41 protein-coding genes and 3 pseudogenes (2 of these 44 cut by a window edge) are annotated in these 57,671 nt (G+C 41.6%); 38 read left to right on the top strand and 6 right to left on the bottom strand.

The genetic code is table 11. The features are described 5' to 3' along the window. The 11 genes and pseudogenes from ACTQ1L_RS06165 to ACTQ1L_RS06215 form a co-directional block, all read left to right on the top strand. Positions 1-799, top strand: partial view of a glycogen/starch/alpha-glucan phosphorylase gene (locus ACTQ1L_RS06165; RefSeq protein ID WP_441366006.1) — the end only. The gene continues 1,457 nt to the left of window position 1, outside the view; the window shows 799 of its 2,256 coding nt (coding positions 1,458-2,256); its start codon lies off the left edge, out of view; the stop codon is at positions 797-799. A 928-nt stretch (positions 800-1,727) separates the two neighbouring features. Then, positions 1,728-2,690, top strand: coding sequence for a tetratricopeptide repeat protein (locus ACTQ1L_RS06170; protein WP_441366007.1), 963 nt, complete (start codon positions 1,728-1,730; stop codon positions 2,688-2,690). Positions 2,691-2,693: 3 nt separating this feature from the next. Beyond that, positions 2,694-3,941, top strand: a complete 1,248-nt coding sequence (gene hflX, locus ACTQ1L_RS06175) for a GTPase HflX (protein WP_321111488.1) — start codon at positions 2,694-2,696, stop codon at positions 3,939-3,941. Positions 3,942-3,984: 43 nt separating this feature from the next. Further along, positions 3,985-5,262: a hypothetical protein gene (locus tag ACTQ1L_RS06180; RefSeq protein ID WP_441366009.1), complete on the top strand. Its 1,278-nt coding sequence runs from the start codon at positions 3,985-3,987 to the stop codon at positions 5,260-5,262. After that, positions 5,255-6,037: a DUF6320 domain-containing protein gene (locus tag ACTQ1L_RS06185; protein ID WP_441366010.1), complete on the top strand. Its 783-nt coding sequence runs from the start codon at positions 5,255-5,257 to the stop codon at positions 6,035-6,037. Before ACTQ1L_RS06180 ends, ACTQ1L_RS06185 begins: the two co-directional genes overlap by 8 nt. Then, a complete protein-coding gene (locus tag ACTQ1L_RS06190) occupies positions 6,034-7,167 on the top strand; it encodes an alpha/beta hydrolase (protein WP_441366012.1) in 1,134 nt (377 codons plus the stop codon). Before ACTQ1L_RS06185 ends, ACTQ1L_RS06190 begins: the two co-directional genes overlap by 4 nt. A gap of 21 nt (positions 7,168-7,188) precedes the next feature. Continuing rightward, positions 7,189-7,269: pseudogene (locus ACTQ1L_RS06195) on the top strand (hypothetical protein); the annotation flags it as partial. Positions 7,270-7,480: 211 nt separating this feature from the next. Then, entirely contained in the window at positions 7,481-8,905 is a 1,425-nt protein-coding gene (locus tag ACTQ1L_RS06200; RefSeq protein WP_441366013.1) for an NUDIX domain-containing protein, read from the top strand. Between the two features lie 12 nt (positions 8,906-8,917). Continuing rightward, entirely contained in the window at positions 8,918-9,460 is a 543-nt protein-coding gene (locus ACTQ1L_RS06205; RefSeq protein WP_441366014.1) for a cysteine hydrolase family protein, read from the top strand. 62 nt (positions 9,461-9,522) lie between these two features. Continuing rightward, positions 9,523-10,740 (top strand): nicotinate phosphoribosyltransferase, encoded by a 1,218-nt coding sequence (gene pncB / locus ACTQ1L_RS06210; RefSeq protein ID WP_441366015.1) that lies wholly within the window; start codon positions 9,523-9,525, stop codon positions 10,738-10,740. Positions 10,741-10,751: 11 nt separating this feature from the next. Beyond that, positions 10,752-12,705, top strand: a pseudogene (locus ACTQ1L_RS06215) (NAD(+) synthase). 367 nt (positions 12,706-13,072) lie between these two features. On the opposite strand, the gene ACTQ1L_RS06220 reads toward ACTQ1L_RS06215, so the two are convergent. Together ACTQ1L_RS06220 and ACTQ1L_RS06225 are read right to left on the bottom strand one after the other, a co-directional pair. Beyond that, the gene (locus tag ACTQ1L_RS06220) at positions 13,073-14,965 is read right to left on the bottom strand and encodes an ABC transporter ATP-binding protein (protein ID WP_441366017.1); all 1,893 of its coding nucleotides are present in this window, start codon (positions 14,963-14,965) and stop codon (positions 13,073-13,075) included. After that, complete coding sequence (locus ACTQ1L_RS06225) at positions 14,965-16,713, bottom strand: ABC transporter ATP-binding protein (protein ID WP_441366018.1); 1,749 nt, start codon at positions 16,711-16,713, stop codon at positions 14,965-14,967. Before ACTQ1L_RS06225 ends, ACTQ1L_RS06220 begins: the two co-directional genes overlap by 1 nt. Before the next feature lie 169 nt (positions 16,714-16,882). Here ACTQ1L_RS06225 and ACTQ1L_RS06230 point away from each other — a divergent pair, with 169 nt between their 5' ends. The 5 genes from ACTQ1L_RS06230 to ACTQ1L_RS06250 all read left to right on the top strand — a co-directional run bounded on the left by ACTQ1L_RS06230 (position 16,883) and on the right by ACTQ1L_RS06250 (position 26,668). Continuing rightward, positions 16,883-17,335: a MarR family winged helix-turn-helix transcriptional regulator gene (locus ACTQ1L_RS06230; protein WP_441366020.1), complete on the top strand. Its 453-nt coding sequence runs from the start codon at positions 16,883-16,885 to the stop codon at positions 17,333-17,335. A gap of 385 nt (positions 17,336-17,720) precedes the next feature. Continuing rightward, the gene (gene nrdD, locus ACTQ1L_RS06235; protein ID WP_441366022.1) at positions 17,721-19,928 is read left to right on the top strand and encodes an anaerobic ribonucleoside-triphosphate reductase; all 2,208 of its coding nucleotides are present in this window, start codon (positions 17,721-17,723) and stop codon (positions 19,926-19,928) included. Positions 19,929-19,950: 22 nt separating this feature from the next. Next, positions 19,951-20,244, top strand: a complete 294-nt coding sequence (locus ACTQ1L_RS06240) for a hypothetical protein (protein ID WP_308656888.1) — start codon at positions 19,951-19,953, stop codon at positions 20,242-20,244. Between the two features lie 514 nt (positions 20,245-20,758). Further along, positions 20,759-24,424: a glycosyl hydrolase 53 family protein gene (locus tag ACTQ1L_RS06245; protein WP_441366024.1), complete on the top strand. Its 3,666-nt coding sequence runs from the start codon at positions 20,759-20,761 to the stop codon at positions 24,422-24,424. Positions 24,425-24,673: 249 nt separating this feature from the next. After that, positions 24,674-26,668: a GGDEF domain-containing protein gene (locus ACTQ1L_RS06250; protein WP_441366026.1), complete on the top strand. Its 1,995-nt coding sequence runs from the start codon at positions 24,674-24,676 to the stop codon at positions 26,666-26,668. A gap of 11 nt (positions 26,669-26,679) precedes the next feature. Here the strand turns inward: ACTQ1L_RS06250 and ACTQ1L_RS06255 are convergent, their stop codons facing one another. Continuing rightward, positions 26,680-27,144, bottom strand: coding sequence for a SpoVA/SpoVAEb family sporulation membrane protein (locus tag ACTQ1L_RS06255; RefSeq protein WP_441366027.1), 465 nt, complete (start codon positions 27,142-27,144; stop codon positions 26,680-26,682). Between the two features lie 269 nt (positions 27,145-27,413). On the opposite strand from ACTQ1L_RS06255, the gene glyA reads away from it, so the two are divergent. From glyA to ACTQ1L_RS06280, 5 genes are all read left to right on the top strand, one after another. Further along, entirely contained in the window at positions 27,414-28,655 is a 1,242-nt protein-coding gene (gene glyA / locus ACTQ1L_RS06260) for a serine hydroxymethyltransferase (RefSeq protein WP_441366029.1), read from the top strand. Between the two features lie 55 nt (positions 28,656-28,710). Beyond that, positions 28,711-30,000: a serine--tRNA ligase gene (gene serS, locus ACTQ1L_RS06265; protein WP_441366030.1), complete on the top strand. Its 1,290-nt coding sequence runs from the start codon at positions 28,711-28,713 to the stop codon at positions 29,998-30,000. 244 nt (positions 30,001-30,244) lie between these two features. Further along, positions 30,245-30,502: a toxin HicA gene (locus ACTQ1L_RS06270; RefSeq protein WP_321110677.1), complete on the top strand. Its 258-nt coding sequence runs from the start codon at positions 30,245-30,247 to the stop codon at positions 30,500-30,502. After that, positions 30,486-30,851, top strand: a complete 366-nt coding sequence (locus ACTQ1L_RS06275; protein ID WP_055237993.1) for a type II toxin-antitoxin system HicB family antitoxin — start codon at positions 30,486-30,488, stop codon at positions 30,849-30,851. The genes ACTQ1L_RS06270 and ACTQ1L_RS06275 overlap by 17 nt, the downstream gene beginning before the upstream one ends. 27 nt (positions 30,852-30,878) lie before the next feature. Continuing rightward, positions 30,879-31,004: a hypothetical protein gene (locus tag ACTQ1L_RS06280; protein ID WP_012741986.1), complete on the top strand. Its 126-nt coding sequence runs from the start codon at positions 30,879-30,881 to the stop codon at positions 31,002-31,004. Positions 31,005-31,009: 5 nt separating this feature from the next. Here the strand turns inward: ACTQ1L_RS06280 and ACTQ1L_RS06285 are convergent, their stop codons facing one another. Then, a complete protein-coding gene (locus tag ACTQ1L_RS06285) occupies positions 31,010-31,252 on the bottom strand; it encodes a DUF2179 domain-containing protein (RefSeq protein WP_441366032.1) in 243 nt (80 codons plus the stop codon). Between the two features lie 301 nt (positions 31,253-31,553). Here ACTQ1L_RS06285 and purM point away from each other — a divergent pair, with 301 nt between their 5' ends. The 11 genes from purM to ACTQ1L_RS06340 all read left to right on the top strand — a co-directional run bounded on the left by purM (position 31,554) and on the right by ACTQ1L_RS06340 (position 46,585). Beyond that, positions 31,554-32,579, top strand: coding sequence for a phosphoribosylformylglycinamidine cyclo-ligase (gene purM, locus ACTQ1L_RS06290; protein WP_441366034.1), 1,026 nt, complete (start codon positions 31,554-31,556; stop codon positions 32,577-32,579). Between the two features lie 86 nt (positions 32,580-32,665). Then, positions 32,666-33,292: a phosphoribosylglycinamide formyltransferase gene (gene purN, locus ACTQ1L_RS06295; protein WP_055165103.1), complete on the top strand. Its 627-nt coding sequence runs from the start codon at positions 32,666-32,668 to the stop codon at positions 33,290-33,292. 95 nt (positions 33,293-33,387) lie between these two features. Then, positions 33,388-34,662 (top strand): phosphoribosylamine--glycine ligase, encoded by a 1,275-nt coding sequence (gene purD, locus ACTQ1L_RS06300; RefSeq protein WP_441366036.1) that lies wholly within the window; start codon positions 33,388-33,390, stop codon positions 34,660-34,662. Further along, entirely contained in the window at positions 34,652-35,308 is a 657-nt protein-coding gene (locus tag ACTQ1L_RS06305; RefSeq protein ID WP_441366037.1) for an HAD family hydrolase, read from the top strand. The genes purD and ACTQ1L_RS06305 overlap by 11 nt, the downstream gene beginning before the upstream one ends. A gap of 46 nt (positions 35,309-35,354) precedes the next feature. Further along, a complete protein-coding gene (locus tag ACTQ1L_RS06310; protein ID WP_441366038.1) occupies positions 35,355-38,420 on the top strand; it encodes a bifunctional diguanylate cyclase/phosphodiesterase in 3,066 nt (1,021 codons plus the stop codon). 93 nt (positions 38,421-38,513) lie between these two features. Then, the gene (locus ACTQ1L_RS06315; protein ID WP_118370796.1) at positions 38,514-39,944 is read left to right on the top strand and encodes an NCS2 family permease; all 1,431 of its coding nucleotides are present in this window, start codon (positions 38,514-38,516) and stop codon (positions 39,942-39,944) included. Positions 39,945-40,315: 371 nt separating this feature from the next. Further along, positions 40,316-42,106, top strand: a complete 1,791-nt coding sequence (locus tag ACTQ1L_RS06320) for a Y-family DNA polymerase (RefSeq protein WP_441366041.1) — start codon at positions 40,316-40,318, stop codon at positions 42,104-42,106. A 78-nt stretch (positions 42,107-42,184) separates the two neighbouring features. Then, positions 42,185-42,649 (top strand): hypothetical protein, encoded by a 465-nt coding sequence (locus ACTQ1L_RS06325; RefSeq protein WP_055237999.1) that lies wholly within the window; start codon positions 42,185-42,187, stop codon positions 42,647-42,649. Positions 42,650-42,708: 59 nt separating this feature from the next. After that, the gene (cobI, locus tag ACTQ1L_RS06330) at positions 42,709-43,452 is read left to right on the top strand and encodes a precorrin-2 C(20)-methyltransferase (RefSeq protein ID WP_441366043.1); all 744 of its coding nucleotides are present in this window, start codon (positions 42,709-42,711) and stop codon (positions 43,450-43,452) included. Between the two features lie 94 nt (positions 43,453-43,546). After that, the gene (locus ACTQ1L_RS06335) at positions 43,547-44,818 is read left to right on the top strand and encodes a 2-hydroxyacyl-CoA dehydratase subunit D (RefSeq protein ID WP_441366045.1); all 1,272 of its coding nucleotides are present in this window, start codon (positions 43,547-43,549) and stop codon (positions 44,816-44,818) included. A gap of 72 nt (positions 44,819-44,890) precedes the next feature. Next, positions 44,891-46,585 (top strand): acyl-CoA dehydratase activase, encoded by a 1,695-nt coding sequence (locus tag ACTQ1L_RS06340; RefSeq protein WP_441366047.1) that lies wholly within the window; start codon positions 44,891-44,893, stop codon positions 46,583-46,585. Positions 46,586-46,631: 46 nt separating this feature from the next. Here ACTQ1L_RS06340 and ACTQ1L_RS06345 read toward each other — a convergent pair whose 3' ends face one another. After that, positions 46,632-47,351 carry a 4Fe-4S binding protein gene (locus tag ACTQ1L_RS06345; protein WP_441366048.1) on the bottom strand — a complete coding sequence of 240 codons (720 nt, stop codon included), beginning with the start codon at positions 47,349-47,351 and terminating at the stop codon, positions 46,632-46,634. 69 nt (positions 47,352-47,420) lie between these two features. Here ACTQ1L_RS06345 and ACTQ1L_RS06350 point away from each other — a divergent pair, with 69 nt between their 5' ends. The 6 genes and pseudogenes from ACTQ1L_RS06350 (at position 47,421) to ACTQ1L_RS06375 (ending at position 56,301) form a co-directional block, all read left to right on the top strand. Next, positions 47,421-48,143 (top strand): Crp/Fnr family transcriptional regulator, encoded by a 723-nt coding sequence (locus ACTQ1L_RS06350; RefSeq protein WP_441366049.1) that lies wholly within the window; start codon positions 47,421-47,423, stop codon positions 48,141-48,143. Further along, positions 48,142-48,321, top strand: a pseudogene (locus tag ACTQ1L_RS06355) (carboxymuconolactone decarboxylase family protein); the annotation flags it as partial. The gene ACTQ1L_RS06350 and the pseudogene ACTQ1L_RS06355, both read left to right, overlap by 2 nt. Before the next feature lie 170 nt (positions 48,322-48,491). Beyond that, complete coding sequence (locus ACTQ1L_RS06360; protein ID WP_441366051.1) at positions 48,492-50,567, top strand: McrB family protein; 2,076 nt, start codon at positions 48,492-48,494, stop codon at positions 50,565-50,567. Next, a complete protein-coding gene (locus ACTQ1L_RS06365) occupies positions 50,554-51,879 on the top strand; it encodes a 5-methylcytosine restriction system specificity protein McrC (RefSeq protein WP_441366053.1) in 1,326 nt (441 codons plus the stop codon). The genes ACTQ1L_RS06360 and ACTQ1L_RS06365 overlap by 14 nt, the downstream gene beginning before the upstream one ends. A gap of 624 nt (positions 51,880-52,503) precedes the next feature. Continuing rightward, entirely contained in the window at positions 52,504-54,372 is a 1,869-nt protein-coding gene (locus ACTQ1L_RS06370) for an AAA family ATPase (RefSeq protein WP_441366054.1), read from the top strand. A gap of 489 nt (positions 54,373-54,861) precedes the next feature. After that, positions 54,862-56,301, top strand: a complete 1,440-nt coding sequence (locus ACTQ1L_RS06375) for a methyl-accepting chemotaxis protein (protein WP_441366055.1) — start codon at positions 54,862-54,864, stop codon at positions 56,299-56,301. 276 nt (positions 56,302-56,577) lie between these two features. On the opposite strand, the gene ACTQ1L_RS06380 is transcribed toward ACTQ1L_RS06375, so the two are convergent. Next, a protein-coding gene (locus ACTQ1L_RS06380; RefSeq protein ID WP_441366057.1) for a methyl-accepting chemotaxis protein crosses the window boundary here: on the bottom strand, positions 56,578-57,671 show its 3' portion. The gene runs 856 nt beyond the window's last position; the window shows 1,094 of its 1,950 coding nt (coding positions 857-1,950); the start codon falls outside the window, past its right edge; the stop codon is at positions 56,578-56,580.

Below are 57,671 nucleotides of genomic sequence, written 5' to 3' on the forward strand. Positions count from 1 at the left end.
CCAGGTTAAGAGACTTCACGAGTACAAGAGACAGCAGCTCAACGTGCTTTACATCATCCGTAAGTACTTTGAGATCAAGGCAGGCAAGAAGCCATCTACACCAATCACATGCTTCTTCGGTGCAAAGGCAGCTCCTGCATATATCATTGCAAAGGATATCATCCATGCAATCCTCTGCTTACAGCAGATTATCAACAATGATCCTGAGGTAAGTCCATACCTTAAGGTATTCATGGTTGAGAACTACAACGTAACATTAGCTGAGAAATTATTCCCGGCTGCAAATATTTCAGAGCAGATTTCTCTTGCTTCTAAGGAGGCATCAGGAACAGGAAACATGAAGTTCATGCTTAACGGTGCTATTACACTTGGAACAAGTGACGGAGCAAACGTAGAGATAGCAGAGCTTGTCGGCGATGAGAACATCTATGTATTCGGTGAGGATTCACAGACTGTTATTGACAGATATGAGAGAGGCGACTACTGCTCTAAGGATTACTATGACAAGGATGCAGACTTAAAGAAGGCTGTTGACTTCCTTGTAAGTGATGAGATGATGAAGGTTGGTTCTAAGGAGAACTTAGAGAGACTTTACAACGAGCTCCTCAACAAAGACTGGTTCATGACATTCCCAGACTTTGAGGATTACTGCAAGACAAAAGAGAAGGCTTACGCTGATTATGAGGATAAGAAGGCTTGGGCTAAGAAGATGCTTGTCAACATCAGCAAGGCTGGTTTCTTCTCTTCTGACAGAACAATCAAGCAGTACAATGATGAAATCTGGCATTTAGAGGCCTAGAATTTTTCTTCATCCTTTAAATACAAATTGGGCTTAAGAACTCCTGCGGGTGCATCCCGCGGGGGTTCTTTTTTTGGTAGGTCGGGTCGTAAGCACCGGGGACGGCGTGCACACATACTCTTGCGTTCGCTACGCTACGCTGCCAAGTGTCTGTACGGATTATGTCCAGGCTGGTTCGCAGGCTGACGAAACCGGCTTTTATGCGCCGTCCGTGGCGCATAACGCCTTGCCCCGCCGTCCATGGCGGTGCATTTCTGTGGTTCTAAGCATAATCCTACAGACACTAGGCAGCTTCGCTATGCGCTCTCGCAAGAGTACGTGTGCACGCCGTCCACTGCGCTTACGTCCCTTACGCTGTGGCAAAATGTGTGGGGTGACGTGTGCGCACCGGTGGCCGGTGCTTACGTCTTGCTGCGTTGTGGTGAGATTGGGGTGACGTGTGCGCACCGATGACCGGTGCTTACGTCTTACTATGTTGTGAAGAGATGTGAGATGATGTGTTGCACTACTTACCGATACTTATATTTTTTATGGGAAAGTGAGGTTTGTGGGCGTGGTGGGGGATACACAGTCTCGTGAGAGCGAATAGCGAAGCTGTCTAGATACTGTTGAATTATGCTTATGTAACACAGAAATGGCCCGGCATGGACGCCGGGACAAGGAGAAATCGAGCCATGGAAGGCGAGTTTCGACGGTTTCGTCGAGCATAGAAAGCCTACAAGGCATAATTCCTACAGTATCTTGACAGCGCAGCGTAGCACTCACGAGACTGTGTATCCCCCACCACGCCCATAAACCGTACTATTGCAGCTTACAATCTCATAATCCGCAGTTCACGGTGGGCCCTAGCAGAAATGTAAGGGCGGGATTTACAAGTTTGGCAAATACATATATAATAAGGGGAAGAATATACACATGGAGAACTATTATGATAAAGAATAAATTTATGGCACTCACGCTTACCGTGGTGCTCACAGCGGGCATGCTTTCCGGCTGTGGCTCCGGCGATAAGGCAAAGGACAAGGATGCGTACAGACAGTATGGCATCAACTGTATAGAAAACGGCAGCTATGATGATGCGGTCGATGCTTTTCAGAAGGCACTGGACCAGTCGGTTGGCTCAGTAGGCGCAGAGGAGCTTGACATATGTTATTATAAGGCAAAGGCACAGTATTTAAGCGGTGACGTGGATGGCGCGATTGATACATATACGGCTATTATCGATTATAATAAGGATTCTGACGCATACTATCTGAGAGGCTGTATATATTTTGCCAAGAATGATTCAGACAAGGGCATGAAGGATTTTAAGACGGCGCTCAGTGAGAATGATGATAATTATGAGCTCTATCTTGGCGTTTATGAGACCTTGTCAAAGTATGGCATGAACGACCAGGGAAAGGAATACCTGGATAAGGCATTAAAGTTTAAGGCAAAAACTGCTGATGACTATATGCAGAGAGGCCGTATATACACCATGCTCGGTGATTATGATTCAGCAATAAAGAGTCTGCAAAAGGCTATTGATGAGAAGCTTGTCAAGGCAAACTACTATATGGGTGAGGTATATCAGAAGCAGGGCGACAATGACAGCTCGCAGAAGTATTTTAAGAAATACCTAGACAGCGGTGAGGCAGATTCTTATGATCTGATGAATATGGGACAGGCGCAGATGGACAATGGTAATTATGACACTGCGATTACTTATTTTCAGAACGCACTTGAACTTGAAAGTGTGCCGAACAAGCAGCAGATAACAAAAGCTATGATTCTAGCGTATGAGTATTCCGGTGATTTTGCCACAGCAAAGAGCAAAATGGAGGAATACATGAAGGATTATCCTGATGATGAGGATGCAATAAGAGAATATCAGTTTTTGGAGACCAGATAGATTATGGCAGATACTATTAAGATAGAGGATATTGAGGAGAGAGTAGTGCTCGTCGGAGTAAGTGAGCAGGACGGTGATGATGCGGATGATTCACTTTCAGAGCTTGCGGAGCTGGTAAAGACAGCAGGTGCGACAGTTGTAGGCACACTTATCCAAAGAAGAGAAAAAATTCATCCGGGCACGTATGTCGGCACCGGCAAGGTTGCGGAGATTGCAGAGCTTGTGGAGAGTACAGGGGCAACAGGCATTGTGTGCGATGATGAGCTGAGTCCGGCACAGCAGAAGAATCTGGAGACGTACCTTGACACAAAGGTCATGGACAGGACACTAGTCATTCTTGATATTTTTGCATCAAGAGCCACAACAAGTGAGGGCAAGATACAGGTTGAGCTTGCTCAGCTCAAGTACAGATTAAGCCGTTTGTCGGGACTTGGAAAGTCCATGTCTAGGCTTGGCGGTGGAATAGGAACAAGAGGTCCCGGAGAGAAAAAGCTTGAGGTAGACCGCCGTCTTATAAATGACAGGATAGCACAGCTTCGAAGAGAGCTGAAAGAGGTGCAGAAGCACAGAGATATCACAAGGGCAAAGCGTGAAAAAAATAAAGTACCGGTTGTTGCGATAGTAGGATATACTAACGCAGGTAAGTCCACGCTGTTAAATCACCTGACAGAGGCAGATGTGCTTGAGGAGGATAAGCTCTTTGCAACGCTTGATCCTACAACGCGTATTCTTGCGCTTGATGGCAAGCAGCAGGTGCTTTTAACTGATACGGTCGGGTTTATCAGAAAGCTGCCGCATCATCTGATAGAGGCCTTCAAGAGTACCCTTGAGGAGGCAAAGTACGCTGACATCATTTTCCATGTGGTGGACGCATCAAATATGCAGCGAGAAAAGCAGATGTTCATAACCTACCAGACATTGGATGATCTTGGTGTAAAAGACAAGAAATTTGTCACACTTTTTAATAAGCAGGATGCCCGCACGGACAACGAACCGCTGCATGATTTCAGGGCAGATTATACTCTTAACATTTCAGCGGCAAAGGATCTGGGATTAGATGAGGTAAAATCTCTTTTAGAGGAGATATTAAGAGAGAACAAGATATATATTGAGAGAATTATCCCATATGATAAGGCAGGCGTGATACAGCTCATCAGAAAACAGGGCGAGCTTGTGTCGGAGGAATATGTGGCTGATGGGATACAGATAAAGGCATATGTGCCGATGGAGGTGTACGGCAGGCTCGATTAGGGTGCTGCTTCGCTATATCATTATAATAAGCGAGGAATTTAAAATGTCGAAAACGCGTTCAATCCGCTGGGACAAGCTGGACAACACAGCAAATCTGTTTCCTAGTATAGCGGGGGAGAGCATGACAAATGTATATAGGATCTCAGTCACCTTAACTGATGAGATTGACAGTGAAAAGCTGCAGGAGGCATTGGATATAGTGCTTCCGAAGTTTGGTCTGTTTAATGTGAGACTCAGGATGGGAGTATTCTGGAACTATTTTGAGGAAAATGGCAAAAAGGCACCAAAGGTGCATGAGGAAAATACATTTCCGTGCAGATATATAAGACCGAACAAGAATCACAGCTATCTTTTCAGGGTGACATATTATAAGAACAGAATAAATCTTGAGGTATTTCATGTGTTGACAGATGGCATGGGCGGCATCAATTTCCTTAGGGAGCTCACCTACCAGTATCTGCGTCTCACACATCCGGAGATTGCAAAGCTAAAGGGCGATTCATTGACGCAGGGCACATCCTTAAATAGAGAGGACAGCTTTGTAAAGAACTACAAATCAAGTAAGCCAAGTGGCTTTAACAGGCAGAAGGCGTATCTTTTAAAGCTGGAAAAGGTACCTGATGGAGAGTTTGGACTGATACATGGCATGATGCCTGTATCACAGCTGAAGCAGGTCTGCCACCGCTATGGAGTTTCCATAAATGATTATCTGGTAGCATGCTTTGTGTGGAGTGTGTATCAGGAGTGTTTTCACGGCATGCCAAACGATATACCTGTCAGGGTTGCAGTTCCTGTGAATCTTCGTCCTTATTTTGACTCCGTGACCACAAAGAACTTTTTTGTCATGATATCTGCTGAGTTCAGACCGCAAAACAGCTCCTACACATTTGAGGAGGTGCTTAAAATAGTGACGGATTCCATCAATTCACAGATTTCTAAGGAGCATCTGGAGGATCTTTTCTCATACAGTGTGTCAAATGAGAAAAATATCCTGATGAGACCGGTGCCTCTTTTTATAAAAAATCTGGCAATGAAGGCGGTCTATACGCAGTCGGCACTGGCAAACACCACCACTATCACCAATATTGGAAATATAAAGGTGGAGCCGGAATACGAGCCGTATATAACAGGCTTTTATTCCTTTATACCAATGTCCAAGGGACAGCCTATGAAGGGCACCATATGCTCCTACAAGGACACGCTGGTGTTTACTTTTTCATCTATTCTGGCCGATACGATGATTCAGAGAAGCTTTTTTAAGAAGCTTGTAAATGACGGAGTGGAAGTGACAATTGAGACAAATGGAGAGTATTATGACTAAATGCATGAAATGCGGTGTATATATTGCAGACAATACAGATAAATGCCCGCTCTGCCAGCAGGTTGTGGCACCGGTTGAACTGTCATCGGACAATCATCAGGGCACTGAAGGGGTTTTTGAACAGCATAATGATGTGCCGGATAAGTGCGTAAACGATACAGATATTGCAGCAAAGAAGGCAGATAGTACAGCAAGCCATGACAACGGTACGAGATATCCTGACGTCAAGGGCGCATCAAGAAAATACAGATTACTGGAAAATATCATATTGTTTCTGTCTATAGTAGGACAGATTGTGCTGACAACTGTTGATTACATGACAGACCATGAGATAAACTGGAGCTTTATAGTGCTTCTTGTTGTAATCTATGCAAATGTGACGCTGCGTCTGGCAATAGTCGGAAGAAACGGATATATTTTTAAAATTGTAAGCACATTTGTGTTCACGGTGCTGTTTCTCGAGGGCATAGACCTGCTCACAGGAGCCAGTGGCTGGGCACTTACATTTGTTTTCCCAAGTGCCATACTGGCGATGGTTCTTGCAATAATTATACTTATGATAGTAAACATAAGAAACTGGCAGAGCTACATGATGATGCAGCTTTTTCTTGTGCTGATGAGCGTGATTGCGATGATACTTGTGGCAGTCAAGGTCATATGGTTCCCATATCTGGCAATGGGAGCGATGGGAGCATCGCTGTTTTTGTTTCTCGGAACACTGATTATCGGTGACAAAAGAGCCAGAACAGAGCTGAAACGGAGATTTCATATATGATAGGCTTTCATGGAATAGGAAATTCGCATATGTTTGAGGATGAGGAGATGGGAAGCTACCATCCGGAAATTGAAAATGGCGACAGAAATGGTGATAATGAAGCAGGAATAATAGGAGCTTTGGGAAATAAGCTTGAAAAGACATTTAAGAATCCATTATCTGCCATTAAAAATGAGCACGAGGAAAAAGTTCATAGCGATGCAGCAGCGGCAGATGAAGAAGTCAGTATACAGGGCAAAATCCTTGCCAATCTGATGGGACATATCACAAATGACCTTGCAATTGGTAAAAAAATAAAATCCGGAGAGCTCAGGAAGCGCATGAAGGAACCTGCTTGGCTTGTTCCGGACTGCTTTGTAACAGAGGATATAGATATGGGTGGCTTCACTATGAAGCTTTTATCCTCAAAGGAAAATCCAAATACAGAGCGTGTGATACTGCAGCTGCACGGTGGTGGATATATGGGTGCAGTGCGCAATGCATACTATGTATTTGCAGGCCTTTATAATGAGGTAAGTGAGGGCTGCTCCGTGCTCACGCCTGACTATCGCGTGGCACCGGAGCACCCGTATCCGGCAGCACTTGAGGATGCCATAGCCTGCTATAAATGGCTTTTGTCACAGGGCTGGTTTGGCTCGCAGATTGTGCTGGCAGGAGACTCAGCGGGCGGAGGCCTTGCAATGTGCCTCACCATGTATCTTCGCGACCATGACATGCCGATTCCGGCAGGAATAGTAGCCATGTCACCGTGGACCGACCTCACAGCAGGCGGAGAATCATACGAGACGAACTATGAAAGGGACCCACTGTTTGGAAACACAAGGGACAGTCTCATCTACGTGAATGACTATCCCGGTGACCACGATAAAATGGATCCATACATATCGCCGCTGTTTGGCGATTTCAGAGGCTTTCCTCCAATGCTCATACAGGCGGGCTCGATAGAGATGCTCTTATCTGACTCGGTCGATGCCGCTGCAAAGGCAAGAAACCAGGGCGTTAAGGTGCGCCTGTCAGTGTATGAAGGCATGTTTCATGTGTTCCAGATGGGATATCTCAATTTCCCGGAGTCCAAGCGTGCATGGGCGGAGGTCAAGCGTTTTCTAAAGGTAATTAAAGAGGAAGAATAGGCGAAGAAGAATTGTGTTGAAAAAGTTATTCTTTTTGGTTCAAGAGCGCGAGGTGATTATAAAGAGCGAAGCTGTTTAGATACTGTAGATTTATGCACATGAAACACAGAATAATGGAAGAGGTACAGAAATATACCTCTTTTTTTTGAGCTTATATATTAGCATCTCCTGCAGACAGGTTGTGGAAGCATAATAAATTTGCAAAAATTATAATTAATTCTATAAAGTACTTGACATAGTTACTAAGAGTTACTATAATAGGTACATAAAGTAAATATAAGAAGCGCAGAAAGTAATTATAGGAGTTGAACACATGAATAAAGTAGATGTAAATGGATTAACAGAACGGGAGTTTTTAGCAGAATATAAGCCGGGCGATTATGACAGACCATCGGTTACAGTTGACATGATGGTGCTTCGTATGAAGGAAGATTTAAGCTGTATGCAGGTGCTTCTGATAAAGAGAAAGGCTCATCCGGAGATAGACAAATGGGCGCTTCCAGGCGGATTTATTAACATAAAGGAATCAGCATATGAAGCAGCGTGCAGGGAGCTTAAAGAGGAAACAGGTCTTACAGACATTTATCTTGAGCAACTCTATACCATGAGCCAGCCGGACAGGGACCCGCGTATGAGAATTATTGATATTGCATATATTGCACTGCTTCCATATGGATATGAGCAGTCTGCCGTTGCAGGTGATGACGCAAAGGATGCCAGATGGTTCGATGTGAAATTTGCAGATGAAAAACTTGAGTTTGCAAACGACTTGATTAAAATTGAATACTCCCTCAAGTCTGAGAAATTTAAAAACGGTGTAATCACAGTGGAAAACTTTGTTCCGGTCAGCGTATCAGACGAAAAGCTTGCTTTTGACCATGACCAGATTATACTGGAAGGACTTATGAGGATAAGGAATAAGGCTGAGTATACAGGCATTATGTTTAACCTTGTGCCGCGTGAGTTTACCATTCCGGACCTGCTTAAGGTGTTTGAGGTTCTTTTAGGAAAGGAAGTTCATCCAAAGGTGTTCCGTGAGAAGATTGCAGGACAGCTTGTTTCACTTGACAGGTCGCAGAGACCTATTGTCGGAAGAAAACCGGCTGCTGTGTACAGATATGTTGACCTTAACATGGATGAACGTAAACTGGTTAAAGTGCAGAAGAAATATAAAAACGGTGTGATACTCACAAGGGCACAGCCATTCCATAACGGACACCTGAACATGATAAAACAGGCCGCATCGGAGTGCGAAAATCTGCTTGTTGTGATAGGCAGTGCAAACAAAAGCTATACAAAGAGAAATCCGTTTCCAATCGAATACAGAAAAAGACTTGTTGAAAACGTACTGCAGGAAGAGGATTTAAGCGGTGCAGATGTAAAGGTTATGACCTTATCAGACTGGAGCATGGAGGATGCAGCCCGGTATGTAAAGGAATGGGGTTCTTTCTTCTATTACAACATAGCTAATCAAATTGGAGAGAAAAGCTTTACATTCTATTACAACGACGACCCGAAGATTGCGGAAAACTGGTTTACAGATGATATTTTAAAGAATGTGACCATCAGAAACCTTGGCAGAAGCGATATTGAGATTTCAAGTACAATGATCAGAGATTTGCTGTATAAGAAAGATTATGACAAAGTCAGGGATCTGGTTCCGCGATGGATGTGGAAGGATTTAAAGCAGCTTGGAAAAATCCTTATTGATGCAACAAATGATGACTATATGATGTAGGAGGAAATGATTATGGCAAAGAAAATTTTAGTAGTAGTGGATGCACAGAATGACTTTATTACGGGAGTTCTTGGAAACAAGGAGTGTAACGTGGCAACAAATGTTATTGCAGATGAAATCAGGTCAGGAAAATATGATGACGTGATATTCACAAGGGATACGCATGATGAAAACTATCTGAATACTCAGGAGGGAAGAAAGCTTCCGGTAGCTCACTGTATTAAAGGGACAAACGGATGGGAAGTAGACGCTCGTCTTAAAGATGCAATGAAGGAGCGCGGAGTTGACTGTGACGATATGACTTATATTGACAAGCCGACGTTTGGCAGCAAAGAGCTTGGCGAACTGCTTGCGGGATATGACAACAGCGATACAGAGATTTATTTCTGCGGATTCTGCACGGGAATATGCGTAATCAGCAACGTAGCGATTGCAAAGACGTTCTGTAAAGATGCAGAGGTGTCCGTGATAGAAAATGCCTGTGCCTGCGTAACACCTGAAAGTCATAAGACAGCAATAGAAGCAATGAAGATGATTCAGGTCAATATTATATAGAAAGCTATTTATTAAAAATGTTTCTGACATACTAATAGCGTATGAAATGGGAGGAGAATATTATGAAATTAAACCAGATAATCACAAGTCTTTTAGAGACTGATATGTATAAATTCAGCATGGGTCAGACAATATTCCATCAGTTTACGGATTACAAGACCACATGGACATTCAAGTGCAGAAATGAAGATGTGCATTTTACACCGGAAATGGTGCAGGAGATAACAGAACAGATTAAGACTTTCTGTAAGCTTCGGTTTACAGAGGATGAGCTTGCATATCTTGACAATATCAAATGGATCAAAGGCTCTTATGTTGATTTTCTTCGTCTCTGGCAGCCGCGTTTTGAGGATTTTGAGATAGGAACAGATGCACCTTGTGGCTTGTCTATCGAGGCAAAAGGAACATGGCTTAACACTTCAATGTATGAGATTCCGACACTTGCCATTGTAAATGAAGTGTATTTCAGAATGGCATATGACTATGATAAGCTGCTTGACAGCTTTAAGAAGCGTTTGGATGCAAAGTATGAGAATTTAAAGAACGGACACTGGTACGCGGGTACATTCTCAGAGTTTGGTCTCAGAAGAAGACTTTCTGCTGAAGCGCAGGAGCTTGCAGTGCAGAAGTTCGCACATTTAAACGACACCCTGCACAGTTCATCAAATTTTGTCGGCACATCAAATGTGTATCTTGCAAAGAAGTACGGACTTACACCTGTAGGCACCATGGCTCATGAGTGGATTATGTGCACAGGACAGGGCAATCACAGGCACAATCCGGCATATTCAAACTGGTATGCTCTCGATGCATGGGTTAAGGAGTATGGAGTATTAAACGGTATTGCGCTTACTGACACAATCACAACAGACTGTTTCCTGCGTGATTTCCAGCTGACCTATGCGACACTTTTCTCAGGAGTGCGTCATGACAGCGGAGACCCGTATGAGTGGGGTGAAAAGATGATTGCTCATTACAAGAGCCTTGGAATTGACCCTAAAACAAAGACACTTTTATTCAGCGACAGTCTTGACTTTGAGCGTGCTGACAAGCTCTACAGACATTTCTGCAAGGAAACAAATGTAGCTTTCGGTATCGGTACATACTTAAGTAATGATACAGATGTTCCTGCACTCAATATCGTCATGAAAACCACAATATGCAATGGTATGGATGTAGCGAAGATTTCTGATACACCCGGCAAGGGGATGTGCAAAAATCCGGATTATGTGGATTACTTAAACCGCTGCATTGATTACAGGATGAAAAATGACCGCTAGGAGGAAATGTCATGAATACAGGATTTTACCGTGTTGCTGCATCGTCCCCTGAGATTTATCTCGGGGACTGCGTGAACAATGCTGACAATATCATACACATTGCAGAGTCACTTGCAAAAAAAGGATGTGCAGCTTGTGGTTTTTCCGGAGCTGTGTATTACGGGATATAGCTGTGCAGACATGTTTTTGAGAAAAGAACTGCTCGCGCAGGCTCAGCAAGAACTGGACAGGATTAAAACAGCATTGCAGGATTTAAGCATCCTTGTATGCGTGGGACTGCCGATAGAAGATGAAGCTGGCAGACTTTTCAACTGTGCTGCATATGTACACAACGGAGAAATTGTTGGAATTGTGCCAAAAACATATATTCCTAACTATGGCGAATTTTATGAGAAACGCTGGTTTACAAGCGCAGACAAGAGATTATCAGATGAGATTACTTTAAATTATGTCGCAAACAGACCAACAGTACCTTTTTCTCCGAACATTATTATCAAGGATCTGAGAGGCGCAATTGTCGGTACTGAGATTTGTGAAGATTTATGGGTAAGTGCGCCTCCGAGCGGGGAGCTTTGCAAAGCCGGTGCAAATATCATTATAAATCCATCAGCAAGCAATGACGTAATCGGAAAAAGAGAATACAGGCGCAGTCTTGTGGCGATGCAGTCAGGAAGATGCCGTGCCGGATACGTGTATGCGTCAAGCGGTGCAGGAGAGAGCAGCACGGATCTGGTATTTTCCGGCCATTGCATCATAGCTGATAATGGCAGAATAGCTGGTGAGACGTCAGATTATTCAAAACGTATGAATAAAAAGGTATCAGAAGATGATGTGATGAGCTCTGGTTTTGTGATAAGTGAGATAGATATTGATCGCTGCATGAATGACCGCCACAGATACAACAGCGATTCATGGGCTGATGTGCCGGATGTGATAAAAGTAATTTTAAATGGTGAAAACCGGATGAAGGATTATCAAATATGGCCAAAGAAAGTTAATCCGTATCCGTTTGTACCAAGTGATAAAAACAACCGAAAAAACCGCTGCATGGAGATTTTGTCACTTCAGGCAAAAGGTCTGGAACAGAGACTCATATCCACCGGAATAAAAAAGGTTGTTCTTGGAATATCCGGCGGTCTGGACAGCACACTTGCACTGTTGGTATGCTGTGATGCATTTGATGCACTTGGCATTTCGAAGAGAAATATCTATGGTATTACAATGCCGGGATTTGGAACGACATCTACTACAAAGACAATTGCTGACAGGCTTATGGAAGAATTTGGAGTGACAGCCGTGGAAGTTAATATTGAGGCTGCATGCAGACAGCACATGAAGGATATAGGACATCCGGATGATGTTTTTGACGTGACATATGAAAACATTCAGGCCAGAGAGCGTACACAGGTATTGTTCGATTATGCAAACATGGTAGACGGACTTGTAATCGGTACAGGTGACATGTCAGAGCTTGCGCTTGGCTGGTGCACCTACAACGGCGACCATATGAGCAATTATGCCGTGAACTGCAGTGTACCAAAGACACTTGTTAAATACATTGTACAGGCTTATGCCAGCGAGTGCGCGTCAACGGATGAAATGAAAAATGTGCTTTGCGAAATAGCAGACCTGCCTATTTCCCCTGAACTACTGCCGCCGGATAAAGACGGTAACATAGCACAGAAAACAGAGGAGAGCATCGGCAAATATGACCTTCATGACTTCTTCCTTTATCATTTTCTGCGTAATGGAGAAAGCCGGGAGCGGATATTAAAACTTGCAGAGATTGCTTTTGCAAATGTAAGTAAGGGCGAAATAGAAAAGACGCTGGAAACATTCTTTACGCGTTTCAGACAGCAGCAGTTTAAGCGTTCATGCATACCTGACGGACCAAAGGTTGGAACTGTTTCATTATCTCCTAGAGGTGATCTGAGAATGCCAAGCGATATGGTGGAATTGTATTAGGCCGAAGTGCAAAAAGATAAAAGAAATATTAGCTAACCACAAATGAACATCCAGTCACAGCGTAAGAAAACCGGGAGACCGGGAACGCAACCGGGGGATGGCACACCCTCATGTGCGCTAACGCTTTGCTGTTAAGATTCTGTACGAATTATGCTTATAGTGTTTCTATGCTTGACGAAACTGGCTTTTATGCGCCGTCCATGGCGCATAACACCTTGCCCAGCCATCCATGGCTGGGCATTTCTGTGTTTCATGTGCATAATTCTACAGTATCTAAACAGCTTCGCTAGTCGCTTACATGAGGGTGTGCCATCCCCCGGCTGCGTTCCCGGTCTCCCGGTTTTCGTAGTCATGCCATGGCACTGAATTACGCAGTCTTTCCGGTATAAAGCTGATAATACTTTCCCTTCTTTGCAATCAGCTCATCATGACTTCCCCTTTCAATAATGCGTCCCTGCTCCAAAACCATAATGCAGTCGCTGTTTCTGACCGTAGAAAGCCTGTGTGCGATAACAAATGTAGTGCGGCCATGCATGAGCTTATCCATGCCGTCCTGAACAATACGCTCGGTACGTGTATCAATTGAGCTTGTAGCCTCATCGAGGATGAGCACAGGCGGGTCGGCGATAGCGGCACGCGCAATGGCTAGAAGCTGGCGCTGGCCCTGGCTTAGGTTTGCACCGTCACCTGTCAGTACAGTATTGTAGCCGTCAGGAAGCTGTCGGATAAACGTATCGGCGTTTGCCAGGCGGGCAGCTGCGTATACTTCATCATCTGTGGCATCAAGCTTGCCGTAGCGGATGTTTTCCATGACAGTAGCTGTGAAAAGGTGGGTATCCTGCAAAACAATGCCAAGAGAGTGGCGCAGATCAGCCTTTTTAATCTTGTTTATATTGATGCCGTCATATCTTATCTTGCCGTCTGCTATATCGTAGAAGCGGTTGATAAGGTTAGTGATGGTAGTCTTTCCAGCTCCGGTGGTGCCGACAAAGGCAATCTTCTGACCGGGTGATGCAAAAAGATTCACATCGTGCAGTACAATTTTCTCAGGCACATATCCGAAATCCACATCGTCAAATACCACATCGCCCTCAAGTTTTTTGTAGTCCACAGAGCCGTCAGCCTGATGAGTATGCTTCCATGCCCATAAGCCGGTGCGTTCATGGGTTTCGGTAAGTTTTCCGTTTTCTTCCTTAGCATTTACTAGTGTGACATAGCCTTCGTCAGTCTCAGGCGTTTCGTCGAGCAGAGAGAAGATACGGTCACATCCGGCAAGCGCCATGATGATACTGTTGAACTGCTGGCTGACCTGCGAGATAGGCATGTTAAAGCTCTTGTTAAAGGTCAGAAAGCTCGCAAGCTTACCAAGGGTCAGACCGCCAAAGCCTGAAAGAGCCATAACACCGCCGGCAAGAGCGCAGAGCACGTAGCTTAGATTTCCAATCTGTGCGTTTACAGGACCGAGCATGTTGGAGTACATGTTGGCATTGTAGGCACTTTCAAAGAGTTCATCGTTTATTTTGTCGAAGGCTTCAATATTTTCCTGCTCGTGGGTAAATACCTTGACCACTTTCTGTCCGTTGAGCATTTCCTCGATGAAGCCGTTAACCTTGCCGAGGTCGCGCTGCTGCGCAAGGAAATAGCGGCTGGAGAAGCCTGCAAATTTCTTTGTCACGACTGTTGTTACGATTACCATCACGATAGTTAGTACGGTGAGCGGAATATTTAATATGACCATTGAAACAAAAACGCTCACAACAGTGATAGCACTGTTAAGTATCTGCGGAAGACTCTGGCTGATGAGCTGGCGGAGTGTATCGATATCGTTTGTATAAATTGACATGATATCGCCGTGCGCATGTGAGTCAAAGTATCGGATTGGCAGATCCTGCATATGGGAAAAGAGCTCAACACGCAGATTCTTAATGGTGCCCTGTGATACGTAAATCATTATTTTGCTGTATGCAAACGTACTGATGACGCCGATGCCGTAGAATACGGTGACCCTTCCTATTGCTGCAAGGAGTGGTCCGTAGTCGGGACTTCCTGTCTTAAGCAGTGGTACTATATAGTCATCAATCAAATTTTTGGTAAACATGGTTCCCTGCACATTTGCAAGTACACTGACAAAGATACATATCACAACAATTATGCAGGCCGGTAAATATTTCTTGAAAATAAATCCCATGAGGCGCGCAAAAAGCTTACCGGGATTTTTAATTTTGGGTTTTGGACCTTGTGGTCCTCTTGGTCCTGGCATCAGGCAGCACCTCCTTCATCAAAGTCTCCTCCGCCGTTTGTCTGGGAATCGTAAACATCGCGGTAGATTTCATTATTTTTAAGCAGATTTTCGTGAGTGTCAAAGCCGTCCACTTTTCCGTCATTCATCACAATGATACGGTCAGCATCCATGACTGATGAGATACGCTGTGCGATGATGAGCTTAGTGGTTCCCGGTATTGTTTTTGCGAGGGCAGCACGGATTTTTGAATCTGTTGCTGTATCCACAGCCGAGGTGCTGTCATCGAGTATGAGTATCCTTGGCTTTTTAAGCAGAGCTCTTGCGATACACAGACGCTGCTTCTGACCACCGGATACGTTGGTTCCGCCTTGCTCTATGTAGGTGTTGTACTTGTCAGGGAAGGACTCGATAAAATCATCGGCGCATGCCATTTTGCAGGCTTCAATACACTCATCTGTGGTAGCGTTTTTGTCACCCCAGCGCAGATTTTCGAGTATGGTGCCCGAGAAAAGCACGTTTTGCTGGAGCACGACAGCTACCTTGTTTCTGAGAGTGTCCATGTCGTATTCACGCACATCGTGGCCTCCGACGATTACAGAGCCGGTGTCTGTGTCGTAGAGACGGCTTATCAGGTTTACAAGGGAAGATTTCGAGCTTCCGGTTCCTCCTATGATGCCGATGGTCTCACCTGATTTTATGTCTAGATTTATATCCGACAGAACCGGAGTTTCAGCGGTGTCTGAATATCTGAAGGTTACATGCTTAAAGCTTATGCTTCCGTCAGGCACATCGTAAAGCGGCTCCTTTGGATTGTGCAGTGTGCTCTGTTCATTTAATACCTCGCTGATTCGTCTTGCAGATGCGAGTGAGAGTGAAATCATAACAAAAATCATGGAGAGCATCATGAGGTGCATCAGAATATTCATGCAATAGGTGAGAAGAGCCATCAGATCACCTGTAGTGAGAGTGCTGCTTACCACCATATGAGCTCCGAGCCAGCTTATTAACAGGATGCAGGCATACACTGTAAACTGCATGAGCGGAGAGTTGTATACCACAAGGCTTTCTGCCTTCACAAATACGTCGTAGATATTCTGTGCTGCCTTTGAAAAACGTTTCTTCTCATAATCCTCACGGACGTATGCCTTTACAACGCGGATAGCGGATACGTTTTCCTGTACACTTTCATTCAGGTCATCATAGCGCTTGAAGGCTCTGTCGAAGTATTTCATGGCCGCCTTACTGATGAAAAGCAGTAAAGCTCCAAGCACAATGACAGCGATTAAGTATATTGTCGCAAGGCGAGGGCTGATGAAAAATGACATAGCCATCGCACATATTATGGACGCAGGGGCTCTCATAGCCATGCGAAGCAGCATCATGTAAGCATTCTGGATGTTGGTCACATCGGTTGTCATACGTGTGACAAGACTCGCGGATGAGAATCTGTCGATATTTGCAAAGGAAAAGGTCTGGATGTTGCGAAACATTGCAGCACGCAGATTCTTTCCAAAGCCCATGGCGGCCTTTGCACCATATTTTGCACCGAGACATCCTGTTAAAAGACCAAACAGTGCTGCGACAATCATACACACACCCATGATATAGATATGCCTTGTGTCGCCCATATTGACACCGTTGTCGATGATTGAAGCCATGAGAAGAGGGATTATGGTATCCACAGCCACCTCAAGCAGCATGAAAACAGGTGTTGCAATTGAAGACCATTTGTATTCCTTTATTTGGGCACCTAGTGTTTTTAACATATGTTTTGTCCTTTCTTCTTATATTTTATATTTGATTAAAACGAACTTCCCACATTTATGGTAATGTGGTTAACTAAAAAAATACTTGCATTTAATTAGTTAGTGTGCTAACTATATTATAGATATACTTTTTTTATTGTCAAGAAAAATTTATGAAAGGATTTCAGATATGAAGGAGTTTACACCGGATAAATACTTAGGACACAAGATAAACCGCATCAGCAGGAGCATAGACAGATATTTTGACAGAAAAAGGTGCAGTAAAACAGAGTGTATACCGCGAAGCCAGGGTATGATGATTGGATATATAATGGATAATCCGGGCCAAAATATATTTCAAAAGGATATCGAGGCAAAGTTTCATCTGTCAGGAGCCACAGTGACAAATATGCTTAAAAGTCTTGAAAAAAACGGCTATATCGTGCGCACACCTATGGAAAATGATGCAAGGCTTAAAAGGATTGAGCTGACGCAAAAAGCACTGGACCACGAAAACAGGGTGAGGGAAAATATAATGGGAATAGAGGAAGCCATGCACGAAGGCTTTTCTAAGGAAGAGTTTGACATGATGCTTGGCTTTTTGGACAGAGTGATTGACAATATGGAAAAGCTTAACAAGTAACAAAATAATTACAGAGTTGAAAAAGTAGCATAAATATTGTGGCTTTTTTTGTGCAATAAGTCAAAATGCTACAAAATATTGTTGAGCGTATTGACATAGCAACAATATCTTGTATAATTTAGATTGTCATCAAAAACAGATGCACAGATTTGTAATAAATAATATGACATTTTATATGTAGCTATATAGTAATCGTTTGGTGAGCAGCTGGCTTTATATTGCAGGGCTGTGATGCGAATTAAATGATTACATCTCATCTATAGCTGCATATTTTGTGCCATTACACATGATAAAATACATATATATGGTATGTGATGTAAATAATGATACTATATATAGTGTAGCGTATTTTGCAGCATTTAGTATACAGAGAGGAGAAATTTACATGAAAATCATCAAGCGAAGCGGCAGTGAGGACGTATTTGATGCAGCTAAAATTGTAGCTGCCATTAGAAAGGCAAACGGTTCAGTGCTTGACTATGAGAAGCTTACTGCTGATCAGATTGAGGAAATTGCAAATAATGTGGAGACCGCATGTGAGAATATGAAGCGCTCTCCAAGCGTTGAGGAGATACAGGATATGGTAGAGAACCAGCTTATGAACAAGCGTGCCTTTACCGTGGCCAGAAACTACATCACTTACAGATACAAGAGGGCCATCGTCCGTAAGTCAAACTCTACGGACCAGCAGATTCTTAGCCTTCTTGAGTGCAATAACGAGGAGGTAAAGCAGGAAAATTCCAACAAGAATCCTACTGTAAACAGCGTACAGCGTGACTACATGGCAGGTGAGGTGAGCAAGGATATCACACGTCGTTTCCTGCTTCCTGAGGATATAGTGGAGGCTCATGAGAAGGGACTTATCCATTTCCATGATGCAGATTATTTTGCACAGCACATGCACAACTGCTGTCTGGTAAATCTTGAGGACATGCTTCAGAACGGTACGGTAATCAGTGAGACAATGATTGATACACCAAAGAGTTTTTCTACAGCCTGCAACATCGCTACCCAGGCTATAGCACAGATTGCCAGCTCACAGTATGGTGGACAGAGTATCTCGCTTGCACATCTGGCACCATTTGTACAGGTCAGCCGTGAAAAGTTCAGAAAGCAGGTGCGCAAGGAGTTTGAGAGCATTGGACTTGATCTGAATGACGAAAAAATCAATGAGGTCGCAGAGCTCCGTGTCAAGGAAGAAATCAACCGCGGTGTGCAGATGATTCAGTATCAGGTCATCACACTCATGACTACAAACGGACAGGCACCGTTTATCACAGTATTCATGTACCTCAACGAGGTATCCGATCCGCAGACAAAGGCAGATCTTGCCGCAATCATTGAGGAGATGCTGCACCAGAGAATAAAGGGCGTAAAGAACGAAAAGGGTGTATATATTACACCGGCATTCCCTAAGCTCATATATGTGCTTGAGGATGATAATATCACAGAGGATTCAAAGTACTGGAATCTCACAGTGCTTGCGGCACAGTGCTCTGCAAAGAGAATGGTGCCTGATTATATTTCAGAGAAGGTCATGAAGGAGCTTAAGGACGGAGATGTGTATACATGCATGGGCTGCCGTTCATTCCTCACAGTGGACAGATGCTCACAAACAGCAGGTAATGTGGCACATGCCAAGAACTTTGATCCAAACAAGCGTAAATACTATGGACGTTTCAACCAGGGTGTTGTCACCTTAAATCTCGTTGATGTGGCATGCTCTTCAGAAAAGGATGAGGAAAAATTCTGGAAGATACTTGATGAGAGACTTGAGCTGTGTCACAGAGCACTTATGTGCAGACATAAGAGGCTTCTTGGTACCAAATCCGATGTGGCACCGATTCTCTGGCAGAACGGAGCACTTGCACGTCTGAAAAAGGGAGAGGTTATAGACCCATTATTATTTAACGGATACTCAACAATCTCACTCGGCTATGCAGGACTTTGTGAGTGTGTGCGCTACATGAAGGGTGTATCACATACAGAGCCAAAGGAAGGCACACCGTTTGCACTTAAGGTAATGCAGTACTTAAACGATGCATGTGAGCAGTGGAAAAAGGAGTCAAACATCGATTTCAGTATATATGGCACACCGCTTGAGTCTACCACCTATAAGTTCGCAAAGTGCTTACAGAAGCGCTTTGGTATCATCGAGGGTGTTACCGACAAGAACTATATTACAAACAGCTACCATGTGCATGTAACAGAGCAGATTAATGCATTTGACAAGCTCAAGTTTGAGTCCCAGTTCCAGAAGCTGTCTCCGGGAGGTGCCATCAGCTACGTTGAGGTGCCAAACATGCAGGACAATATCCCGGCAGTGCTTTCGGTAATGCAGTACATTTATGACAATATCATGTACGCAGAGTTGAATACAAAGAGCGACTATTGCCAGGTATGCGGCTACGACGGAGAAATCAAAATCGTAGAGGAAGAGGGCTCAGGCAAGCTTATCTGGGAGTGCCCACATTGTGGCAACCGTGACCAGAACAAGATGAGTGTAGCCCGCCGTACATGTGGCTATATAGGCACACAGTTCTGGAATCAGGGAAGAACTCAGGAGATTAAAGAGCGAGTACTACATCTGTAGAAGGTAAAGGAGGATTTTGTTTATGACTAATGAAGAAATCTGGAATATTGGTCTTGAGGAGCGTACAGACGAGCTTTCAAAGCTGCAAAGCGAATATGACAGGCTCGACGTGGAGTGCCGCAAGGCGGAATTTGAAAAGGATATGTATGCACGTCTCAGGGACGTAAATAATGCAATGCTCTATAAGCAGAAATTCTCAGAAAAATACGAGAAATGTGCCAGGGCATCTGAAAAGCTCACGAAACAAAAGAATGCACTTGAGAATGAGATTAGTGTTCTGAAAAAAGAGATATATTACATTAATAGCTTGATGTAACATACGAATATGCCGTATGGCAGCTTTTGAAAATATTTCATAAGCTGCCGTACGTTTTTTTTATATATAGTACCGGGGACTCTGGCAATTTGCCTATGAAAAAATAAAAAAATATCAAGCATATTAATATATTTAGCTTGCATAAAAAATTATTATACTTCTAAAACGCGTAAAAGTATTGTGAAATTTCTACAAAATTAATGTGAATATCATTATTTGAATAACCGTTCGAACAAGCTGAATTTTTGTGTATTTTCCCATATTTACAAATATTAAATTGATGTATTTTTGCTAAATATTACAGAAATAAGTTGGCATTTATGTCTATTGAAACGTAAACGTTTAATGTATAAACTGTAAATATAGTTATTGCAACCGATTGCGCTGTTGCGCATGAAACAGATGAAATCATGAGTGACATGCAATTTGTGAATGTGCATGACAGTGGCTTAATGGCTTTGATATTTATCAATTTGATAGTCATTTACCACTGCATAAAAACAAGGAGGAAAATATGAGCAGGAAGAGAAAAATGGCATCTATAACAAGTGCCGGACTGGTGTTTGCAATGCTTTTAAGCCAGAGCGCTGTGGCGGATTTTGGCACAGAGCAGGTTAAGGCAGCAGAGGATACCGCAAAGTGGGTAGACACAGAATATGTGGTGAATGGAGATTTTGAGTCGTCTATAAATGAGGATGGAAGTATAACCGGTTGGACTAAGTCAACGGGAAGTGGACTATTTGTCACAAAAGATGAGTGGGCGGTAAATAATACAACTCAGTTTACAAAGATAAAGGACATAACTGGGGACAATTCGCTATATCAAACAATCAAGAATGTTGAGCCGGGAACCTATAGGATTTCAATTGATCAGGATGGACAAAAAGATGTTAAATCAGGTCTGTATGTGAAATATTTGGAACAGGCTAAAGAACTTCCGGCTACAACAGATTGGGATAATTGGGAAACAGTTACAACTGATGAATTTACAATTGAAGCTGTACAAGATGTTGATATATGTATTGGAGGAGATGTTACGAATGGCTATTGGGGCGATATTGACAATATCAAGCTTCAAAAGCTTTATGAAAAAGAATCGGATGATACTGACTCTTCCGAAGAAAATCAGAAAGGCTACAAAATCTCAGTAAACCAGACTGAAGTTACCGTAGAAAATGGTGATATAGTCAATCTTGAAGCGAAGATTACCTTTGATGGAAAAGAAATAAGTGAACTTCCTGAGGGAGTAAATTTATGGTGGTGGATTGATACATGGAATGACCACACAGATGGATTGAATGACGGAACATTAGAAAACGATAATAAGTCCGGAAAAACTCTTAAGGCTGCTTACACAACAAAGTCAGCAGGTAAGTATTATGTTGTAGCCCAGCTTAAGGATGCAGATGGCAATGAGCTTGGTTATGCATGTACAACTATTACATCTAAGGCACCTGAAACTGATACCTCAGTAGACAATGACGATATTGTTGTTGCAAAGGTAAAGAATTTGTCGCCTGATTTCATAATGGGAATGGACATTTCATCTGTTATAACAGAGTTCAACAGTGGTGTTATATACAAGGATTATAACGGAAAAGTAATTGACAATGTGACAGATTTCTGTAAATTCCTGGCAGAAAACGATATAAACCATATCCGTGTCAGAGTATGGAATAATCCATATGATTCAAACGGAAATGGATATGGTGGTGGAAATAACGATGTGGCAACCGCAAAGAAAATTGCTGATGCATGCCGCAGTGCCGGAATAAAAATGCTTGTTGATTTCCATTGCTCAGATTTCTGGACTGATCCGAGTAAACAGATGGTGCCTAAGGCATGGAAGGGCTATACAGTTGATGAGAAGGCTGCAGCTGTAGAAAAGTTTATCAACGAATCATTAAACACAATTGATGCATCAAAGGATGTTGTAGATATGGTTCAGGTTGGAAATGAGACAACAGGCGGTTTTATAGGAGAAACAAAAACAGATGCCATGTGTAAGCTCTTTTCCGCAGGCTCAAAAGGTGTTAAGGATTACAACAGTGACGTAAAGGTTGTGATTCATGTGGAAAGTCCTCAGAAGAATACACTTACAACATGGTCAGATAATCTTGAAAATTATAATGTAAATTATGATATTCTTGGAACAAGCTATTATCCATACTGGCATGGAACACTAAGCAATTTAAAGAAAGAACTCAGCTATGTTCAGACTAAGCACAAAAAGGATGCAATGGTTTTAGAAACAAGCTATGCATATACACTTGATGATTCGGATGGTCATGAAAATACTGTCCGTGAGGGAAATAATGATGATTCGGCAGATGCCACAGAGCCTTTCACTGTGCAGGGACAGGCTACATATATCAGAAACCTCATCAATGCTGTAAATGAGGCAGGCGGACTTGGTGTGTATTACTGGGAGCCGGCATGGATTACCGTAGGAGATACAACAGGTCTTTCAGAGGAAGCTGCAGCGGCAAGATATGAAGCAAATAAAAAGATTTGGGAGGAAAAAGGCTCAGGCTGGGCAGCAAGCTACGGCGGTGAGTATGATCCAAAGGATGCCGGAAAATGGTATGGCGGTTCTGCTGTAGATAACCAGGCAATGTTTTATCCGGATGGAACAGCAACAGCTGGCCTTAAGGTATGGAATTACGTAAAGACCGGTGCCAAGGTAACGAAAATTGGAGTTGAGGATATAGAAACAGCAGATGTCACAGCAGAGGCAGGAAAAGAGATAGAGCTTCCAAAAACAGTTAATGTGACATATAATACAGAAAAAGTTGAAGAGAACATTGTTTGGAATACAGAGGGAATTGATTTTTCAAAGGCAGGAACATATACAGTAGAAGGAACTGTAAAGTTCAGTAGAAAAATAGAGCGTGGTGCTTATAAGGATAAGACATCGGGTACAACAAAATGTACAGTAGTTATAAAGCAGAAAAATCTTATTACAGATGCAGATGATGCAGGCTTTGAAAAAGCTGATAATTTCACAACTGATAATAGCATTGTTGATTCAGTTTCTTCCACCAAGGATGATAAGAAGTCAGGAGAAGCATGTGCTCACTGGTACAATGGTGGAGAAGATAAGACAGAGGCAGCCATTACTTACAATAAAGCTATTACACTTGCTTCAGGCGAGTACATCTTTGAGTATGTAGGACAGGGAGCCGATGGAGATGAGCTTTATGCTGAGGTTATGGATTCAGAAGGCAATATCATTGCAAAGGGAGATAATGTTACACTTGAGGGTTGGAAAAACTGGAAAACTCCAAGCGTTTCATTTAAGCTTGAGAAAGAAACCAAAGTTACACTTGTTGTCGGTATCGTGAGTGCAAAAGGTGGCTGGGGAACAGCAGACGACTTGTACTTATATCAGACGAAGTCAGATGACAAGCCGGATGATAGCAACCAGACGCCGGACGGAGGAAACAACAAGCCGGATGATAGCAACCAGACGCCGGATGGAGGAAACAACAAGCCGGATGATAGCAACCAGACGCCGGACGGAGGAAACAACAAGCCGGACGATAGCAACCAGACACCGGACGGAGGAAACAACAAGCCGGACGATAGCAACCAGACACCGGATGGAGGAAATAACAAGCCGGTAGAAACTCTCACACCTGGAGAGGTTGTAGCAAGCAAGGCAGATAGCACAACAACCATTAAGGACATTAAGGGAATCCTTCCTGCTACAGTGAAATTCGAATCAAATAAAGTAACTGATGAGAAGGAAGTGTCAAAGGTTACAGATATTGTAAACAAAAAGATTGTAGGAGTGAAAGCTTTAGCACTATATGAGCTTAATTTGACAGACGGAACAACACAGATTCATCAGCTTGAAGATAAGGTTCAGGTAACAATGGATATGCCATTTACATTAGCTTCTGATGAGGCAATCAAGGTATTTCGTGTAGATGGAGAAAAGCTCTTTGCATGCAAAGCCTCAATTGTAGATGGAAGGCTTGTATTTGAGACAGATCATTTCAGTACATTTGCATTTGTAAAGGTAAAGACAAGCTCCTATGCAGCATCTGCGACTGATGCAAAAGCTGCAAAGACATCAGATGACAACAACATGTACATGTGGCTGATTATTGCAATGTCAGGACTTGGAGTAACAATTGCTGCAATCATGGCAAAAAAGAAAAATGTGGGAGAATAATTGAAGTATTTATTGTCATAAACAAAGATAGGGACAGTTCTATTTGAACTGTCCCTTGTCACGTTGATAAAGGAATTTAATATTAAATTATCAAAATACAAAGAAAAATCTTGTATAAAAGTACTAAAAATAGTAAAATTGAATTAATTTAGTAAACTGTTTTCAAAGTGATGTATATTTGTATACAGTAAATACAATGCGATGCTTTATTGAAAGAAGGGATAAGGACAGCGCAGGAAGCCGGGGCATATGATGGATGAAAAAATAATAAATGAAAAGTTCCACAAATATGAAAAGATGCTTAGCAAGTCTAATATATCGGTCTATGAGTATTATCCAGCTACAGATACAGCAGTTAAGCTGGATGCCTCTTTAAATGTCGTAAGAAAAATCAGTCCATATATGAATGAAATTAACAGTGAAAGATGGCTGGATTTGCAGGAACAAAGCAGGTATGTCCAGTTTTTAAGAGGCATGAGTAACGGAAATATTGAGATACAATATGCTGATGATGATGGACACATGACGCTTAAAAGCATCAGAAAGCTTTACATGGTAGATGAGACTACAGGTGAGGAATATCTGCTGATTACCAAAAAGGACGTCACAAAACAGAAAAATACAGAGAGAAAATACCGAGAGCAGGCCCAGAGAGATTCAATGACTAAGCTTTACAACCGAGTCAGTGGCAAGGAAATAGTGGAAAGCTATCTTGATAGGAAAAATCCGTATGAGTCCTGTGGCATGCTTGTTATGGATGTTGATTATTTTAAGGGTGTCAATGATTCGTATGGACATCTGTTTGGGGATAAGGTTCTCATTAAAATTTCGCAGCTTTTGATGGATCATTTTGATAAAAAAGCCGTTGTTTCCAGAGTCGGAGGAGATGAGTTTGTAGTCTTTTTCTATGACATTGACAACAATCAGCTTGTGTCAAGAATCGGAGGATTTTTTGATGATATAAAGACACTTACCTTTGCGGAGAATGATTATATTCCGACCTGCAGTATCGGGGTGTGCTTTGTGCCGAAAAATGCATCTAATTGCAGCTATGATCAGATATTCCAGAATGCGGACTGGGCGCTTTATCAGGCAAAGAAGCGTGGTAGAAACAGATATGTTTTCTGCGACAATATGCACAGATATAATGAAGAGATTATGGAGGCAGGTCAGAAGGAAGCAGCTAAGCAGCAGCTTGATGCCAGATATTTTCAGAATGATATACTTGCAACTGCCTTTGAGGTTTTTGAGAAGCACAGATATTTTGATGATGCTATTAAGCAGCTGCTTCAGATTATCGGTATCAGATTCCAGCTTGACCGCATATCAGTTGTGGATATTGATATAAGGAACAACATTGCAAGCTGTTCCTATCAATGGAGAGCTAATGGAGTGAAGGCTGCTTTGGAAAAGCCGCAATGCTATAAAAGGGAAGATTTTCAGAAATTTTTCAGTAAGTATAATGCATTTAATGCATTGGTGATAAACGATGAAAATGTGAATGAGTATTCGGTTGAGGGACAGCGGTTAGTTATGCAAAATAACACCAGGACAGTTCTTCATATTGCAAGATATGATGAGGGCAGATATGCCGGCACAGTTGCATTTGTCACCTGTAACAAGAACAGATTCTGGTCTCTGGACAAGATGCATGAGTTGTCTGAGGTTGTAAAGCTTTTTTCTGTATACATGAGAAAGAGTCTTGGGTTCAATAAATATGACTGTGGCTGTGGATGGCATAATGATTATGATGATTTGACAGGCCTTATTTCGTTTGCACGTTTTAAGGAGGATGTGGAGCATATTATTGTGAGCGGTACCCGCCAGGATTCGGTGATGGTGTATTCGGATATTGAGAATTTTTCTGAATATAACAGGAAATATGGTTTTGAACAGGGAGACCGGCTGCTGAAGGAATTTGCACAGTATATCATAGGTACGATGCAAAAGGTAGAAAAGACATATTTTGCCAGAATTGTATCTGATCAGTTTGTACTTTTTATGCCTTATGATATAAGTGTTAATGATATAGAGTACAAAGTACAAAGAATTAATGATTCTTTTACCAGAACATATATGGGAGATGATGATGGTATCAAAATCAACATCAGGACAGGAATATATAAGGTAACCGGGGCCTGCAGCGGTGTGTCTGCGGCAATTGATGCCGCAAACAGTGCCAGAAAGCATATAAAGCCGTCTGATGAGCTTAAGGTAGTTATATATAATGAAAGTATGGCTTGAATTGCAGCCGATTACAGGTAACATGTTATTATCAGATATATCACACCAAGCACCCAGCTTGAAAATATGCCGTACAGTATCACAGGACCTGCAATCCTAAATATCTGACAGCCTATGCCAAATACCTGCCCCTCCACCTGAAATTCACATGCGGATGAGCATACTCCGTTTGCAAAGCCTGTTATAGGAACGAGAGCGCCTGCGCCTCCCCAGTTTGCGAGTGGTGCATACAGGTTTAGCGCTGTCAGTATGCAGCTTATGAGAATCAAAATCATGCTGCACCAGGCAGAGGCTTCATCGCTGCTGAATCCAAAGTATTGTGTGCAGGTATTTACTATGAGCTGTCCGATAGTGCATATGATTCCGCCGAGTATAAATGCCTTTAGCATGTTTGCAGAAAGGCAGTGAGTAGGTGTGACGCGCTTTACATATTTGTTATATTCATCATTTCGTTTTTCTTTTTGGTCAGTAGTCATGTTTTCAGACCTCCTTTTTTATAGGATGACCGTATTTTTTAAATGTATTCATATATGTGATTTTAGTTATTTGATTTGGGTATAGTTACTTATTAGAATTAAATATGAAGGATATATCAAATAATCCTTGCTACTTTCTGCTTTAAATAGTAGAATTGTAGCAAGGATTATTTTTGCGCGGTAGCGCATCAATGTAATAAATCGCAGCGAAGCATATAATTGCGATAAATAATGCAAGCATCTTGCAATAAAGAAAAGGAGACACATATATGTATACACTTGACGACATCAAGAAAGAAGATCAGGAGATTGCGAGCGCCATCACAGATGAGTTTGAGCGCCAGAACAGCCATATCGAGCTTATTGCTTCTGAGAACTGGGTAAGCCCTGCTGTTATGTCAGCTATGGGAAGCATTCTCACCAATAAGTATGCTGAGGGATATCCGGGAAGAAGATACTATGGAGGCTGCGAGTGCGTGGACGAGGTAGAGGAGCTTGCCAGAGAAAGAGCCAAGAAGCTTTTCGGCGCAGAGTATGTAAATGTACAGCCACACTCAGGCGCTCAGGCCAACATGGCAGTACAGTTCGCCATCTTAAAGCCGGGCGATACCATCATGGGAATGAACCTTGACCACGGCGGACACCTCACACATGGTTCACCGGTCAACTTCTCAGGCTCATATTTCCATGTAGTGCCTTACGGAGTAAATGACGAGGGCTTCATTGATTACGACAAGGTAGAGGAAATTGCCCTTGAGTGCAAGCCAAAGATGATTATCGCAGGTGCATCTGCATATGCGAGAACTATAGATTTCAAGCGCTTCAGAGAGATTGCAGACAAGGTAGACGCAGTGCTCATGGTTGATATGGCTCATATCGCAGGACTTGTAGCCGCAGGACTTCATCCAAGCCCAATCCCATATGCACATGTCACCACAACCACTACACACAAGACTCTCCGCGGACCTCGTGGAGGAATGATTCTCTGCAGTCAGGAGATGCAGGATAAGTACAATTTCAACAAGGCTATTTTCCCGGGAATCCAGGGTGGACCTCTCATGCACGTTATTGCTGCAAAGGCAGTCTGCTTCAAGGAGGCATTACAGCCTGAGTTCAAGGAGTATCAGAAGCAGATTGTAAAGAATGCACAGGCACTTTGCAAGGGTCTTCAGAGCCGTGGCATCAAGATTGTCTCAGACGGCACAGACAATCACCTTATGCTCGTAGACTTAACTCCGTTTGGTCTCACGGGAAAATCTATCGAGAAGCTTCTCGATGCGGCGCATATCACAGCCAACAAGAATACTATTCCTAACGACCCACAGAAGCCATTTGTCACAAGCGGTATCCGTCTCGGAACACCTGCTGCTACATCAAGAGGCTTAAAGGAGGATGATTTCGACAAGGTTGCAGAGGCAATCGCCATGATCATCAAAGAGGGTGAGAGCGCAGTTGAGTCTGCAAAGGCTATCATCAAGACACTTACTGACAAGTATCCTCTTGCATTTTAAGGGTTTTCAGAGTAAAATGTTATAAGTTATAAAAACATAATACTTTGGAGGAATTATGATAGACTTAAAGTTTTTAAGAGAGAATCCGGATCTCGTAAAAGAAAATATTAAAAAGAAATTCCAGGACCACAAGCTTCCACTCGTTGATGAAGTAATCGAGTATGACAAGAAGGCCAGAGAAGCACAGCAGGAGGCTGATGATCTTCGTGCAAAGAAAAATCAGGTTTCTAAGCAGATTGGTGCTCTTATGGCACAGGGCAAGAAGGAAGAGGCTGAGGCTGTAAAGGCTGAGGTTGCACAGATTTCAAAGCGCCTCACAGAGCTTGAGCCACTCGAGAAAGAGTATCAGGACAAGGTGCTTGAGGATATGATGAAGATTCCAAACATCATCGATCCATCAGTTCCAATCGGAAAGGATGATACCTTCAACGTGGAGAACGAGAAGTTTGGTGAGCCTGTTGTTCCTGATTTCGAGATTCCTTATCATACAGATATCATGGAGAGATTTGACGGAATAGACCTCGATGCAGCAGGAAAGGTTGCAGGAAACGGTTTCTATTATCTGATGGGAGATATCGCACGTCTTCACTCAGCCATGACAGCATATGCGCGTGACTTCATGATTGGAAAGGGCTTTACATACTGTATCCCGCCATTCATGATCCGTTCAAATGTCGTAACAGGTGTTATGAGCTTTGAGGAGATGGATGCCATGATGTACAAGATTGAGGGAGAGGATCTCTACCTTATCGGCACATCTGAGCACTCAATGATCGGTAAGTTCATCGATACAATAAACGATGAGTCAAAGCTCCCATACACACTCACAAGCTACTCACCTTGCTTCCGTAAGGAAAAGGGTGCACACGGCATTGAGGAGAGAGGTGTTTACCGTATCCACCAGTTTGAGAAGCAGGAGATGATTGTTGTCTGCAAGCCACAGGAGTCAAAGGAATGGTATGAGAAGATGTGGAAGTACACAGTAGAGCTTTTCAGAAGTCTCGATGTGCCTGTCCGTACTCTTGAGTGCTGTTCAGGAGACCTCGCAGATCTCAAGGTTAAATCATGCGACGTAGAGGCATGGTCACCAAGACAGAAGAAGTACTTCGAGGTTGGAAGCTGCTCTAACTTAGGCGATGCACAGGCAAGACGTCTTAAGATTCGTGTAAAGGGCGAGGATGGCAAGAAATACTTTGCACATACTCTTAACAACACAGTTGTTGCTCCACCACGTATGCTCATCGCATTCCTTGAGAACAACCTGAATGCAGATGGTTCTGTAAATATCCCTAAGGCACTTCAGCCATACATGGGTGGTATAGAGAAGCTTATTCCGAAGCACTAGTTTTTGAAATAAATTAGTTCATGTAGATAATTAATACATGTAAATATAACAGCCGTAGCTGCGATTGAAAAAGAAAATCGCGGTTACGGCTGTTTTGTAGTTAATGACCTTATCAATATTTATGTCAGAGATGATAAGCAAATACAGAAGGCTTTTGACAAAAATGGTCATGCACATTTCTTTTGATAAACGGCATTGACGCCAAATATGATACCATGTATAATATAGATAGTAGGTATTCAGAATGTCAAAATGGGATAAACTATTAACGAGAATATGTGCTTTATCAAAAGACCTCCGGTTTGATGAATTGCGTAAGGTATTGGAAAGCTATGGATATGTAATGAATGCACCAAAGGGCGGAAGCAGTCATTACACGTTCAGAAAAGCCGGATGTCAACCGATTACGATACCGAAGCATGAACCTATCAAAAAAGTGTATGTAGAGATTGTAAAGCAGATTGTGGAAAGTGAGGCGGTGAATGATGAAAACGCTGAATGATTATTTTACAATGAATTATCGTATGGAAATTGTAGAGGATAAGGATGAGGGTGGTTTTGTAGTTTCATTTCCGGAGCTCCCAGGATGTATTACCTGCGGAGAAACAGTAGAATCCGCTGTCGCAAACGCTTTAGATGCCAAGAAAGCATGGTTAGAAGCTGCTATGGAAGATGGTATTGAAATCCATGAGCCGGACAGCTTAGAGGATTATTCTGGACAGTTTAAACTTAGAATTCCACGAAGCCTTCATCGTTCCCTTGCAGAACATTCTAAGAAGGAAGGTATCAGCATGAATCAGTATTGTGTATATCTTCTTTCCAGAAACGATGCAGTTTATTCAAAATTATAGACTAAATGAAATAGGAGGTGTTCTGTTATGTTTTTTCTTATAGCGAAGGATAATGAATGGGCTGGATTGCTTAGTAGTCTGGATATGTTTTCTGATGATTTTATGGAAGAAGGACGGATACAGCCTGAAGTACAGGTAAGGGAAGATTTCTAATGAATTTACAGAGAAGAAAATCCCTTACCAAATACTTCACTGGTGGTCATCACAGACATAAAAGCATGTAGCTTATTCTGATGTATGAAGCCTCTAAGCTCTATGGCCTGCTTCTTTGTGAGAGTGCTGAAAACGATATAGTTTCTCTCACCGGTGTAGGCGCCTCGTGCCTCCACATAGGTGGCACTTTTTCCGAGAACATTTATAATATAATCGCATATCACATCCTTGTCATCGCAGATAAGCATTTGGTGTTCTCCTTTATGATTTGACAGCGTGTCAGGTATTTATTGCAGTGCTGTGTATCATAGCTTTCTTTTGTATTATTAATCGTTCAAATCTAAATATTTATTTGCATGGATAGTGTAGGACGCTGGATGTCTGATGTCAATATAATCCGTGAAATAAATTATAAGTATTATTTCTATAAAAGATATATTATATTAGTAAAACTAATAAGAATAATTACAATATATAATTGGAAAATTTAGCACTATGAAGGTATACTATAGGTATTGAACGAATTGCAGATTATTAGGAGGAACAATAATGGATTACAAGAATTCAGGTGTTGATATCGAGGCAGGTTACAAGTCAGTAGAGCTTATGAAAAAGCATGTAAAGGAGACTATGAGACCGGAGGTGTTAGGTGGTCTCGGAGGCTTCTCAGGAGCGTTCTCACTTGCTTCCATCAAGGATATGGAGGATCCGGTGCTTTTATCGGGAACAGATGGCTGCGGAACTAAGGTAAAGCTTGCTTTCATCATGGACAAGCATGATACAATCGGAATCGATGCAGTTGCCATGTGCGTAAATGATGTGGCATGTGCAGGCGGTGAGCCATTATTTTTCCTTGATTATATAGCATGTGGAAAGAACTATCCGGAGAAGATTGCTACAATCGTAAGCGGTGTGGCAGAGGGCTGTAAGCAGTCAGGCTGTGCACTCGTTGGTGGAGAGACAGCAGAGCATCCGGGTCTTATGCCTGAGGACGAGTATGACCTTGCAGGCTTTGCAGTTGGTGTGGTTGACAGAAAGGACATCATCACAGGCGAGGGATTAAAGGATGGTGATGTACTTATCGGAATGGCATCAACAGGCGTACACTCAAATGGATTTTCACTTGTCAGAAAGATTTTCAAGATGGACAAGGAGACATTAAATACATATCATGAGGAGCTTGGCACAACACTTGGAGAGGCACTTCTTGCCCCTACAAGAATCTATGTAAAGGCTCTTAAGGCTGTAAAGGACGCAGGAGTCACAGTAAAGGCCTGCAGCCATATCACAGGCGGCGGCTTCTATGAGAATATCCCACGTATGCTCATAGATGGCAAACGTGCCGTAGTTGAGACAAACAGCTACCCTGTTCCACCAATCTTTAAAATGATGGCTAGAGAGGGAAATGTCGAGGAGCAGATGATGTACAATACCTACAACATGGGACTTGGAATGATTGTCGCAGTTGACCCTGCAGACGTGGACAAGACTATGGAGGCTATGAAGTCTGCCGGAGATACACCATACGTAGTTGGAAAGATTATTGACGGCGAGAAGGGTGTAGATCTCGTATAATTACATTCAAATGAGGGGCAAAATACCTTTTGACCCTCATATCCTTATATTGTTAATAATTGTATACATCGTTGCGAGGAAAAAGAATGAAAATTGCAGTATGTGTATCGGGTGGCGGCACCAATCTTCAGGCCATCATAGATGCAATAGATAACGGAACAATTACAAACACACAGATAGAGGTTGTTATCAGCAACAACGCAGATGCATATGCACTTGAGAGAGCAAAAAAAGCAGGAATAAAGGCAGTATGCATCTCGCCAAAGAATTATGAAAGCAGAGCTGCCTTCAATGAAGATTTCTTAAAGCAGCTTAACTCATATCATGTGGATTTAGTCGTACTGGCAGGCTTTCTGGTAGTGATTCCACCTGAGATGATAAAGCAGTACAGAAACAGAATCATAAATATCCATCCATCGCTCATACCATCCTTCTGCGGCACAGGCTACTATGGTCTTAAGGTGCATGAGGGTGTGCTTGCACGCGGTGTGAAGGTGACAGGTGCCACCTGCCACTTTGTGGATGAAGGCACAGACACAGGCCCTATTATTTTACAGAAGGCAGTCGAGGTAAAGCAGGGTGACACACCTGAGGTGCTTCAGCGCAGGGTTATGGAGCAGGCTGAGTGGAAAATCATGCCACACGCTATCGACCTGATAGCAAATGGCAGGGTGTCAGTAGAAGACGGACATGTTATTATAGATGAGAAGTAATGACAGTGCTGTAAGTAATTAGTATGTAAACATAGGTAGATTATGATTACCGGACAATGAAAAGCTTATATATAGCTTAGATATAGGAGGCAAAAATGAAGGTATTAGTAGTAGGAAGCGGCGGAAGAGAGCATGCAATATGCAGGGCTGTTGCAAAGAGCTCACGCGTTGACAAGATATACTGTGCACCGGGCAATGCAGGTATCGCTGCACTTGCAGAGTGTGTGCCAATCGGTGCGATGGAATTTGATAAGCTCGTATCATTTGCAAAGGATAATGCCATTGATTTTACAATCATCGGTATGGATGATCCGCTTGTAGGAGGTATCGTTGACGAGTTCGAAAAGGCAGGGCTCAAGTGCTTCGGACCAAAGAAGAATGCAGCTATTCTTGAGGGCTCAAAGGCATTTTCAAAGGACCTCATGAAAAAGTATAATATCCCTACTGCGGCATATGAGAATTTTACTGATGCCCAAGAGGCTCTTAAATATTTAGAGACAGCAAAGTTCCCTATCGTTTTAAAGGCAGACGGACTTGCTCTCGGAAAGGGTGTACTTATCTGTAATACTCTTGAGGAGGCAAAAGAGGGTGTCAGAACCATCATGGAGGACAAGAAGTTTGGAACAGCCGGAAACACCATGGTAGTTGAGGAGTTCATGACAGGTCGCGAGGTCTCTGTGCTTTCATTTGTAGATGGAAAGACTATCAGGATTATGTCATCTGCGCAGGATCACAAGCGTGCAGGCGATGGAGATACAGGTCTTAATACAGGCGGCATGGGCAATTTCTCACCTAGTCCGTTCTATACCAAAGAGGTCGATGATTTCTGCAAGAAGTATATTTATCAGGCAACTGTAGATGCTATGGCTAAAGAGGGCAGACCTTTTACAGGAGTAATTTTCTTCGGACTCATGCTCACAGAGGATGGACCAAAGGTGCTTGAGTACAATGCGAGATTCGGAGATCCTGAGGCTCAGGTTGTGCTTCCTCGTATGAAGAATGATATCATTGATGTGATGGAGGCATGTGTAGACGGAACTCTTGACACAATAGATTTGCAGTTTGAGGACAATGCATGCGTATGCGTAGTTCTGGCATCAGACGGATATCCTGTCAAGTATGAGAAGGGCTTTAAGATAACAGGCTTTGAGAAGTTTGAAGGCAAAGAGGATTATTACTGCTATCATGCCGGCACCAAATTTGATGCTGACGGCAATATCGTTACAAACGGAGGACGTGTGCTTGGTATCACAGCAACAGGCGCCACACTCAAGGAGGCCAGAGCCAAGGCTTACGAGGCAACAGAGTGGGTACAGTTTGATAATAAATACATGAGACATGATATCGGAAAGGCAATAGATGAAGCATAAGGGTATTATTTTTGATATGGATGGAACTCTCTGGGATTCTGCAGAGAATGTGGCAAAATCATGGAATAAGGCCATAGCAGATTATGGCTATGAGAGGGCACTTATCACAAAAGAAGACATGTATTCAGTAATGGGAAAGACAATGGATGTACTGGCATCCATTATCTTTCCTAATTGTACTTGCAGAGATGAGTTAATTAATGTATGCTATAAGGAAGAAAACGATTACCTGACCGCTCACGGAGGAGAGCTTTATCCTGATGTAGAAAAGACACTTGATGAGCTGTCAGAAAGCTATGACCTTTATATAGTCAGCAATTGTCAGCGTGGTTATATAGAGTCTTTTTTTGCGTACCACGGACTTGGCAGGTTTTTTAAGGATACTGAGTGCTACGGCAACAATGAGCTTGAGAAGTCAGAAAACATAAAGCTTATTGTAGAGCGCAATAATATAGATGAGGCAGTGTATGTCGGTGACATACAGGGAGATTACGATTCCAGCAAAAAGGCAGGAGTTAAGTTCATCCATGCAGCATATGGTTTTGGCACAATAGATGACGCTGTGCCGGTAATTCACAGATTTTCTGAATTGCCTAAGGTAGTTGCAGCAGTGTTTGATGAATCAGACAGCTCTGATGATAATTGATTTTTATATTTTAAGTTTACGAATATGTAGATAATGGGGTTTCCACATGGCAGATAAGCGTAATAGAGGGAGAAGAATTACAGATAGAATAATAGAGGCTTACTATGAGCTGATGAAGATTGTTGCAGAAAACAATCATGAGCGCATGTTTGAGTACTATGTGGAAGATGACGAGGCATATATTTTCAAAATAGTCAACTCTTCTCCGGCTCAGAAGACAGTATATCCGCTTTTTAAACAGAATATCGAAACATACATGTCAGAGTGTCCGGCAGACAGCATCGAATGCTTCAAAAAGCAGCTTGATAAATGTCTGCTTCGGCCTATGCGTACTGCATTCCAGCTTAGTTTTATATCAGAGGATGGCAAGAGCAGGCCGGTTGAGATGTACATGGTCAGCATACCTGATTTGGATAAAAAGGTATGTATGGTAGCTGGAGTAATGTTTGATATCAGAGATGAAAAGGGACTTTTGGACTCGCTGACAGGCACATACAATCACCTTGCATTTGAGAATAAATGTACATCACTTATCAGGCAAAAGGGAACAAAGCTTTTATTTGTGATGCTTGATGTGGATGATTTCAAGATAGTAAATGACACCCTGGGACACAATGTAGGGGATAGGGTATTAAGCCAGACAGGACAGGTGCTTAAGGAAGTAGTTGGAGCCAATGGTATAGTTGGCAGGCTTGGCGGTGATGAGTTTGCAGCGATTGTATTTGGATTAGAGGACAGTGATGCTGTGGACGAGTTCTGCGTAAAGCTGTCAGGCAGACTGAAGAATATTATCTTTGATATGGAGTATTCTGCATCAATCGGCATGACTACTGGCGATGACAGAGAGCTGACCTTTAAGGATCTGTACTATGAGGCGGATCAGGCTATGTATTACTCAAAGAGGCATGGAAAAAATCGCATATCGTTTTTCAATTCTATCAGGAAAAATGATATAACCGTTCCGCATAATTCCTGCGCTCCTTCCAATACAGATGTATCCTGCAGGATGTCAGATATGGAGATATTCTCGTATGATGAAATGCCGGACTATATACTTGCAGTAGATGAGGAGAGCCGTAGAATAGTATTTGTCAACAAGGCTATCAGAAATTCAAGCGTTATGACAGCATCTCAGATCGATGAATTTATTTCAAATCCATTCGAGGATGGGTTTATTGATTTGTTTTTACGGAAAAAAGAGCAGGGAAACAGAGTATCGGTTTTTTCAGGAAAGGATCATCCCGACAATATAGTTGCAAAGCTTTTAGGCGAAAAGAAGCTTATAATCAAGCTGACTCATAAGGATTATAATGGCTATAGACTGCTCAAGATGATAGATTTGAGTAATGAGTCAAAGCTGAATGCTGTTATGAGACATATGAGCAGCTACAGGTCGTTTATGCAGAATTTCATTGATGCTATTAATGATACCACCGAAGGCTTTGGGTATAAGAAATATTTACGGCTGCTTAGAGAGTTTTATAACGCAGATTGTGTGGCTGTCATTTATAATGGAGAGAGTGCGTGGGACACAATTGAGGAGATACACATACCAAGTGCCCAGATTATGGCAAAGGTGGTTAATGAATCTGTTTCAAGAGGTGCAATTGTAGATTTTCTCGCTCTGTTTAATAATGCAGGTCGTGTATTCATAAGTGATATTAAGTCAATTGAGGGTGAATACAGGGATTTATTTAAGCGTATGGCTGATGTCAGAATATGGTCTACATCTGCGGTTCTACTAAACAAGAGTGAACAATGCTTTGGTGCCATCGCGGTTATGAATCCAAGGGCCAATTCAGGAAGTCTGGATTTGATTGATATGATTGGTATTTCAATATCGAATAGTCTGTTTTATGAGAAGGCGAGGGCAGAGTATGAGTACAGGCTCAATTTTGACCAGGTCACAGGCTTAAGAAAGAGAGAGACCTTTAATAATTTGGGAGAGAGCTATGTGGAGTATGACTGCAGCTTTATGGGAGTATTTGCATCAGATATCATAAGGCTTTCAGATATAAATGATAAATTTGGGTATATGGCAGGAAATGCGCGTCTTAAGATGGTTGCAGATGTGATCAGGGGTGTTTTTACAGGCTATGATATATACAGGTACGAGCAGGATGAGATAGTTGTTTTTTGCAAGGATATTGATAAAAAGTCATTTATGGGACTTGTCAGGATAGTAAGGGAAAGCCTTGATGATCTGGATGTCTCAGTATCGATAGGCTATAGTTGGACGGACAAGCCTGACATAGCAAGGCAGCTCTCAGAGGTTCGCTTAATGTATGATATTGAAAAGGATACAAAGCTTAAGAGTCTTGACAGTACAATGAGAAATAAGGTATTTAAGGATGTGGTTTCTGAGATTGAAAAGGGAAGCTTCATGGTATATTATCAGCCGAAGGTTGATTCAAGAACAGGCATCACAGTCGGGGCGGAGGCCCTTATCAGATTTTTTGATAAGGCTCATGGCGTTGTAGGACCAATTCATTTTATCGAGATTTTAGAAGAAAACAGATGCTCACATCTTATTGATTTATTTGTACTTGATGAGGTATGCAAGGCGCAGAAGCTTCGCTGTATAAGTGACAGGAGAGTGGTTCCGGTATCTGTGAATTTTTCGAAAAATACGCTGGAATATGCAGACCTTTTGGAACAGGTGAAGGAGATAATAAACAGGTATGATCTACCGGAGGGGCTTGTTCAGATAGAGATAACAGAGTCTGTTGGTGATATGGATATTGTATTGATAAATAATATCGCGCAGTCGCTGATTTCAATGGGCTTTCGTCTTTCAATGGATGACTTTGGCACGAAGTACTCAAATCTTGAGATGCTCTTTAAGTTTCCGTTCAGCATTGCTAAAATTGACCGTTCCCTGGTCAAGAATCTCGAGAGCAATGAAAAGAGCAGGATCATGTTAAAGCACCTCATATCCATGATTAAGGAGCTTGGCATAGAGTGTGTTGCCGAGGGGGCAGAGAATGAGGAGCAGGTAAGGCTATTACAGCAGTTTGGCTGTAATATTATTCAGGGCTATTTCTATTCAAAGCCGGTTACACTTGATGTTTTTACGAGTGAGTTCGTGGAAAAAACAAGGAATCAATTGTGATTCACAATTTTATATATAATGCAGCTATTAACAGGCGCCTGTAGCAGGAAAGCGGATAACAGCTGCAAAAAAGATAAAAGGAAAGGAAGAAAAATGTTAGAGAAAATCTTCAAACTCAAACAAAACAACACAACGGTCAAGACAGAGATTCTTGCCGGTCTGACAACATTCATGACCATGGCATACATCATTGCTCTTAACCCAAACCTCCTCACCGGATTTGGTGCTGAGGGAACAAAAGCACTATGGAACGGAGTGTTCCTGGCAACATGTATTGCTTCGGCAGTCGGTATGTTTGTCATGGCATTTCTTGCCAACAAGCCATTTGCACTGGCTCCGGGCATGGGACTTAACAGCTTCTTTGCTGTAGTAGTTGCCAATATCGTAAGCATCACAGGCCTGTCATATGTTGATTCATTTCAGGCTGCACTGTGTATTATCCTTATTGAGGGTATTTTATTCTTCATACTTTCAATATTCAATATCCGTGACAAGATAGTAGATGCCATTCCTTATGGCGTCCGCATGGGTATTTCACCGGCTATCGGTCTTATGCTTTTAAATATCGGTTTTGGCTCAAATGCCGGTGTTTACTCAAAGGATGGTGGACCATTTTATGTGATGAAGGATTTCTTCGGTGCACTTACACCGGGACTTGCCAAAACAAATATGACAGATGGATATTCTTCAATGGTGCTCACTGTTGTGACTATGTTCATCGGACTTTTTGTTATCATTATTTTAGCTCATAAGGGCGTCAACGGAGCAGTACTTTTTGGTATGCTTGCAGCCTGCGTAGTTTACTGGGCAGGAGAGGCTATATTTTTTGGAACAAATCCTTTTGCATCACTTGCAACAGCTTCATTTGTGCCACAGTTTAAGGATATGGCAGATACAACACTGTTCAAGTTCGATTTCAAGGATTTCATCAGTATTGGATGGTTTACAGCAATTTCACTCATCATCACATTCTGTATCATAGATATGTTTGATACCATCGGAACACTTGTTGGTACTGCATCACGAGCAGGAATGGTTGACAAAGAGGGAAATATGCCAAACATGAAGGAGGCTTTGATTTCCGATTCAGTTGCCACAATGGTTGGTGCCGTAACAGGTACATCTACAGTAACAACTTTTGTTGAGTCTGCATCAGGTGTAGAGGCCGGTGGACGAACAGGTCTTACAGCTTTCACAACAGGTATCCTGTTCCTTGCATGCATCTTTATAGCACCGCTTGCAGCAATCATTCCTGCCGCAGCAACATCATCAGCACTTATCTATGTTGGTATCCTGATGCTTGGCGGTCTTAAGAAGGTGGATTTCGAGGATCTCTCACAGGTTGCTCCGGTAGCACTCATGCTTATTGCAATGCCTATCTCCGGATCTATCGGACATGGTATAGGTCTTGGACTTATCACATATACTGTACTCAAGGTATTTACAGGAAAAGCAAAGGAGGTTTCTATCCTTACTTATGCTATTTCGCTTCTTTTCCTTGTGAAGTTCTTCCTTGTAGTGTAGTGTTTTAAAGCTTAGTGATTCATAGTGGTTCATAATGGTTATAGTACGAAAATGCCACTACAGCACAGGTTAATGCATCCGTAAGTCGGTACTGCGTCACTAAGAGGCTGTAAGAATTATAATTCAGTTTGTTATAGACCATGACACAACCGGCTTTTACATGCCGTCCATGGCACATAACGCCTTGCCCCGCCATCCTTGGCGGGGCATTGTTGCGTGAGGATATAATTCTAACAGCCACTAAGTGACTGCGTAAGGTTTGCAGATACATTAAACTGTGCTGTAGCGGCATTTTCTTATGTGGTGACAATAATTTATATATACAAACATATGTTCTTGACATTTGAACATAATCCATGTAAAATTATAATATGGACAAGCATAATGAAGAGCACATTTATGTGGCAATAGATTTAAAATCATTTTACGCATCAGTAGAGTGCAGAGAGAGGGGAAAGGATGCTCTGACCACTAATCTGGTCGTGGCAGATCCAACCCGCACGGAGAAGACTATCTGTCTTGCAGTATCGCCGGCTCTTAAGGCATATGGCATACCGGGCAGGGCGCGCCTTTTTGAGGTGGTACAGCGTGTGAAGGAGGTAAACAAGCTGCGTCTGTCGAAGCTTATGGCGAGTGGACATGCTGCCGGGACAGTGGAGAGAAGCCGACAAATTGAGGGCGAACAATCTGATAGAAAACAATCAGCAGGTGAACAGCAAAAAAGACTCAAGGATGAGGGCAATCCGGATGAAAGAAAAAAATATGTAACAGAAATTGATATAGCAGAAAATGATATAACAGAAAGCACAATGGCAGGCTTTGAGTATGCATCATATAATGCGAATCTGCTTGACGCACATCCTGAGTATGAGCTGACATACATTGTCGCACCGCCGCGTATGGCTTTGTATATGGATTACAGTACACGCATATACAATATTTATCTTAAGTATATCGCACCTGAGGATATCAGTGTTTACTCGATAGATGAGGTTTTTATGGATGTGACACACTATCTTCGCACTTATCACATGACGGCAAGGGAGCTTGCGTCTAAGATGATAGACGATGTCCTTAAGGATACCGGTATCACGGCAACCTGTGGCATTGGTACCAATCTGTATCTGTGCAAGATAGCCATGGATATTATGGCAAAGCATGCCATGCCTGATGAGCGAGGAGTGCGTATAGCAGAGCTTAATGAGAATAGCTATAGGCGAAAGCTATGGGACCACAGGCCGATTACCGATTTCTGGAGAGTGGGAGCAGGTTATGCCAAAAAGCTCGAGGCAGCCGGCATGTATACAATGGGAGATGTGGCCAGGTGCTCAACAGGCGGTTCGAATGATTTTTACAATGAGGAAAAGCTGTATAAGATGTTTGGCATCAATGCAGAGCTTCTTATAGACCATGCATGGGGGTATGAGCCTGTTACAATAGCTGATATCAAGGCATACAGACCGCAGACCAACAGCATCAGTTCAGGGCAGGTGCTTCAGGAGCCGTATGATTATGAGAAGACAAAGCTTATTGTGCGTGAGATGACGGACCTTCTTGTGCTTGATCTGGTAGATAAGAGGCTGGTTACAGACCAGATAGTACTCACTATAGGGTATGATATTACAAATCTGTCTAATAAGGCTGATAGCTGTTTTGGCTATAATTATGACCACGCAGTAAATAATAAAGGCAGAGACAGTATTGGCGGTAAGAAAGGTACACACAGAGATTATACAGGTGAGATTACCATAGACCGATACGGCAGAAAGGTTCCAAAGCATGCACATGGTACAGCAAATTTAGGGCGTTATACGTCATCCACGCGCATCATCATGGATGCTGTGATGGAGCTTTATGACCGTATCATAGATCCTTCTCTTCTGACACGAAGGATTACTGTGGTGGCAAACAGGGTCTGTGATGAGAGCAAGGTGCAGGAAAGTGAGCAGTTTGAGCAGCTTGATTTATTTACAGATTATCAGGCGAGGGCTAAGGAAAAGCAGAAAGAGGATGAGGCGCTGTCCAAGGAGAGAAAGCTTCAGGAGGCTATTATTTCCGTCAAGAAGAAATATGGAAAGAATGCTATGCTAAAGGGCATGAATCTTGAGGAGGGTGCCACAACTATTTCAAGGAACAATCAGATTGGCGGACACAAGGCATAGCAGCAACCGCTGTGGTTCTTAATCGGATTTTTCTTAGTGATTTAAAATAGTTACGAAAAAGTATATAAGGAGCATGGCATGGGAAAATATGATGATATTATAGATTTACCACATCATGTCTCAAAGGTACATCCGCAGATGTCTATATGGGACCGCTCAGCACAGTTTGCACCTTTTGCGGCACTTACAGGTCATGAGGAGGCTATTGCAGAGACAGCGAGGCTCACAAACGAGTGGCATGAGCCTGATGAGGACAAAAAAAGAGAGCTTGATGAGAAAATGAATGAGCTCATGATGCTTTATAGAAAGCGTAATTTCAATTCAGACAGTTTATATGACGAAAATGTCATAAATACCATGGCAGAGAATTATTTTGAGGTGACATATTTTGTGCCGGATGAGCACAAGGAGGGTGGCAGCTATGAGCATGTGACAGGGTATCTTAAAAAGCTTGATAGCATAGGGCACCTGATGATAGTTGTGGATGATAATGGTACAGAGACGGTAATTGATACAAGAAGAATATATGATATCGATTTGTGATGATTTTGTTAGGAATGCATTACTTGTAAATATAGTATAGAAAGCAGAAAATTATAAAGATGGACAAGCAGATAGAAAGAGCCGGGGATGACAATAAAAATAATATTGGTGTGTTATATGGTATCGGTGTAGGTCCAGGAGATCCCGGGCTTATGACTTTAAAGGCTATTAATACAATAAAAGCATGTGATATAATTGCAATCCCTGCAGTTTCAAAAGAGGAATGCTATGCGTACAGCATAGTGCAGGCTGTTTTACCGGAGATAGAGAAAAAACATATTATGTGCACTCCGTTTCCCATGATAAAGGACAAGGAAAAGCTTACTATATCACACAATAAGATATACTGTGACATAGTCAATGAGCTTGAAGATGGGAAAAATGTGGCAATGCTTACAATCGGCGATCCAAGCGTCTATTCGACATATATGTATATCCATAAGCGTGTCATGCAGGCAGGTTTTACGGCAGTGATGATAAGCGGTGTGCCGTCGTTTTGTGCAGCTGCAGCGCGGCTTGGCATTTCGCTTGGTGAGATGATGGATGAGATACATATCATACCGGCTTCGTATGAGGTGAGGGATACTGTGGGCTACGGTGGAACCTGTGTATACATGAAATCCGGAAAGAAGCTTGCAGAGCTTATAGAGGTGCTTCGCACAGGAGATTCTATCAGAAAAAAGAAAATGACAGTGTATGGTGTGACAAACTGTGGCATGGAGTCTGAGCGTGTGTACAGGGGGCTGGATGAGCTTACCGAAGCAAAAGGATATCTGACAATAGTTATAGTGAAATATAGCTAAAATAGGAGTTTGCTTTTTGTGTATAATTGCTATAATAGTATAGTGAACCGAATATTTATATATATTTGAATATAGAAAAGAGCTGAAATATCACATGAGTATAGTGGATAGATTTGGAGCAAAAGTAGGCGAGACAGCAGAAAAAGATCCTGTCAGGGCAAGGAAGCTTTTGCTTGCAGGATATAGATTACAGGAAAAGCGATTAGCATTATTTCCGGACAGAAAGCTTCCAATGTCTGGGCAGTATGTGGCAAAGATTGTCATGAATAATATCATACAGGCACTTGCAAAGCCTGAAAATGCCGCCATGGTCAGTATTTTTGTACCGGGTGAGCTTTTGACGGCGGCAGGTCTCACACCATATTCGGTTGAGGCATTATCGTGCTTTATTGCAGGAACTAAATGTGAGCAGGCTTTTCTCAGACAGACCGAGAAGGAAGGCTTTCCGGAAACTATGTGCTCGTATCACAGGGTTTTTCTGGGCGCAGCATTAAATGGTATAGTGCCAAAGCCAAAGTGCATGGTGTATACAAACCTGGCATGCGATGGCAATATGATGACATTTCCGTATCTCAAGGAGAGATATGAAATACCAAGTTTTTATATAGATGTTCCATATGAGAAGAATTATGACTCTGTTATGTATGTAGCAAAGCAGCTTAGGGAGCTTAAGAATTTTTTACAGGATGTCACCGGCAGAGAAATCACAGAGGAGTCTGTGAAAAAGGCTGTGGACAAGAGCAAAATTGCATCAAATAATTATTACAGGCAGCTTCACCTGAGAAAAGGACATGATATTGCGTCAACTCTCACAAATGAGCTGTATGCGCTTTTCATGTGTCATCTGCTTGCAGGAACTGATGAATCAGTCAGATATACACAGCTTCTGAGAGATGATGTGAGACGTGCACCTGCAGGAGATGGCTTTCATGTACTTTGGATGCACACCATGCCGTTTTTGCAGGATGCAGTGAAGGATGTGTTCAATTACAGTGATACAATCCATATCAGTGCAAGCGATTTTATAGCTGATGGTTTCAGAAGCATGGAGTCGGATGATCCTTACGAGGCACTTGCCGAAAAAATGGTTTACTGCATTTATAATGGCAGCGTGAACCAGAGAATAGAGGAGGCAAAGGAGCTTGCCGACACAGTTGGAGCAGACGGTGCTGTACTTTTTGCGCACTGGGGCTGTAAGAATACAATCGGTGCATCAAGCCTTATAAAGCGCTCACTCGAGTGGGAAGGACTTCCAACTATGGTTTTAGACGGAGACGGCTGCAACCCGGCAAATGCCAGTGATGGACAGATTTCCACAAGGCTTCAGGCATTTGTGGAGATGCTTGCAGAGCAGGAACGTAATTAGAAATAATACACCGGTTATTGCGTGCGGTGTGTGGATATTTACTATAAACCAATTTCAGAAAGTGGAAAACAGATGATAAATTATGTTTGTAAATATGCTCCGGTAGAGCTGTTTAAGGGATTTGGACAGGAATGTGCTGTGCTTGAGGAGATGCCGGAGAATTTCGATAAATCAGATAAGATAGCTCATGCAAATCTCTGCGGATTCGGCAAATCAGTCATACAGGCTGTGCTCGAAGGCAAGGTAGAGGAGCTTGTGCTCGTGAACTGCTGTGATTCAATGCGCAGAGTCTATGATATCATAGAGAATACAAAGAAATGCAAATTCCTGTATATGCTTGATCTGCCTCATGAGGATAACGAGTGTGAGAACATAAAATTTGCACAGTCAATTCTGCGTTTGAAGAATGCGTATGAGAGATATTCGCACAGGACATTCGACAGGGAGCTTTTTATAAAGTCATTTGCAAAACCTGAATCTGAGCGCAAGCCATACATAGGTCTTATGGGTGTGCATGTGAGCAGTATTCTTGAGAAGACAATACGTGAAAATATGCAGATGGATGTGGAAAATATGACATGCACATCTGGCAGAAATCTCATTATTTTACAGAAGGATCTTAGAAATATGGATGATGAGACTCTCTTTTTAGCATATGCAGAGAGTCTGCTCGGACAGATGCCGTGTGCCAGAATGAACAATAATACAAGAAGAAACCAGCTCTTTTTAGACCCTAGCCTTAAGGGCATCATATATCACACGATAAAGTTTTGCGATTACTATGGCTTTGAGTATGCAAGCATAAAGAATAATATTAAGGTGCCTCTTTTAAAGCTTGAGACGGATTTTACAAGCCAGAGTGCCGGGCAGCTTCTGACAAGAATACAGGCATTTGCAGAGACAATAGAGGGCTCAGATGACATGGACCCTACAAAAGGCATAAGCGAGGAGGCAAGAAGAAGGATGGAATCAGGAGTCTACTATGTAGCAGGAATTGACAGCGGCTCAACAAGCACAGATGTGGTGATACTGGATCAGGACGGAAAAATTAAATCGACAATGATTATTCCGACAGGTGGCGGTGCTATGATGAGCGCCGAAAAGAGTCTGGAGAAGGCTGTCGAAAAGGCCGGTATATCAAAGGATGATATTGTAAGGATTGTAACAACAGGATATGGTCGTGCATACATCAATAGCGGTTATGACAGCATCACAGAGATTACATGCCATGCAAAGGGCGCGCATTATCTGAATCCCAACGTGCGCACAGTTATTGACATAGGGGGACAGGATATAAAGGCAATCAGTATAGATGAAAATGGTGCGGTCAAAAATTTCCTGATGAATGATAAATGTGCGGCAGGAACCGGACGTTTTCTGGAGATGATGGCAAGGACACTCGGACTTTCACTTGAGGAGATGAGCACTATGGGACTTGAGTGGAAGGAAAACATTGTGATTTCAAGCATGTGTACAGTTTTTGCAGAGTCTGAGGTAGTATCGCTGGTGGCACAGAACAAGGCCGTTTCTGATATTATCCACGGACTAAACATGTCTGTAGCTTCAAAGGTAAGCGCACTTGCAGCAAGGCTTGGGCAGGATAATCCGGGAGAGTATATGATGACCGGCGGAGTGGCAAAGAACAAAGGCATCACAAATGCACTTGAAGAAAAGCTCGGCGCAACGCTGTATATTTGCGATGAGGCACAGCTTTGCGGAGCGCTTGGTGCAGCACTTTTTGCATATGAGAAGTGCAGGGAGGCTTAATAGAGTGGCTATAGCAAACCACCAGTTGAACTGGTGGTTGCTGACTTTACTCCATGATTTTTCCGTCAATACTTATTGTTACAACCTGCCATGGTATGAATTTTCCACTGGCTTGAAGAGCTTTTTTGGCCGCAATCTCCAGGCCGCCACAGCAAGGAACTTCCATTCGGACAATAGTTACACTTTGAATGTTGTTATTTTGAATAATAGCAGTCAGCTTTTCACTATAATCCACCTGATCCAATTTAGGACAACCAATTAAAGTTACCTTGTTTCGAATAAAATCCTGATGAAAGGCGGCATAAGCGTAAGCAGTACAATCAGCTGCGATTAAAAGCTTTGAGTCGTTAAAATATGGTGCATTAACAGGAGCCAGTTTAATCTGTACCGGCCAGTTTTGAAGCTTTGATCCTGAATCTGCGGTTGAAGTGGCTTTTACAGGCTCAGATGTTTCAGTTCGTCTGATCTGCATGATTTTAGATCCAGGACAGCCGGAGTGAGAGGATATTGCCCGGTTTTTGGCAGCTATTTTCTTCTGTGCTTCTTTTACGGCTTCTTCATCATATGCAGGTGCTTCTCTCTCCTCAAATGAGATGGCTCCGGTAGGGCATTCAGGGAGACAATCTCCCAGTCCGTCGCAGAAATGTTCTCTCACCAATTCTGCTTTTCCGTCAATGATATCAATGGCGCCTTCGTGGCAGGCAGATGCACAGGCACCACAGCCGTTACATTTTTCTTTATCAATCTTTATAATCTTTCTTATCATTTTTAACCTCCGTCAATAGTATTTAGCGTTTGTATATGCTAGAATTATAGTATTATAAATACAACTAGTATGTTTGATTTCCAACAGGGAGGAACTATTTTGCAAAAATATTTACCAATCCTAAGAAACAGTCCATTTTTTAAAGGTCTAACTGATAACGAGATATTATCCATTTTGCATTGTGTAAACGCAACAACGATTTCTAAAAAGCGAGATTCTTATATTTTCAGAGCAGGTGATATTACTGAAGTAATGGGGATTGTGGTGTCCGGCTGCGTCCTCATTATTCAAGAAGACATCTGGGGACATCGGAATATTTTGTCAAAATGTCACGCAGGAGATTTTTTTGGTGAGCCGTATGCAGCAAGCCAGAGAGCTGTCTTAAATATCAGTGTGGTAGCAGATGAGGATTGTGAGATTATTCTCTTAAATATCAAAAGACTTCTGATTACCTGTCCAACTGCATGTGAGCATCATCAGAAGCTGATCCGTAATCTGGTCAGTGTCCTGGCAAATAAGATACTGATTCTGAACGATAAGATCACACATGTTGGAAAGCGAACGACGAGAGATAAACTATTATCATATCTGTCGGCAGAATCTATCAGACATTCGTCGTTATCTTTTGATATTCCTTTTGATAGGCAGCAGCTGGCAGATTATCTTTGTATTGATCGTGCAGCAATGTCTACAGAGATATCAAAGTTACAAAAAGAGGGCTTTATAAAAACAAATCGAAATCATTTTGAATTGCAATTGAGTATAATCAAAAAGAAGAACTATACAATTTAGGCAAGCTGTAGAAATGAAGCCAGGTGACTGTATCAATATTCCGGCAGAAGTGAAACACTGGCATGGCGCAGCACCTGATGAATGGTTTTCACATCTGGCAATAGAAGTGCCGGGCGAAAATAGTTCAAATGAATGGCTTGAACCGGTAAGTGATGAAGAATATAGAAAACTAAAATAGGAATCATTGGAATCTGTGGCTGGGGGTGGAATGGCTCTTAATGCAGCTGCACTGGATAGCAACAAGAGGACTATTTTTTGTGTTAGCGCCACTTAATGATTGTGGGTGTCAAAACGCCCGTTTAGTGATATAATAAATTCTATATATTCATTAAACTGGAGGTGCTTATCATGGCAGTCCCAAAAGTTGACGGACAATTTATAGCTGAGGCTATTAAATATATTGATGAGAATGGAGTTCCTTGGCACAATATGAGTACCAAGTATGAGCTTGTATGGGAAAACGGTAATACCTATCCACCAAAGTATGTCATCGCAGTAGCAAATCATTTGCAGAATGGTGCAGAGATAGATGTATCTGGATATAATGCTGTCGAAGCAAAAAACTATCTTACTGCAAAAGGATATGAGATTCAGATTAAGCAGACAAAATACGAGATTACTATAACATCAGAGTCTGTTACCTCTACTGATGATTCATTCACTATGGATAATATTAGTGCAGGAGATATGTTCAAGCCTTTGGATGCATCATTTGTTTCTGCCGATGGAACTGTTATCAAAAGAAAATATGGGAAAGGTGAGAGACGGAATACAAACCAAACTTTACCACGTATTGCGTTTCAAATTTATGAAAAACAGATTGCAGCTTTGCCAGTAGAAGAAAAAGAACAGTTTCCAATTTGTCAATACGCTCCAGATAAGGAAATGATTCGTGGAATTTATTACAGCAAGGAAGAAGCAAAAGCACACAATATAAATCCGTTCAATACAATGTCGTATGATTATGATGATGGCAGACAGTTTGTAATTTATTCATGGAATATCTTTACAACTCTTAGATTTGTTCAGGAGTGTTTGATACGTTTCGGTAATCCGGGAGATTCCTTCAAATTAGTTTATCGTGAGAAGGACGAGAAGGAAAATGCAGAGGAAAAGGCAGCAGTTGTAGAGGAAGTAAAACCAGCAGAATTTAATGGATATCTGAATCCATATTCTACTATGCTTGTGGAATCTAAGAACATTATATTCCGAGGCGCTCCAGGAACTGGAAAGACTTATCTTGCAAAAGAAATTGCTGCTGACATTATTAGCAATGGCTATTTTGATGATTATACGATGCTCACAGATGAGCAAAAGCAACAGGTAGAGTTTGTCCAATTTCACCCAAGTTATGACTATTCGGATTTTGTAGAAGGACTCCGTCCAAAGACGAATGAAGATGGTTCTATGGGGTTTGAATTGCAGGATGGCGTGTTTAAGAAATTCGTGGATAAGGCTAGAAGAAACTATGAGAATTCTAAAAAGTCCACAGAGGTCATTGCAAATGAATTATCTGTTCAAGAAGCAATGAAAGAGTTCTTTGATGATGTGGACACAGGAAATAACACATTCAAGACCAAAACGGGTACAGAATTTACAATCACAGATGTCGATGATGAGCATATTTATCTTTCAATACCACAAAATGCATCCATCAACAGTATCCGATTGAATATTTCTGAAATTAGACAGATGTTAGAGTCTGGAAGAGAATTTAACAAATTAAAAGATATTACGGAATTTTTCAATATCAATTTTACACAGCAGAGATATTCCTACAACCTTGTTATTTTTAACGAGATCCAGAAAAAGAAAAAGACTGCAAAGATTATAAGACAGGAAGAGTTGAAGAAATATGTATTCATCATTGATGAGATAAATCGTGGTGAGATATCTAAGATTTTCGGAGAGTTGTTCTTTGCTGTTGATCCAGGATACAGAGGTGTGGCAGGAGAGGTTTCCACCCAGTATGCAAACCTTCATGCTGATAGCAATGAAAAATTCTATATTCCAGATAATGTTTATATCATTGGTACGATGAATGATATTGACAGATCTGTAGACAGCTTTGATTTCGCTATGAGACGAAGATTCCGTTTTGTGGAGCTTCGTGCAGATGAGCGCCTTGAGATGCTTGCTAACTTGAACAACGAAGAGAAAGAGGCTGAGGCAATTGCCAGAATGTCAGCTTTGAATGTGGAAATTGCAGCAACAGAAGGTTTGAATGAAAACTATCAGATTGGTGCATCCTATTTCTTGAAGCTGAAGAATATTGACTTTGACCAGTTATGGTCAGATTACCTACATCCGTTGTTACAGGAATACATAAACGGTATGTATGATGAAGAAGGTATTATGGAGCGATTTAAGAAAGCATATAACCAAGGAAAGTCGGATGGAGCTGATGTAGATGAGTCGAATTAAAATAAAAGATAATTCGAGAATACCTAAGGAGTCATTGTCTGGCATATCACTTCTGACAAGCAAAATTGCAGATAAAACTTTGGAGCAGTTGGAGAATGAAGGGATATTTGTATTCCCGGAAATTCTTAGAGAGGCAGATGATATCACAAAAGACCAGATGATTTTACAGAGTGTAAACAATTATTATTTGTCGAGCAATGTCATGGGCTTCATGGGACTTGGAGATGAGAAACTCATAGTTGAATCAAGATTTAGTGGTAATGGGCGGGATTTCCTGTTTCAATATTTGCTTGAGAGAGTATTTGATGTCCCGAATATTGTAGATTTGGAAACAGATGCGAACAATGATGATCGTGTTTTCAATCTGCTTGTTTTTATCTTCCCACATTACTTAAAGAGTGCCATGCGTAAGGGTGTCTTTAAGACTTATGTGAGAAAAACATACAATGACAGCAATGTTAAGGGAACGATAGATATAGCGAGACACATTGTTAAGAATACACCGTTTGTTGGTAATGTAGCATATTCGCAGAGGGAGTATTCCTTTGATAATGATTTGATGGAATTAATCCGTCATACGGTGGAGTTTATCAGACACAAGCCATACGGACATAAACTGCTTGCACAGGCTAAGAATGAGGTCAAGGATGTTGTAGCAGCCACTCCTAACTACGAGATGTGTAACCGACAGAAGATTATTGATGCAAATAAGATCAATACCATTAGACACGCATATTACCGAGAATATTGTGAACTGCAGAACTTGTGTCTACTTATCTTACAGCATCAGAAACATCAGATTGGAATGGGAAGCAAGAAGGTATATGGATTGCTTTTTGATGGCGCATGGCTCTGGGAAGAGTATATGAATTCGATTGTGGGCGAGATTTTCTATCATCCGATGAACAAAGCTACAAAAGGTTCTCAGCGTTTGTTTGACCATAATCGCGGACTTATCTACCCAGACTTCATCAGCAGAGACTCAGAGGCACGAGTGATTGCAGATGCGAAGTACAAACCGATTGATAATATTGGAAACAAGGACTATCTGCAAGTATTGGCATATATGTTCCGATTTGATGCCAAGAAAGGGTTTTATTTTTATCCTGAAATGGGAGAGGAAGAAGATGCTGTTATGTGGCTCAACCGTGGTTCGACTTATGAGAAGAATGTAGAGGCTCGAGAGGATATTTGTCTCATCAAGCACGGATTTCAGATTCCGACCGGGATAGATGTATATAGTGCTTTCACAGAGCAGATGCGATGTAATGAAATCAAATTCCTTGAAGGAATTTTAACGTCCGTGAAATAGGAAAAATATACCTTTTAACGATACACCACCTCGGTTTAGAAAACTCCAAAGGGGATAATCGGCACTTAAAATGTAACTTTTATAATAGAAGAAACAAGTCGGCAAAATGCCCCCAAAACACCACAAAACATGGCATTTCTCGGCTTTTTATGATAGGAGATTTTTATGATACGAGTACTTTTCATCTGCCACGGCAGATTATGTCGTTTCTTCTAGAAAGCCAGTAATAGCAAGGGCTTGCGGGTATGCGAGGTTAAAAAATAACACAAAAATAACACAAAAATAACACTCTTGCGGGGATGGGAGAGGCTTATTAGAAGCTAAAACTGTAGGGGTGGACATGGAACTTGAAGACAAGGAAAATGGGGATGTGATAGAGGGAGAGGATCAGCTGGGCTGGTCCTTTTTCAGTGGAGTTAAACTTGTCTGAGTAATATGCTACAAACAAGTTTGTGGACTGAAAAAAACAAAATAAAAGTGCCGAAAAATACAAGACGCAAAACATTAAGCAAACGCAATAATTAAACGCAAAATATCGAATTGATTTGACTTTTTGCGTTTTACTGAGGTATAATTTGCGTAAGATGAGGAATAATATTGCGAATGACAGGAGCTGATATATATATGAAAACTTGTAAAGAAAAGGCTTTAGAGTGGAATGTTTCTCCACGTTCCGTAAATGATATGTGCAAAAAAGGAAGAATACAGGGTGCAATAAAAGAAAAAGGATCTTGGTTAATTCCAGACGACTCTCCAAAGCCAATGGATGGAAGAGTGTCTAATGGAAAATACATCAAGAAAAATATGGTTGCGAAAGCAGAAGTTAAATCATTACCAATCGGCATCTCTGACTATGTTCGTGCGCAGGAAGAATATTACTATGTCGACAAGACGTTATTAATCAAAGAATTCTTGGATCAAAAGCCATTGGTATCTTTGTTTACGAGACCAAGGAGATTCGGAAAGACCTTGAATATGGATATGCTCAGAGTGTTCTTTGAAATATCAGATAAGAATACTAGTAAGTATTTTGCCGATAAAAATATTTGGCAATGTGGAGAAGAGTATCGTTCACATCAAGGAAAATATCCAGTCATATTCTTAACTTTTAAGGATGTTAAATTTGATACTTGGGACGCAACAATAGATAAAATAAGGGGACTACTTCAAGAAGAGTATGGAAGACATCAAGAGCTACTAAATAGTGATAAGCTCTCACAATATGAGAAGGAGTATTTTACAAAGATTATTAGCGCTACAGCTAATGAAGTGGAGCTTACTTCTTCGCTAGAAAGACTATCTAAAATGCTTGCTTCACATTATGATAAGGCTCCAGTAATCATTATTGATGAATATGATACTCCGATTCAAGAGGGATACTCTAAGGATTTCTACGATGAAATTATTGGATTCATGAGAAATTTCTTTTCAGGAGCATTTAAGGATAATAAGAATTTATCCTATGGTTTCCTAACAGGAATTTTGCGTATTGCTCAGGAACGTATCTTTAGTGGTCTAAATAATTTAACAGTGAACTCCGTAATGGATGAAGAATACGATAGCTTTTTTGGATTTACAGAATCTGAAGTGAAAGCAATGCTCAGTTACTATGGAGTATCAGATAAAGAGGAGGAACTTAAAGACTGGTACGATGGATATTTGTTTGGTAGCGAAGAAATATATAATCCATGGTCTGTAATCAACTATATTTCCAAGGGATGCCTTCCTCAAGCATATTGGGTAAATACAGGAAAAAATGAAATCCTTGATGATGTACTAAGAGTGGCTACAGATGATATTACAGAAAGATTATATGACCTTTTGCAAGGAGAAAGAGTAGTTGCAAGAATTGATCAAAATGTGGTGTATAGATCGCTTGCGGAGGATCCAGCAAATATTTATAGCTTATTGTTGGTTGCTGGCTATTTGAAAACTCCTAAAAAGGAACTGCAAGCAGATGGTTCATATTTATGTGAAGTATCAATTCCAAATAGAGAGATTGCAGTTGTATATAAGAGTGAAATCTTGTCACATTTCTTGCAAACTGGAGCAATTACAAGGACTACAGCAAATAAGATTGCAGAAAGTCTTTATGCCAATGATTACAAGAAGTTGCAGAGCGCTATTGGGGAATATATGGATAAATCAATTAGCTTCTTCGATGGTGGAGCTGAAGGATTTTATCATGGTTTGATGCTAGGATTAATAGCATTAATGGATAATCAGTATAAGATTAAATCGAACCGAGAATCTGGAGATGGCAGATTTGATGTTTCTTTAATTCCAAGAGAAAAAAGGTATCCTGGTATTATTTTGGAATTAAAGTGGAAAGAAAAATTAAGCGATGTTGAGCTTGAAAAATGGTCTAATGAAGCATTAAAGCAAATTGGTGAGTTGCGATACGATTCTGAAATGAAAGAGGATGGAATTACGGAAATCTTGAAGTTTGGAATTGCTTTTTCGGGGAAGAAAGTATGTGTAAGAACTGAGTAGAACAAGAATTTAGTGCAAAGGAGGCGATAGTATGTTTCCAACAATTAATAAAAAAGAAACAGGTGTTAATCTTCGAAGAATTATGGATATGAGAGGAGTAAAACCAAAAGATATTCAAGATGCTGTCATTTGCTGATTACGGGACAAATCATAAGCTTATAGCAGCGCGCGATGTTGCAGACGCTTCTGCCATAATAGGTATGCGACAGTATTTCCACAGTGCTATGTAGCGGTGGCAGACCGAATACCTACTTTCACAAAAAAGACCTTAATTGTTGATGTTTTAAAAGCAAGTTGCAGATTTATTATTAATAATCAGCAACATAAAAAAGTATATGATGTGCTGATGGATTTAGATCCTAATATAGCAAAGTTAAAAAGTCAGTTTTTGATAGATTTATTGAAAAAATTTGAAAATATTATTGAAATATGTTACAAAAGGGACTAAAATGTATATGACGAAAGTACCGATACACGGAGGCGAGAAAAATGATTTTTGGTGGATATAAAAACAAAATAAATAACATGCTGTCAAGTCTGGCAAAGCTTGAGGACATGCAGTATGAACCACAGAATAAAGAGCTAAATGATATTCATAAAAGACTCGTAGAAGGAAGAAAAGAATTTGAACAGGTTGCAACTAATACACTTGACTCAGTAATACAGATGAGTGTAATCGATGCCACAGTCAAGATGAATATTGACAAAATTGCAACAATTAATGAATCATTATCAAATGAAGTGGAGGATATTAGTGAATCTGCTGCATCTACTTCAGAAATTGCATCAGAGATGTCAAAAGCACATGAGAATCTGACTTCGACAATTATTGAGGTATCTGAGGAGGCTAATCAGGTTGTGGTAGAAATAGACAATTGCGAACAAAAGCTTAATGATATAAATGAGATATCGGGTTCTGCGATTAAAGCATCAAGAGAAGTAAAAGCAGAGATTGATAATCTGCAGGAAGTTGTAGCACATATGAATGAAGTTATTGATGGAATAAATGCAATTTCTAACCAGACGAATCTTCTTGCTCTTAATGCATCAATAGAAGCTGCGCGTGCAGGGGAAGTTGGAAAAGGATTTGCTGTAGTAGCGGAGGAAATCAGACAGCTTGCAGACCAGACCAAAAGCCTTACAGCAAACATGGGTGATTTCCTTCAGAGTATAGCTGATGCATCTAGAAAGAGTTCTGTCACTGTGGATGTGAATGTAGAAGAGATGAATAACATCAACGAACGAATTCAGGATGTATATAAGATAACTGCTGATAACAGAAAGAGCATGGATACCATTAATGATTCCATCTCATCGCTTGCCGCTGTCAGCGAAGAAATCAGCAGTTCAATGAATGAGCTTGATAATCAGATGGGAAATGTGGACGAGAAGTGCAATATTTTAAAAGAAAATATTTCGCTTCTTGAGGTATCTAGTCAGGCAATTAATGATATAGTTGAACCAGCAGTAAAGGTTGAAGAGCATCTCGATCAGTCAATGTCAGTGATCAGTGAAATGGGACTTGATGCATTCTATATGCTTGATAATCAGATTGTAGTTAACTACTTAGAACGGGCAGCTGGTGAGCATATAAAATGGGCTGAGAAATTCCGTACAATAGTAGAGAGCGGACAAATGATGGTATTACAGACTGATTTTAGAAAATGTACACTTGGTCATCTACATTATTCATTCAGACCAACTCATGCTGAAGTAAAAAGAATGTGGGAAGAAATTGAAGTTTATCATGAGAAGTTCCATGGATATGGAGCAAAGCTTATGCAGCTTGCCAAGACAGGAAGGCTTGATGAGGGGGTTGCGATGATAAGCGAAGTAGATAAATGTAATGAGCAGATTCAAAAGAAAGAAAAAGAACTTGTTGCGTTAATACAAAGTCTATCAAATCAGGGAATAAGAATCTTTGAATAAAGAGAAAAAGCAGGACACTGATACAAATTGTGTCCTGTTTTTTATATAGGAAAGTTCTTCTTTCCTATATATTAAAACGCTCCGCGGGGATGCGATGCGTGTGGAGCCTGTTGAAAAATTGTTTCTCATAAATATATATGCTTGGCTTATATTTGGGTTAGCGTAGGCAGCCCTAATAAACTTAATCCTCAAAATCACTTATTTTTTGTTATGAAAAACCACGAGGGTAGCTCTCGCAAGAACCACCCACAAGCTTGAAATCAAATAAATAGCAATTTATAACTGGAACTTCTTGACTACAGAATCCAAAGTATCAGCGATATTCTGTTGATTCTCTGACATTTCTGAAATTTCATTGACAGTGTTGGAAACTGTATCCACCCTATCCAAAATAGAGGAACTAATTTCGGAGGTTGTCTGAGACGACTCGGCGATATTTTGAATGGCCTCTGTAACCTCATTCATAATATGACGGATATCGTTTGCCATGCTTGTAACCTTCTCAGATACTTCTGCGAAGAACACTGCATCGTTACCATACTGGTTGGCTGTTTCAACAAACTTATTATAGTCAGGATTAACGGTTTCACGCATGAAAGACAGTAAGTCCTGAGAGTCATCACTGAGATGCTGGAATGCATTTTGAACCTGTCCGATTGTTTCCTGGATGCGGCCAACAGCATTAGACGTTTCTCCGGCAAGCTTGCCGATTTCATCTGCAACTACAGCGAAGCCCTTGCCCTGTTCACCAGCGCGGGCAGCTTCGATAGAAGCATTAAGTGAAAGTAAGTTAATTTCCTCGGCAATTTCTGCAATTACATTTGCAAGCTCGCCAATATTTTCGACAACCTTAGCATTTTCTATACTTTCATGCAATTTGCTTTCAAATTGAGTTGAAAGTTCAGTTGCAGATGCATACGAAGCACGACTGGCTTTCTCAATAGAAACAGCACGCTGTCTAATATCGTTGCTAAGATTTAAGCTTTCATCAGTTTCGGAAGCAAGAAGCACTACAGAAGCATTTACCTCCTCAACGGAAGCGTTTACTTCCTCGGTGGCTGCGCTTGTAGAACTCATGGCATCGTTAATCTGAACCATGTTATCGTGAATTTCAGTAAATTCATTGAGAAGCATATCAGAAGCATCTCTTAATTTTGCGCTGGCGCTCATAATATCAGTAGAGTGATCTGAAATATTGGAAATGATATCTCTGTTATTTCCGAACATTTCATTGAGCGAATCACCCATTTTTCCAAGCTCGTCTTTTGTAGATACCTGAAGAGAATCAACTGTGAAATCTCCAGAAGCAAGTGTCTGGGCAAATACCTGTACCTTTTGTATGCTCTTGGCAATAGAAGAAACCTGAAGAG

The organism is Agathobacter sp. LCP21S3_B2 (genome assembly GCF_052118705.1).
Classification (GTDB): domain Bacteria; phylum Bacillota; class Clostridia; order Lachnospirales; family Lachnospiraceae; genus Roseburia.

Bases quoted from the DNA above. Each gene is read 5' to 3' on its own strand.
- ACTQ1L_RS06170 (WP_441366007.1), top strand. From the start codon at position 1,728: ATGATAAAGAATAAATTTATGGCACTCACGCTTACCGTGGTGCTCACA.
- hflX (WP_321111488.1), top strand. From the start codon at position 2,694: ATGGCAGATACTATTAAGATAGAGGATATTGAGGAGAGAGTAGTGCTC.
- ACTQ1L_RS06180 (WP_441366009.1), top strand. From the start codon at position 3,985: ATGTCGAAAACGCGTTCAATCCGCTGGGACAAGCTGGACAACACAGCA.
- ACTQ1L_RS06185 (WP_441366010.1), top strand. From the start codon at position 5,255: ATGACTAAATGCATGAAATGCGGTGTATATATTGCAGACAATACAGAT.
- ACTQ1L_RS06190 (WP_441366012.1), top strand. From the start codon at position 6,034: ATGATAGGCTTTCATGGAATAGGAAATTCGCATATGTTTGAGGATGAG.
- ACTQ1L_RS06200 (WP_441366013.1), top strand. From the start codon at position 7,481: ATGAATAAAGTAGATGTAAATGGATTAACAGAACGGGAGTTTTTAGCA.
- ACTQ1L_RS06205 (WP_441366014.1), top strand. From the start codon at position 8,918: ATGGCAAAGAAAATTTTAGTAGTAGTGGATGCACAGAATGACTTTATT.
- pncB (WP_441366015.1), top strand. From the start codon at position 9,523: ATGAAATTAAACCAGATAATCACAAGTCTTTTAGAGACTGATATGTAT.
- ACTQ1L_RS06220 (WP_441366017.1), bottom strand. From the start codon at position 14,965: ATGCCAGGACCAAGAGGACCACAAGGTCCAAAACCCAAAATTAAAAAT.
- ACTQ1L_RS06225 (WP_441366018.1), bottom strand. From the start codon at position 16,713: ATGTTAAAAACACTAGGTGCCCAAATAAAGGAATACAAATGGTCTTCA.
- ACTQ1L_RS06230 (WP_441366020.1), top strand. From the start codon at position 16,883: ATGAAGGAGTTTACACCGGATAAATACTTAGGACACAAGATAAACCGC.
- nrdD (WP_441366022.1), top strand. From the start codon at position 17,721: ATGAAAATCATCAAGCGAAGCGGCAGTGAGGACGTATTTGATGCAGCT.
- ACTQ1L_RS06240 (WP_308656888.1), top strand. From the start codon at position 19,951: ATGACTAATGAAGAAATCTGGAATATTGGTCTTGAGGAGCGTACAGAC.
- ACTQ1L_RS06245 (WP_441366024.1), top strand. From the start codon at position 20,759: ATGAGCAGGAAGAGAAAAATGGCATCTATAACAAGTGCCGGACTGGTG.
- ACTQ1L_RS06250 (WP_441366026.1), top strand. From the start codon at position 24,674: ATGATGGATGAAAAAATAATAAATGAAAAGTTCCACAAATATGAAAAG.
- ACTQ1L_RS06255 (WP_441366027.1), bottom strand. From the start codon at position 27,144: ATGACTACTGACCAAAAAGAAAAACGAAATGATGAATATAACAAATAT.
- glyA (WP_441366029.1), top strand. From the start codon at position 27,414: ATGTATACACTTGACGACATCAAGAAAGAAGATCAGGAGATTGCGAGC.
- serS (WP_441366030.1), top strand. From the start codon at position 28,711: ATGATAGACTTAAAGTTTTTAAGAGAGAATCCGGATCTCGTAAAAGAA.
- ACTQ1L_RS06270 (WP_321110677.1), top strand. From the start codon at position 30,245: ATGTCAAAATGGGATAAACTATTAACGAGAATATGTGCTTTATCAAAA.
- ACTQ1L_RS06275 (WP_055237993.1), top strand. From the start codon at position 30,486: ATGAAAACGCTGAATGATTATTTTACAATGAATTATCGTATGGAAATT.
- ACTQ1L_RS06280 (WP_012741986.1), top strand. From the start codon at position 30,879: ATGTTTTTTCTTATAGCGAAGGATAATGAATGGGCTGGATTGCTTAGT.
- ACTQ1L_RS06285 (WP_441366032.1), bottom strand. From the start codon at position 31,252: ATGCTTATCTGCGATGACAAGGATGTGATATGCGATTATATTATAAAT.
- purM (WP_441366034.1), top strand. From the start codon at position 31,554: ATGGATTACAAGAATTCAGGTGTTGATATCGAGGCAGGTTACAAGTCA.
- purN (WP_055165103.1), top strand. From the start codon at position 32,666: ATGAAAATTGCAGTATGTGTATCGGGTGGCGGCACCAATCTTCAGGCC.
- purD (WP_441366036.1), top strand. From the start codon at position 33,388: ATGAAGGTATTAGTAGTAGGAAGCGGCGGAAGAGAGCATGCAATATGC.
- ACTQ1L_RS06305 (WP_441366037.1), top strand. From the start codon at position 34,652: ATGAAGCATAAGGGTATTATTTTTGATATGGATGGAACTCTCTGGGAT.
- ACTQ1L_RS06310 (WP_441366038.1), top strand. From the start codon at position 35,355: ATGGCAGATAAGCGTAATAGAGGGAGAAGAATTACAGATAGAATAATA.
- ACTQ1L_RS06315 (WP_118370796.1), top strand. From the start codon at position 38,514: ATGTTAGAGAAAATCTTCAAACTCAAACAAAACAACACAACGGTCAAG.
- ACTQ1L_RS06320 (WP_441366041.1), top strand. From the start codon at position 40,316: ATGGACAAGCATAATGAAGAGCACATTTATGTGGCAATAGATTTAAAA.
- ACTQ1L_RS06325 (WP_055237999.1), top strand. From the start codon at position 42,185: ATGGGAAAATATGATGATATTATAGATTTACCACATCATGTCTCAAAG.
- cobI (WP_441366043.1), top strand. From the start codon at position 42,709: ATGGACAAGCAGATAGAAAGAGCCGGGGATGACAATAAAAATAATATT.
- ACTQ1L_RS06335 (WP_441366045.1), top strand. From the start codon at position 43,547: ATGAGTATAGTGGATAGATTTGGAGCAAAAGTAGGCGAGACAGCAGAA.
- ACTQ1L_RS06340 (WP_441366047.1), top strand. From the start codon at position 44,891: ATGATAAATTATGTTTGTAAATATGCTCCGGTAGAGCTGTTTAAGGGA.
- ACTQ1L_RS06345 (WP_441366048.1), bottom strand. From the start codon at position 47,351: ATGATAAGAAAGATTATAAAGATTGATAAAGAAAAATGTAACGGCTGT.
- ACTQ1L_RS06350 (WP_441366049.1), top strand. From the start codon at position 47,421: ATGTTTGATTTCCAACAGGGAGGAACTATTTTGCAAAAATATTTACCA.
- ACTQ1L_RS06360 (WP_441366051.1), top strand. From the start codon at position 48,492: ATGGCAGTCCCAAAAGTTGACGGACAATTTATAGCTGAGGCTATTAAA.
- ACTQ1L_RS06365 (WP_441366053.1), top strand. From the start codon at position 50,554: ATGAGTCGAATTAAAATAAAAGATAATTCGAGAATACCTAAGGAGTCA.
- ACTQ1L_RS06370 (WP_441366054.1), top strand. From the start codon at position 52,504: ATGAAAACTTGTAAAGAAAAGGCTTTAGAGTGGAATGTTTCTCCACGT.
- ACTQ1L_RS06375 (WP_441366055.1), top strand. From the start codon at position 54,862: ATGATTTTTGGTGGATATAAAAACAAAATAAATAACATGCTGTCAAGT.